A 55,717-nucleotide genomic window follows, 5' to 3' on the forward strand; every position below is an offset into this window, starting at 1 on the left:
GGCGATCTTGAGAACGCCATCGCCAGCAAGCCGGCTCCTACAAGCGCGGTCGCAAACCAATCTGTATAGATGTTTATTCCTCGCAAAAATAGTGGCTCCGCTTCCGGCGGCTGAAGACTAGGGTGTATTGACCCCCAGCTCTCAGGACTCGCCATGCATCCCTACTTCTCTCTGCAAGGCCGCACCGCTCTGGTGACCGGCGGCACCCGCGGTATCGGCAAAATGATCGCCAAGGCTTATGTCGAGGCCGGCGCCATCGTGTACGTGTGCGCCCGGGATGCCGAAGCCTGTCAGCAAACTGCCGATGAGCTGAGTGCCTTCGGGATTTGCCACGCCGTGGCCGCCAACCTGGCTCATGAAGAAGGCGTTCAGCAACTGGCTGCGCAATTGAGCGAACAAATTGGTCAACTGGATATTCTGGTGAACAATGCCGGTACCACCTGGGGTGCGCCGCTGGAGAGTTACCCGGTCAAGGGCTGGGAAAAAGTCATGCAGCTCAACGTGACCTCGGTGTTCAACTGCATCCAGCAATTTCTACCGCTGCTGCGCAAGGCCGGTTCGGCGGCGAATCCGGCACGGATCATCAACATCGGTTCGGTGGCCGGGATTTCTTCCTTCGGCGAACAGGCGTATGCCTACGGCCCGAGCAAAGCCGCCCTGCACCAACTGTCGCGGATTCTGGCGCGAGAGCTGGTGAGCCAGCACATCAACGTCAACGTGATTGCGCCGGGACGTTTCCCTAGCAAGATGACTCAGCATATCGGCAACGATGAGCAGGCGTTTGCAGAGGACACGGCGTTGATTCCGATGAAGCGCTGGGGCCGGGAGGAAGAAATGGCGGCGCTGGCGATTAGCCTGGCGAGTACGGCCGGGGCGTATATGACCGGGAATGTCATTCCTTTGGATGGCGGGTTTAGTCTCTAGATCGGCGGCGCGGCTATCGCGGGCAAGCCACGCTCCCACAGGTTTTATGCCGTACACAACATTTGCGTTCACTCGAGAACCTTGTGGGAGCGTGGCTTGCCCGCGATGACGGAGTAATAGGCAGCACCGATCTCGAGGCCGCTCGGGTTATCATGCCGCCCTAATCCCGGCCTCGACCCCAGACCATGACCTACAGCGTTTCCCCCATCGGCTTCGTGCGCTCCTGCTTCAAGGAGAAGTTCGCCATCCCGCGTCAACCGCAACTGGCCCCGGCCGCTCGGGGCGTACTGGAGCTGGTGGCGCCGTTCGATCAGGGTGATGCGGTGCAGGGGCTGGAGCAGGTCAGCCATGTGTGGCTGTTGTTCCTGTTCCATCAAGCGCTGGAAGAAAAGCCACGCCTCAAAGTTCGCCCGCCGCGTCTGGGCGGTAACAAATCCATGGGCGTGTTCGCCACCCGCGCGACACATCGTCCTAACGGCATCGGCCAGTCGGTGGTCAAACTGGACAAGGTCGAAGCCAATCGACTGTGGATCTCCGGCATCGACTTGCTGGACGGCACGCCGGTTCTCGACATCAAACCCTACGTGCCCTACGCCGACATCATCGACACGGCGTCCAACGACATCGCCAGCGCCCCGCCACTGCTGATTCCCGTGCAGTGGACGGACTCGGCCCTGCAACAGGCCCACGGCCACGCTCAGCGGCTTGGCGAGCCTCTGGTCGAGTTGATCGAGCAATGCCTGGCACAAGACCCACGCCCGGCGTACCAGATTCCTACGCCTGAGCGCGAATACGGCGCGCAGTTCTGGGATCTGGATGTACGCTGGCATTACCCCGAACCAGGGCTTATCCGCGTTCTCGAAGTCATCCCCGTATCCAACGCCTAGGCAATTGCGTCCGGCATAAAAAAGCCCCCATTGCCTGCACAGGCAATGGGGGCTTTTCAGTAATGCGGTGTGCTTACTTCTCGACGAATGCACGCTCGATCAGGTAATCACCCGGCTCGCGCATCCGCGGCGAAACGGTCAGGCCGAAGCTGTTCAACACTTCGCTGGTCTCGTCGAGCATGCTCGGGCTGCCGCACAGCATGGCGCGGTCGTCCTGCGGGTTGATCGGCGGCAGGCCGATGTCGCTGAACAGCTTGCCACTGCGCATCAGGTCGGTTAGGCGGCCTTCGTTTTCGAACGGCTCGCGGGTCACGGTCGGGTAGTAGATCAACTTGTCACGCAGAGCCTCGCCGAAGAACTCGTTCTGCGGCAGGTGCTCGGTGATGAATTCGCGGTAAGCGACTTCATTGACGTAACGCACGCCGTGGCACAGGATCACTTTTTCGAAACGCTCGTAGGTTTCCGGGTCCTGGATGACGCTCATGAACGGCGCCAGACCGGTACCGGTGCTGAGCAGGTACAAATGCTTGCCAGGCTTCAAGTCATCCAGCACCAGGGTGCCGGTAGGCTTCTTGCTGATGATGATCTCGTCGCCTTCCTTCAGATGCTGCAACTGGGAAGTCAGCGGGCCATCAGGCACTTTGATGCTGAAGAACTCGAGATGCTCTTCCCAGTTCGGGCTGGCAATCGAGTAAGCGCGCATGAGCGGCCGGCCGTTGGGCTGTTGCAGGCCGATCATCACGAACTGACCGTTCTCGAAGCGCAGGCCCGGATCGCGGGTGCACTTGAAGCTGAACAGAGTGTCGTTCCAGTGATGAACACTGAGGACACGCTCGTGGTTCATGTTGCTCATGTACGTGGGACTCCTGGAGATTTTGCCTGCGCCAATGATGTGCACAATTGCATCGCATTCTAATGGCAGCGACAATATCTGTTAAATGGATTATTAAGATAAGGGTTATCGGTTATATCGATATGCGATTTACTCTCCGTCAACTTCAAGTGTTCGTCGCCGTCGCCCAGCAGGAAAGCGTATCCCGTGCCGCGGGCCTGCTCAACCTCTCGCAATCGGCGGCGAGCACCTCGATCACCGAGCTGGAGCGCCAGTGCAGCTGTCAGCTGTTCGATCGCGCCGGCAAACGGCTGAGCCTCAACGCCCTCGGCAAACAGCTATTGCCGCAAGCGGTGGCCCTGCTCGATCAGGCCAAGGAAATCGAAGACTTGCTCAACGGCAAGTCCGGTTTCGGCTCCCTGGCGGTCGGCGCGACCCTGACCATCGGCAATTACCTGGCCACCCTGCTGATCGGCAGCTTCATGCAGCGCCATCCGGAAAGCCAGGTGAAGCTGCATGTGCAGAACACTGCCAACATCGTGCAACAAGTGGCTCACTATGAAATTGATCTGGGTCTAATCGAAGGCGACTGCAGCCATCCGGACATCGAAGTGCAGAGCTGGGTCGAAGATGAACTGGTGGTGTTCTGCGCGCCCCAGCATCCGCTGGCTCAACGCGGTATTGCCACCATGGAGGAGCTGAGTCATGAGGCGTGGATTCTCCGAGAACAAGGCTCGGGCACGCGGCTGACCTTTGACCAGGCCATGCGTCACCACCGCAGCGCGCTGAACATTCGCCTGGAACTGGAACACACTGAAGCGATCAAGCGCGCGGTGGAGTCAGGGTTGGGGATTGGCTGCATTTCGCGCCTGGCGCTGCGCGATGCGTTCCGTCGTGGCAGCCTGGTGCCGGTGGAAACACCGGATCTGGACCTGGCGCGACAGTTCTATTTCATCTGGCACAAACAGAAATACCAGACCTCGGCGATGCGCGAGTTCCTCGAACTGTGCCGCGCCTTCACCGCCGGGGTTCAGCGCAGCGACGAGATCGTTCTGCCTGCCATCGCTTAAAGCAGGATCACCGCCCACACCAACGCGATCATGCTCAACGCCACGAGTTGAGCGGCACTGCCCATGTCCTTGGCGTTCTTGGACAGTGGGTGCAACTCCAGGGAAATGCGGTCGATGGCCGCTTCCACCGCCGAGTTGAGCAATTCGACGATCAACGCCAACAGGCAGACTGCAATCAGCAGCGCCTGCTCGACACGGCTGACATTCAGGAAGAACGACAGCGGAATCAGGATGGCATTGAGCAACACCAGTTGCCGGAAGGCCGCCTCGCCAGTGAAGGCCGCGCGCAGGCCGTCCAGGGAATAGCCGGAGGCGTTGAGGATGCGTTTTAGGCCGGTCTGGCCTTTGAAAGGTGACATAGAGTAAGCAACTGACCAAAAAGGAGTGGGAAAGCTAGATTAAGCAAAGTCAAAAAAGCGTGAATACATAACACCTTAGTGGCTCGAAATTGACTCAAGTTGTTGCAAGAGCAGCGCCGCCTGAGTCCGGGTCCGTACATTCAGCTTACGGAAAATCGCGGTGACGTGGGCCTTGATCGTCGCTTCGGACACGCTCAATTCGTAAGCAATCTGCTTGTTCAGCAAACCCTCACAGACCATGGTCAACACCCGGAACTGCTGGGGCGTCAGGCTGGCAAGGCCTTCGCTGGCCGCCTTGGCTTCGTCGGAAACGCTGACGGCTTCGAAGGCCTGGGGCGGCCAGAAAACGTCACCATCGAGCACCGCGCGCACGGCTTTCTGAATGACACTCAGGTCACTGGACTTGGGAATGAAACCGCTGGCGCCGAACTCACGGGACTTCACCATGATCGACGCTTCTTCCTGCGCCGATACCATCACCACCGGAATCTGCGGGTACTGACCGCGCAACAACACCAGCCCGGAAAAACCGTAGGCCCCTGGCATGTTCAGGTCCAGCAACACCAGGTCCCAATCGGCCTTTTCGGTCAGACGGCTTTCCAGCTCGGCAATGCTCGCCACTTCCACCAGACGGACATCCGGGCCCAGGCCCAGGGTCAATGCTTGATGCAAGGCACTACGAAAAAGAGGGTGGTCATCGGCAATCAGGATTTCGTATGTGGCCATTTTTCAAATGATCCTGTTTTTTGTGGGACGCCCGATGCATTCAGACCTCGCCAAAACAACTCAAGGTGCCGCCACGTAGCGGCACCAACAGGGCACGTTCAACGCCAATCACGTCGGCGTATCAAACCGTGGCCGCGCCCTAATCGGCGCCAAGCATGCCCAGCGAAGCCGGGGTGGTCAAGTTGCATGGCGCGGCCAACGGGCCTCGTTCCTTGCAGTATGGGCGACGTTCAGCCGACAACGGGCGCCGCGTGCTGTACGAAGGGCATCAGCTCGGCGTGGGCCGGTGTTTCAACATTCATATCCAGCTGATGTTTAGCGTCCAGGTAATGCTGGCTGAACACATCAAAATAGGCGTCCAGTGCCGATGCAGCGTCTGTATCGCCAGCAAGATCCAGACACAGCGCGGCCACTTCGGCCGTGCACAGGTGCTCGCTGCGCGTGGACCTGCGCAATCGGTAGCGTGAAAGCTTCTCCGGGAGCAGGCTCAGAATCGGCAACCCATCAAAATAAGGGCTTTTTCGGAAAATCTTCCGGGCTTCGGTCCAGGTGGCGTCCAGCAGAATGAACAGCGGGCGCTTGGTGCTATCGACCGCGACACTGTGGGTAACTCGCTCGGGTTCGACGTATTCGCCCGGAAACACCAGGTACGGTTGCCATTGCGGATCGGCCAACAGCGCCAGCAGTTGCTCATCAATCTCGGTGCGCGACCAGATGAATGCATGATTGTCGCGCACCACATCAGCGATCAGCCAACCGGTGTTGCTTGGCTTGAACACTTCTTTGTTGGTCATGATCAGGCACACGCCGCTGCGGGCTTCGACCTGCGGGCGCCAGGCGCACAGACAATGGCTCTCGATCACGCGGCAGACACGGCAACGCGGTGCACGCCAGCCTCGGGCCTGAATCGGCTTGATGCCTGCCTCTTCGCGCTCATCGCGCAAGCGGGCGACGGCGTTCGTCGCAAAGTGTGCAGGGGTTTGACTCATCGCAGGCAACGCCGACGGCTAAGGGAAATCGACACAAAAAACACTCGGCAAGGCAAAAAGTGCCGGCAGTTTACCAGAGGGTTCGGCGCAAGCCTGTACCGTCCGGGACTCCTCCCCTATAATTCGCCGCCACTGAACGCACAGTCATGTGACGGGTCGAACCACCAGTCACTGAACCAGGAGAGTTTCATGCTGCGCCTTATCGTTCCCACCGCTGCCGTTTTGCTGGCGTCGTCCTTTAGCGCTCAGGCTGCATCCTTGAGTGAGCAGAATCTCAACAGAGAGCTGCGAAACGTCGCCGTACAAAGCAGCGTTGGCACTCCACGGGCGATCAACGAAGACATTCTTGATCAGGGCTACACCGCAGAAGGAAAAGTGCTGATCAACCACTTGAGCGTGCAAAGCAGCCACGCCGAAAAAATGCGCGCCGATCCCAAAGCTGTGTACTTCCAGCTTGGCGCCTCCGTATGCAGAAACCCAGGGTTCCGCAAGCTGATGGCCAAGGGCGCGATCATGCGTTACGACTTCACCGAGGTGAAGACCAACCGTCCGGTCGGCTCCGCAAGCTTCCAGGACTCGGACTGCCCGAAAGAGACTCCCGCGAAGAAGAAATAATTACCTGGCATTGGCGCGCCGCTGTTCATCCTCGGCGCGCAGCTCTGCCAACAGCGCCTGCAAGTAACGCGAACGTCGCTCCCCACCCTCCAGACGTCGGCAGCACTCTTCTTCGAGACTCAAATGATGGGTCTCGGCCGATGCTTTCAGCAATCGATACAGTTGCGCATCGATCTCCAGAGTCACTCTGGGCATGGTTTCCCGCCTCCCTGCATGCATTGATCGCCGTTGATCACGCGATAAATCCCTGAATTGCTTGAATGTTGCGTCCTGCCGTTGACGCAAAGTTGTCGTGTCACGCCTGTAACTTAGTAAATCAGAGCGCGAGACATGCGGCTTGCGTTCAGACGAGCGGTGAAAGCACCTTGCAAATCGTCAATAAGCGGTTGCCAGGAAAGACTTTGCGGCGCAATGATCAAGCCAGCGAAAATCGTTGCGAGGGTCTAAATTCAAAGTGTTCATGTTGTTTTTTTAAGGGCAGAAAAGGGGCTGCCCATTACGGTGTCTTATTGTGCGAACGTTTCTTTCATTCAAGGGATAAGCAGAGCCCGTATGGATGGCTCGATTGCAATCGAGTCAGGTAGAGCGCCCAGGCATGGGCTTGGGCAGACAGCGACACAAGGGGTGTCGCGGCGCCGACGATTGTTTTGTCGGGCCGACGGTTCTGTGCAGAAGGAGAAGTTGAATGCCTTACCAACCGAATGACCTACTGAGCCGTCATTTTCAAGAAAGCGGCCACGACCTCACCAGCAAGGTCGAAGAACAACTCAACCTGGTTTCACCCAACAGCCCCAACATCCCGATTTACCGCGACATGATCCTGACCGTGCTGCGCATGGCTCAGGAAGATCACAACCGCTGGAACGCCAAAATCACCCTGCAAACCTTGCGTGAACTCGAGCACGCTTTCCGTGTGCTGGAGCAGTTCAAGGGACGGCGTAAAGTTACCGTTTTTGGCTCGGCACGCACGCCGATAGAACACCCGCTATATGGTCTGGCCCGAGAACTGGGCGCCGCCCTGGCGCGCTCGGACCTGATGGTCATCACCGGTGCCGGTGGCGGCATCATGGCGGCGGCCCATGAAGGCGCCGGCCTGGAACACAGCCTGGGATTCAATATCACCCTGCCCTTCGAGCAACATGCCAATCCCACGGTCAATGGCACCGCCAACCTGCTGCCCTTCCACTTTTTCTTTACCCGCAAGTTGTTCTTCGTCAAGGAAGCCGATGCGCTGGTCCTGTGCCCAGGCGGTTTCGGTACTCTGGATGAAGCACTGGAGGTGCTGACCCTGATCCAGACCGGCAAAAGCCCGCTGGTGCCCGTGGTGCTACTGGATGCACCAGGCGGTACGTTCTGGCAAGGCGCGCTGGACTTCATTCACCATCAACTGGAGGAAAATCGCTACATCCTGCCGACCGACATGAAGCTGTTGAGCCTGGTCTACAGCGTCGAAGAGGCCGTGGAGCAGATCAACCAGTTCTACAGCAACTTCCACTCAAGCCGCTGGCTCAAACATCAGTTCGTGATTCGCATGAACCACAAGCTCAGCGACCGGGCACTTGAACACATGCAGGAGGCATTCGCCGACCTGTGCCTGAGCGATCATTTCCATCAGCATGCCTACAGTGGCGAGGAGCACGACGAAGCGCAGTTCAGCCATCTGGTGCGCTTGTCCTTTACCTTCAACGCTCGTGATCATGGTCGTCTGCGAGAATTGGTGGATTACATCAACCTGCCGGAAAACTGGGCCCAGTCCAGACCCCAGGCGCAGCAACGCACACGGGAACCGTCCAAGGTAACGTGATGCAAAAAAACGGCCCGCTATCGAAATAGCGAGCCGTTTCAGTCAATCGTCCATCCCTCGGCCGCTGAACAAGCGGCTGATCATTTCCATGGAATATCCCCGATAACTCAGGAACCTGCCCTGTTTGGCACGTTCTCGGGCGTCTATCGGTAAATGCCCGGAAAATTTGCGCCGCCAGGTGTCTTCCAGTAGTTCCTGCCAATCGATACCACTCTCGCGCAAGGCGAGCTCAATGTCGGTACGTTGCAGGCCACGCTGGCTCAGCTCTTCGCGAATGCGCAAAGGGCCATATCCGGAACGGGCACGGTAGGAAACGAAGCTTTCGAGGTAACGGGATTCGGACAACAAGCCCTCTTCCGTCAAGCGGTCGAGTGCTGTGTCGATCATTTCAGGGAGGGCGCCGCGCTGACGCAGTTTACGCGTCAGCTCGACTCGACCGTGCTCGCGTCGCGCGAGCAGGTCCATTGCGGTTCGCCGCACCGCGACGAGTGTATCGAGTACGGCGGTCATCGGATCGATCAGATATCAGCGTCAGCCAGGTCGTCTTCGGTCTCTCTGACGGCCGAAGCCTTGACGTCCGGTGCTGGGGTCAGCAGCTTGTCGCGCAGCTGCTTCTCGAGAGTCGCGGCGATTTCCGGATTGTCTGCCAGGAACTTGGCCGAGTTGGCCTTGCCCTGACCGATCTTGGTGCCGTTGTAGGCATACCAGGCACCGGACTTCTCGACGAAACCGTGCAGCACACCCAGGTCGATCATCTCACCGTTGAGGTAAATGCCCTTGCCGTAAAGAATCTGGAACTCGGCCTGACGGAACGGCGAAGCCACCTTGTTCTTCACGACTTTGACGCGGGTTTCACTACCGACGACTTCATCACCTTCTTTCACCGCGCCAGTACGACGGATGTCCAGACGAACCGATGCGTAGAACTTCAGCGCGTTACCACCGGTGGTGGTTTCCGGGCTGCCGAACATCACGCCGATTTTCATGCGGATCTGGTTGATGAAGATCACCAGGCAGTTGGCGTTCTTGATGTTACCGGTGATTTTACGCAGCGCCTGGGACATCAGACGGGCTTGCAGGCCCACGTGCATGTCGCCCATTTCGCCTTCGATTTCAGCCTTTGGCACCAGAGCGGCCACGGAGTCGACGATGATCACGTCAACGGCGTTGGAACGCACCAGCATGTCGGTGATTTCCAGGGCCTGCTCGCCGGTGTCCGGCTGGGAAACCAGCAGGTCGTCGACGTTGACGCCCAGTTTGCCGGCGTACTCAGGGTCGAGAGCGTGTTCGGCGTCGACGAATGCGCAGGTCGCGCCGGCTTTTTGAGCCTGGGCGATCACCGACAATGTCAGGGTGGTTTTACCGGAGGATTCAGGACCGTAGATTTCAACGATACGGCCTTTTGGCAGGCCGCCAATGCCGAGCGCGATGTCCAGACCCAGAGAGCCAGTGGAAATGGCCGGGATCGCCTGACGGTCCTGATCGCCCATACGCATTACGGCACCCTTGCCGAATTGACGTTCGATCTGACCCAGGGCCGCAGCCAAGGCTTTCTTCTTGTTGTCGTCCATTAAAGTCCTCACGTAATCAATAAGGCCTGACGGCCAACACCTGTATAAGTAGCCAGTATTATTCCACAGCGTTTCAGGATCGCCTACCCCTGATTTGAGATTTCTCCAACGGTATGCCGCAGCAGCCCCTCTAGCGCGGCCTTCACCGTTTGTCGGCGGACCTCGTCACGGTTACCGACAAAGTGCTGGACCTCGCTGAACACCTGCTCACCGACGCCCCAGGCCAGCCACACCGTGCCCACGGGCTTGTTCGGCGAACCGCCATCCGGCCCCGCCACACCGCTGACCGCCACGGCAAACCGCGCCCGGCTTTTTTCCTGCGCGCCTCGGACCATGGCCTCGACCACCTCGCGACTGACCGCTCCGACGGTTGAAAACAACTCGGTCGGGACGTTCAGCTGCTGGATTTTCTGGCGGTTGGAGTAGGTGACATAACCGGCCTCGAACCACGCCGAACTCCCGGGGATACGGGTGATCGCCTCGGCAATTCCGCCCCCTGTGCAGGATTCGGCAGTGGTGACGTGGGCATTGAGAACCTGCAAGCGCCTGCCAAGTTCAGCGGCCAGCTGAGTAATATCTTTCACGACTCTCTCCTGATCGAGCGGAATGAGCACTACCGTACACGAGCGGATCACGCTTGCAAGGTTCAGGATCGATCAAAATGTTAGCGAGCCAGGGCTCTGACGTAGGCCTGACAGGCCTGCAAGGCAATCAGTCCGCGATCACCGGCGTCGGTGATCGCGATAATTCGTTGAGCATGCGCCGGGTCAAGTCGGGCTCGCGGGGCGCCATGATCCACGCCGCCGGCGCCGGAGGTGGCTGGCACTGCGCAGGTAGAGGCAGCGTCATGGGCATCGAGGAGGACTGACAGGCGCACATCAGCAGTGGCAAGACGATCGCGCAGGCGACTTTGATCATGTTCGGCATCGCTAAGCGCTCGATAATGGGTTTGTTCACTGGCCGACAGTCGCTGCTCCAGGGCCAGACGCCTGTTTTGTTCGGCCTGTTGCTCGGTGGCGGTCGCCAGAGTCAGTTGATTAAGGGTCTCGGCGTGCAGCCTGGCCTGTTCCGCCAGTTGCCGGTCGTAGCGCCAATCCTGAAACTGCCAGGCCAGCGCCGCCGAACAACCGGCCAGCACCAGCAGACCGATCAATCGCCAACTGATCAGACCGAGGACTGGCATAGCACCGACCTCGCCCGCGCCCAGGTTTCCAGGCGATCCTGCAACCCGTTCAGCCCGCCGTTGATACGGCGAGTGATGCTGTTGAACTGGTCGCGATCGGCCAATTCATTCAGGCCATTCCGCTCCCAGAACCAGGCGGCGGACTCGGCCGCCCATTGCGGTTGCTCCAGCAATTCAGGTAACGCCAACAAACGTTCATCGCCAAACAGGCCGAGACTGCATTGGCGGTAGTTGTTACGCCCAGTGATCTGGATCAGGCCTCGGCCACGGTACTTTTGACCGTCGCCGTCGGGTTCCGGGGTGTTGCCCAACCGGGCGGCCAGGGCGCCGGTGTCGTATTTGCTCAGGTATTGGTTGTTGCCCAGTTCACGTACGTACTGCAACTGCCCCGACTCATGGCCGACTTGCGCGAGAAAGGCGGCGATGCGCTTCGGGGTGTTGATGTTGCGGTGGGACATGGCGGTGTTGAGGGCGGAAATGAAAACGCCCGCTTGGGAGCGGGCGTTGGGCATGATGCTTTGTAGTTGTTGCGTAACGATCATAGTTACCCCGAAAGGCAGGCGGAAAAGGCGTTAAAGTTGCTCAGCCAACCAAAGCGGCGCACTGGGTCGATGTTCGGTGAACGGGAAGAAAGATCCTTGTGGCCAGTCTCGCAGTGCACGACGATAAGCCTGCAGTTGGGCGTATTGATCAGTGGTCAAAGTAGTACCGCCGCCATCCTCCAGTTCATCTCTGTCGCGAGCAACCATGCTGTCTGTGGCCGACAGCTGTGCATCACGCCAGAAACGCTCGGCGTTCGCGGCTTCTTCCGGTGCAAGGGGTGGTGTATCGACAAGAACGGGATACCCGTTATCGGCACGAACGGAAATCATCTTCGCGGTGACGGCCAGTTCTTGAAGTAGTGACATCCAGTACGTCTGAGGGATCTCTATGACATCGGAAGGAATATCCGATGTATTGATTCCGGGTACATATACACCACAGGTACTTGCGCTAAACAAAACATTGAACTCGTTCATTCAATACCCCTTGGCAAAATAATAAACGCCCCATCCAGCAGCCGATAGACCGCCCATGTCTCGCACTTTCAAGCGACAGCCCTGTTTGGTGGCACTACCCTGGACCATAATGACCGCCGCTCCATCACCACCCACATGGTTGGCAACAATGGAGGAAAAGGCTGTTGGAAACGAAATGGGGAACGTGACAAACACGTCTCCGCTGGCATCCGTCGTCCCGTAGCCCCATTGATCAATGTTGCCGCTGGAATACTTCTGGTATCCAGGAAGGCCGTTCATCCCGGAGAACAATGAGGTGTATTTCAAGCTGACTGTTCCACCGACCAAACGCCATTGGCCGCCCAGCTTGAGAAACTCTGCGGTTTCCCCCAGCCCAAGAACAATTGAACCTGTCACACCGTTGGATGCCTTGATGGTATCTGCGCCGGGCGCTGCCGAGACCGTAAGTGCTCCCGAGCCGGCATTAACAATGTTAATCGTCGCTGCATGCGCAATGTCGGTCGTCACGGGCAACGTCGCAGTAATGGGCGTACCACTGGAAAAACTGCTGACACCTCCGATATTGGACGCTGTCAGCGTCGCACTCGCGGCATACGATGCAAAACCCGAGAATTGCAGGCCACTTCGGGTTACAAAAGAAGTCGTTGCAACAGTGTTACCGTTGTCGAATTGCGGGGCAGTGACGAACAGACCACTGCTGCGCAATGCCGCAAGAAGTTGATTATTCAGCCCTTCCGTAGGGGTTATTCCAGCGGCCTGGATAACACTTAATACTTCCTGGGTAATGCTATTACCCCAACTCGCCGGAATCAAAGATCCGGGCGCCCCCGTCACAGGGTTTTCATCGACAAACTTCCCATCAACCAATCCGGCGCTGGGTACACTTCTTGGGTAATCCACTGATTAGCTCCTGATCCATGATATCCGGTACCAGCCTAAGAGGCGGTACGACAGCAATTCAGCCCACAAATAAAAACGTCCGCTTGGGGCGGACGCTGAACCTGTCTATACGGTGCTGTAACTTATTCAATGCGACTCCAGTGAATCGGTAAGCCAATGGGGAGCCGCGGGCCTGGCAGGCGTTTGCGGAAATTGGCTCGATTCCGGCCACTCGCGTAACGCCTGGCGGTACTCCAGCAACTCCAAATACTGCTTTGCTGTTAGTGTCGTCACCCGACCAAGATCTTGCTCATCGCGGTGGCGTGCTACAAGCCATTGATTGGCTGAGAGGCTGGAACGGCGCCACAAACGCTCTCGCATTACCGGATCGTCTTCCGACATATCAGCCGTCAGTGATGAGTCAAAATGAGCGTCCGACGCAACGGGCGGCGCGACACTCGGCTCTATTGGGTTCAACCGCTCTCCCACTTCAACTTCAACCCCCTCGGGGATAAGCCTCATTGAGGTCAGAAACCCAGGGGCAAACAACTCAGTGATCGCGTAGTGGCCAGTGTCGATCAGTTCAGCGACAACCCCTTCGTCCAGGCGTGCATAAACAGCCATTATTCGTACTCCCAGATTTCACAAAAAGCGTTGCCGCCGGGCCCGCTCAGGCACGAAGCCGAAGCATTGGTCGAACAACTGCCACTGCCTCCCGAACCTCGCGCACCGGGATTACCGTTGCCGTTTACCCCCGTGAAAGGGCCGCCACCGTCAAATTGACTGGCCCCCCCGGTTCCAGACAGAAGTCCCCAGTTGGTATTGCTCATCGCATAGCCGCCGTGAATGCCGCGAGCGTTGGCAAGATTGCCTCCTGTTACAGTCAGCCCTCCCATGCCTCCCTGAACAAACCCGGACGTGGTCGCCACGAACGTCAGGATTTGTCCGCCGAAACCGCCCGCAGCACTCATGTAGGTCCCAAAGGAAGCACCGCCTCCCGCAGCACCCGCCCCGTTGCGCGCGGCACCTCCTGCTCCCAATGTAATAGGCACCCCGGCCAGCATTTCAGCGCTCACGTCATAGAGACTTTCGGCATAGGCACCTGAACCACCGCCGCCCCCCAGACTTTGATAAGTCGCCGCGACGGGCGGGCAACCGGCCCCGGAACCACCGGCGCCCACCAATCGCACGCGAATCCGTTTGGCCTTGGGATTGGGGCGGTAAACCGTAGTCCCGACCGTATCGAATTGCTTGACTGCCAACAGTCGACCAACGGCATCGGTGATGCCGTAGCCACTCAACGTGGTAGGGGTGTTTTTCATTTTGGTGAAATCGACCAATGCGCCGATCGCCAGCGCCAACTGGTCATTTTTGGCTTCGTCTGGTGTCAGCCCAGCAGCCTTGATGACGTTCAGAATCTCTTGCGTCACCCCATTGCCCCAGGCCGCTGGAATCAGCGATCCCGGTGTTCCGACAATGGGGTTTTCATCGACAAACCAGCCGTTGACCAAGCCAACACTGGGAATACTAGTTGGATAATCCACTTTCTCTTCTCTCGCTGTAGGTCTAATAGAACATTGACTATTTCTCGATGGAACCAGGAGCGAGAGGCCAAACGATTTCGGTTGGAAAACCCGCTTGTTGCTCAATGCGATTCAGCTCAACGCTGTAGAGTTTCCACTCCATCAGGGCTAACTGCTCAACGTGAGACGCATCACCGATATCCTCGGCGTATTGAAGTGGCGCTATTCGCAAAACGGCCTCACGAAGAAGCGTGTCACGCTTGGCCAGGACCTGAACTTTGATGTCGAACAGGCGAGCCACCTCGTCCAGTTTCCAGCCATTGTCATTCCAGACGTAGTAGTTGCCCGGCCATGGTTCGACTGTAAAAACTTCCGGTAACTCTCCGAGTTCACTCCAGACCTGCTGGGCCCCGCCATCCTTGCGATAAACCAAACCGCGACGATCAATCACTTCCCGGGGAACATCGTTCACCAGCGCCCATGTACGGCCGCTTTCCGCAGGCGGTAGTTCGAATGAAAGTTCAACGGCATTACTGGGTAATTGAATACCGACACCCGGAGTGACAGGAAACTCTACGGGCCCTGACAAGGCGCCCGAGTTATCTAATAGATAATAAAACATGGGCACCTCAGATAAGTTTTATACGACCGGGATAAGCGATGTTGCGTGGCCGGGATTTGTAGGAGTAGAGCAAGGTATTGGCTGCATCCATCTGGAAACTGGTTCCTGCGGGAAAAATGGGACCGCCATTGCTCAGCCCCGATACATATTGAGGTTCCTCACGGGTATCGGCGCCAAATGCAGTTAGGCTATCGGTCCACCGCGAGCCCACCGCGCCAGCACCATTAGCCCCCATCGCGTAGGAATGAATGGAGCCAGGTTGGAAGGCACCCATTACCCGTCCGGCGTCCACCGAACGCCCCTCGTCCAAAACCCTCAAAAACTCCCCTCGTCCTTCGGGGCCACGAAACGTCAGCGCACCATCACCGGAGGTCCACTTGCCTTCATTACCCGCCCGAGTAGCTTCAGTGCCGAGCATTCCCGACTGCTGTGCGTGATCCCAGAGCCAGGGCCACTCGGCACGTTTCATTACCGTGCCATTGAGCGCCCCATAGCCACCCGGGCTCAGCAGAGTGGTTGTCTCAAAGAACGGACGCCCCAGCGGGGTGTTATCGAATCGCCCGACCGGCCACCAACTGCCGGCACCATCGCTGCGCAGATGCCACCAGTCCCCACTGCCCATCAACACCAGAAACGGATAACCGCCCGCCGATAGATGCGTATGAAATCGGATTCGGTCAGTGCCTACTGCCTGAATAACGAGGCGATTGCCGCTGTTATCAACACGTCGAACGATGACGTCACGAACACCCAACGTAACATTGGCTGGCGGCAGGCTGACGGTGACGGCACCGGAACTGGCATCAATCAGTACGAGACCAAGCTCTTCGACGGTCAGAACTTTTGATGCCGCTAGCCGCGTGATCACCGAATACATCGGATTGGTCTTGCCAATGATCGCCAGGATAGCCTTGAGCAGTTGACTGTTGTCCGCTTCGGAAGGCGCCAGACCTCCCCCGGTAATCACACCCAGAACCTCTTGCGTGACGCTGTTGCCCCATACAGCCGGAATCAACGATCCCGGTGTCCCGGCGACGGGGTTTTCATCGACAAACCGGCCATCGACCAGCCCGACGCTGGGGACGCTTTTTGGATAATCCATATGTCTATCGTTCCTCTGAAATAACAAAAAGTCCGTGTCGACGTGGTTGTCGGTGCAATCGCGCCCACGATTTTTTTTCAAAAAAAAAGCCCACGCATACGTGGGCTTGAACAGGGGAATTGAATGGCTTTCGCCTAGTCAGCCGGGTCGCTGATGAATTCGCGAATAGCCACCAACGCTTCATCGCCCACGCTGCGGGCTTGATCCATCTTGCCCTTGGCCGCGTGCGCGCGGATTTGCGTTTTGGCCTTGAGGCGCAGTGTGCGCAGGGTCAGCAATTGGTCGCTGAGCTCTGCGGCTTTACTCAAGATCTGCTCGGCGGCCTGCTTGGCCGTCCGGCCTTTAACAACCCAAGCAGACACAGCCAGCGGCACGTCCTTTTTCGGGTAGCCGGCGTCCTGAAAGGCTTGGGCGTCAGCGGCCGCCTGGGCATATTCCATGGCTTTGAGTGGATCACCGGCCAGGGCAGCGCGAGCACTGTCTGCGGCGGCATCGACTTTGGCGCACAGGCGTTCGGCTTCCTGCTGTTCCAGCTGAGCAACTTTCGCGGCGTCCAGCAGCCATTTTTCACCGTCCCAGTCATGGGCGGCAGAAGGTTGTGCGGGACGCAGACCGTCCTCGAACTGATGAAGCTCTTGAATAACGTTCATCGAATCAACTCCCAGGAAAAACTGACATTGACGGCCGCCGCAAAGTTGATCGCGATTCCCGTGGCGTAATCAGAAACCGGATGGTTCTTGATCCCCATACTGAACAGCAATTCATCGCTGACGGCGCTGGTCGAACCGAGCATGTGTTCGGCCTGGTAGGACTGCCAAAGCGAACGTACCTGGTTATGGTCAAAACTGGCGGTCAGCGTCGTGACCGTGACGTCGTTGACAAAGTTGTTGGTAACCATCACGCAGGGAAGTGGAGTCGTCCAACCTGCATCGTGATTAGAACTGGTGGTCAGGGCCGGTGAGAGAAAGCAGTAGTTGCCGCCAACCCAACCTGTTGGCGCAAACGCCACGCCGGTGATCTCCGTCGTAGAAGGCGTCGGGTTCCCCACCACCAGACGTGCTGCCCGGGCATGAGGATCCAGGGGCAGGTAAACCACACCATTGCCATTGACGGTTTGTGTCCAGGCCAACCGGTTACGGTTGTAGATCGACCTGATGACCGGCACGGAGCCCGGTGCTCCCGTCATCACCCAGGCGATGCAAATGTCCAGCGGTGTGGACTGAAAACCGCCCCCCGCCCCGCCGTTGACAGTGCCCTTCAAACCTTCGGGCGCAGCGTCATAGATTGTTCCTCGCTGCGTATAGAACGTCAGCGCTCCCCCTATCACTTGCGCTCTCAGGAAATAGCCCGAGTTAGCCAGCAGTTCCAGGCTGCTCCAGGCTGTGGTCACAAATGTACGGGAGCGTCCCAACTGCCCGGCCACGACTTCCTGACCGAGACTGATGTACACACCAGCCGGAATCGAAACCTTGCCACCGCCGGTCGAAACAGCGGTCGGGGTCACCGGCAAACGGGCATCGGCGGTCGCCACTGTCGGCAATGGCAAGGCCGTTAGGGGCAATGCCAGATCCTGGTTCCAGCCCTTGGCGGTGACCGTTTGAATCGCTTGCAGCAACTGGTCGCTTTTCGCCTCATCCGGGGTCAATTCCCCTGCCTTGATGACGTTCACAATCTCCTGCGTTACCCCATTCCCCCATTCCGCCGGAATCAACGACCCCGCCGTCCCGGTCAGCGGGTTCTCATCCACAAACTTCCCATTCACCAATCCGGCGCTGGGCACACTCTTCGGATAATCCATCCCTCTACTCCCTAGTCATAATTGATGTGTACCCTGGTGTGCGCCGGTGCGCTGCGGTGGATCAAACACTCCAGTGCCGAGCCCGGATTCACGCCGAAACGCTCGCCCCAGTAACCCGCCCCAAAACGCCGGCCCAACAGCAATCGCCCACCGGTATTCAGCGTCCACATGAACTGCGCTTCCCAAGTGCCCCAGTGCGCCGCACCGAAACGCGAGCGGCCCATGCGCGGGGCTTCGAGTTCGGTGATGGTGGCGCTCGGGTAACCCTGGCTTTTCGCGATCTCGAGGTAGTAGCCGACGGCTTGACTGCCGACCGCGAGCAGTCGCCGGCGCACGGCCAGGCGGCGGTCATCGAACAGTGGCGTGGCGCCCAGGCATGGGTCGGGAAGGTTCATTACCCGCTCCCAATCGGGCACCAGTTCGCTGACCCCAGCCGGGTCCATTTCGTTGAGCAGGTCGGCGGCGCGGGCGTCGAGGCGGGCCAGCTCCTGTGCCACGCCTTCGAGCACTTCTTCGAGTTCAGGAACTTGTTCAGGGTCCCAGGCCGGCCCACTGGGCAGCAGGCTGCGCAGTTGGGCGTGGTATTGCGCGGCGGTTCTTATGCCCCCCATACGCAACCTCCAAACGTCAGCAATTCGTTTTTGTTGGCAGGGACATCGGCGACGGGCGAGGTGAGTGAGTGGTCGTATTCACCACTGGCGCTGCTGATGGCTTCACGGATGTGACTGATCAACAATTTCTGGCCGAGGTCGGCTTCACGGTTATGCAGGTCACGTAATTGCGCCTCGACTGCCGCACGGACTGCCGTGGTGTCGGGACTCACGCTGAGGTGATAGACGACCGGTACCTGAACCGGCCGCTGTACATGCACCTCGGCGGTGACCGGGCGCAGAGGCTCGATGTAGGCCTGGACTTCGGCCAGTTGTTCGTCATTCGGCACCGGCTGCGGATCGTCGTCACGCATGATGAACAGGCTGACCGTGCCCGGCCCCAACAAACCGCCACGGCACCAGGCGCGGGTCACACCAGGGCATTCCAGGGCCCAGGTTTCATAGTCCTGGGCCGAACCGCCGTGGGGGATGATGCGGTAGGAGCGAATCACCCGCGAGCGCAGTGACTCCAGGCTTTCCCGCGCCACACCACCGTTGAGCCCCGGCGCCAGTACGGTAAAGCTATTGCCGACGATCCCCGCAATCGGCTGCACCGGTATCAACGTCAAGCCGGCCTCGGCATTGCCCAGGCTGCCGGCTTCGAGCGCGGCGATGGTGGTGCTGTTGAGGCCGTTGCTGGTGGTGCGCGCGGCGGTCACTTTGTAGGTGCGACCGTCGCTCGATTGCAGCAGGGTGTCGACGTCCAGCACGGCACCGGCGCTGGCGGTAAAGCTGACGCTGCCGCTGGCCGCTTGTGCGGACTTGCGCGGCTGGTTCAAACGCAGTGCGGCGATCCGTTCCAGGGTCAATTCATCGGCCTTGTCCGGGAGGATCTGCTCGGCGATCCAGTCCAGGTAGCCATACAGGCCATAGGCGGCGCCACCGAGGGTGCGGGCCAGCACTTGCGCATCGGACTGGCGCAGCGAATCGCTGGCCAGGTCGCTTTGGGCGCGCTTGATCAGCACCGGCAGCGAAGGGGTTTCAAACGGCATAGATCACCTGCCAACTGTTATCGGGGTTGATGTCCAAGCGTTCGCCGTCGGCCAGGGTCAGGACCGTGCGCAGGTTCAGGCGCTGGGCGTCGAGGCGTTCGCTGATGATGTCGATGGCGCTGCAGTGGCCGTCGTCGATCAGCCATTGCAGGGCTTCGCGGGCATAGAACTCGGCGTCCATCTGGGTCTGGCGGGTCAGCTTGACCCGGCGCAACAGCCACAACCGCGAACCGATGCGGTCGTCGGCCACCGTAGGAAAGCTGTCGCCCCACCAGCCAAAACGCTCTTCGTCGTCGAGGGCATCGTCATCGGCGGCGCGGCGCCAGGTGAACAGGCTGATCAGCACTGAGCGAGTCAGTGCGGCGTGGAGGTTCTGGCTGATCAACATCACTGCCCTCCCGCCGGTGCGCCGGTCTGGCCGTTGCCCGCTTGCACGCCGACATGCACGTGTTTGATCTGGCTGATGCCGCCGGCAATCTGATCGCCGGTGGAGACGATTTTTCCGGTCTGGTTGATCACGGGGCTGTCGATGTTCACCGCGCTGCTGGCGCGAATGTTCAGGGTGGCGGTTTCGATGTCGATGATCCGCCCGCGCTTGAAGTGGATCTTGTCGCCTTCGTCGGTGTAGATCGCTACTTCTCCCGCGGCCAGGGACTGGAGGCGATAGCGACGGTCGGCGACTACCAACACGATGGCGTGGGAGCGATCACCGCCCAGAAATGTAGCGACACCTTCGGCGCCGGCCAGTGGGTTGCTGGTGAATCCGTAGGGTTCGAAGTGCTCCATGTCGTCGTTCACTTCGCCGGCGGTGAGGCGCATTTGCAGCGATTGAAGCTTGGTGGCCGAGTTGGCGAGCACGACAGTGCCGCGCGCCAGGAGGCGTGTCAGTAGGCTCATGTTGAATTCCTTGGAGGGGCGAGGCCGAAGGCTGCGACCTTTTAAGGGGCTATCAGGTTTTCTTCGGGGGCTCGGGATTGGCATCGAAGGTAGGCGGCGGTGCGACTTGCAGGGTGGTGATCGAACCTTGCGCCGACAGCGAGTAGGTCACTTTGGAAATCAGCATGTCGTCATCGAACCCCAGCACCGGATCCTTGACCCGCACCAACGTGTTATGACGCCACAGATCGCCGTTCGATTGCCGCCAACCCTGCACCTGATAAGTGGTGGTTTTGGCCTTGCCGACGCGGGTAGCGCTTTCCCAGTTGGCCCGTTGCAAGGCGAGATCGGGATTGATCTGCATGCCTTCGTTGATCACCGTGACCCGCCGACGCTTGTAGCTCAGGTCGGCAGATACCGATTCAACCTCGCTGACCGCCGCCCCGCTCTTCTTGTCCGTGCCCTTTTGCTGACCGATGACCCGGTATTCGGAGAACACCTGGCTGTAATCCATCGGTGCGTTGGCCGAGAGAATATTCTTGCCCAACTCCAGCGCATCGCTGGCTCGGCCACCACTGCCAGGCCGGGCCAACACCAACCGGCCCTGGGCATCATCGGTAGAAAACACCCGGAATAACGTCAGCAAGCGGTCGATGGATTGAAACACCGTTTCCCCCGGCACGATGGTGTGACTGCTGAGCCGGGCGGTCTCGGGAATTTCACTGACCACAAAGACCTTGTAGGTGATCGCCAGCGCTTCGACGATGCTCAACAGCGATTGCTCATGCCATTGATTCGGGCGGTTGGTCGCGGCGCAATCCACCAGGTCCTGAGTACAAGAACTGCCTTCGATGTTCAGGCTGATCTGTCGCCCGTCATAGCTGATCGGGGCCTTGAACACATACCCGGTCAGTACCAGATCCTGGCCGATGCGCACTTCACAGGCGTCACCGGGCTGGATCCGCTTGTCCACGGTCTGCCCCGGCCATTGCCAGGTGATGTTGAGTTTAAAGGTGCGGAACTGACGCTCCAGATCCGCCGTGATTTCCACGCTTTTCCAGCCACCGTATTCCAGGCCGCCGACCGTCAATGTGACGCGGTTATCCATCTCGTTCATGGTTCACTTCCCGGATACTTTCACATCGTTCGGCGCGTACCCTGGATGGGCAATTCCGTTGCGCTGAATCACTTCGGTGACCCGCGTTGCATCGGCAAATTGCTTGTACGCCACCACCAGCGCCGGAAGGCTTTCCTGAAAAGACTTGCTGACCTGTCGTACACCCGACGACGCCACTGCCTTGAGATGCGCAAGCAGCGCCTGCTTCACATCGTCGATGGCCTGGTAATGCGCGGAACCGGCCTTGTCCAGCATCGGGTTGGTCGCCTCTACCAGCGCCTTTTGCAGTGCTTTCAAATCGTCGGTGACCGGCACTTCCTGCCGGGTGACCGGCAGGTTCGCCTGCTGCTCCAGCGATGGTGTCGACGACAGTTTCACCGGTGTCGACGCGACCGGCATCGAGGCAACCCATTGCGCTACTTTGACCAGCAACGTGTCCTGCACCAGATCGGCCATGGCTTGCGCCGCGGCCGTGGTGTCCTTGCCGGTGGTGAGCTTTGGGGCATCGGCCTTGCGGATGGCTTCGAGCTGTTGGGACACGTCGGCAATCACGCCACGATAACCCTCCTTCGCGAAGTCCTTGAGCGATTTGATATCGCCGAGCAAGCCCTTGAATTCCGCCGCCACTTCCTTGGGCAATTCCTTGACCGCGTTGACCAGCTCGGTGATCTGCCGATATTGCTCGATCAACGGTTTGAGCTGTTCCTTGATTACGTCATACACCCCGGTCAGGCTGTTGCGCAGATTGGCGATGCCGATTCGCGCGGCCTTGATCAGGGTCATGGCCTGTTCGAAGCGGGCCACCGCCGAACCCAGCAAGGTGTCGGCCTTGGCCAGCAGCACCTTCTGCGTGCTGACCGTGGCCGTCGGAAACGGCAGCGGTTCATCGGGGTAAAACTTCAGCGTGAACGTCACCAGCCCGCCGTCCTGGCGGGTCTGGGTCATATCGCATTCGCCGACCTTGACCTGTATCCGTCCCAGCCACGGGTGCACCAGTTCACCACTGCCCTGCTCCAGCGCCTTGAGCAGCTTGTCGCGCTGCTCCAGGCAATCGGGGCCGACGATGAACGCCGTCAGATCATGGATCTTCGCCTGCTGGCCAAGGCCCTCGAAAAACGGCAGGTCCCGCTGCGGATACTCGTGCAACTGGCCCTTTTTACCGACCGGGGTTTTCGCCTGATCGACCCAGAAACCGACACCGCGAAAGGACGCCGGCAACAAACGGTCACGCCAACTCATTGGAGCCTCCCATGGAAAGTGAGCGGTAGCCGATGCGCGAGTTGAGCGACAGCCCCGGTTGATTGGTTTGCGGTTGATCGGTGCGCAGCCCGGCCGGCGCGTTTTCGAAGCGAACCGTCAGGCCGCCTTCGAGTTGCGTGCGATTGTTGGCGGCGCTTTGCTGCACCAGGGCGTTGGAGCCTTGGGCCAGGTTGTTCGACAGCGGCGCCGCATCATTGCTGGCACCAAAGAACGCTGGTGCGAGCTCCCCCTTGCCTTCGGCATTGGTTTTCTGTTGCGCCGCAGTCAAGCCTTCGACCTTACCGGTAACACTGGTAATGAAACCGCCAAAGCCACCGTTGAACATTTCCCTGATTGGCGCGAGCAGGTCTTGCAGCTTGCCCGACCAAATGGAAAACCACTCGGTGACCGGCTCCCAACCGGCCTTGAACATGTCCAGGGGGGACCAATCAAAGAGTCCCTTGAAGTAATCCACCATCGGTTGCGCCCGCACTTGCAAGTCTTGCCACATGCCCGAGAAGTAATTGCTAACCGGGTCCCAGGCGGCACGAAACACCTCCGTCGGCGACCAGTCGAACAGGCCTTTGAAAAAGGCCACCGCCGGTTGCGCCTGCACTTGCAGGTCCTGCCACAGGCCCGAGAAGTAATTGCTCACCGGGTCCCAGGCGGCACGAAACATCTCCGTCGGCGACCAGTCGAACAGGCCTTTGAAAAAGGCCACCGCCGGTTGCGCCTGCACTTGCAGGTTCTGCCACATCCCCGATAAGTAATTGCTCACCGGATCCCAAGCGGCACGAAACATCTGCGTCGGCGACCAGTCGAACAGGCCTTTGAGGAAATCGACCGCCACCGCGGCCAGCGCACGAAGCACATCCCAGATCGCCGAAAAGCACGTAACCACCGGTTGCCAGGCACGGGCGACCTTGTCCACCACGTTCCAGTCAAAGAGCTTCTTGAGAAAACTCATCGCCGGCACTGCCAAGGCCCTGAGCAAATCCCAGAGCGCGGAAAACAACCCCACCAGCGGCTGCCAATTGCTGGCCACGATGACGAGCGGATGCCAGGAAAACAGCGTCTTGAAAAAGTCGCCGATCGGGGCCGACAGTTTTTTCACGTCCTCCCAGAGCGAACCGAAAAAGCCACTGATCGGTGCCCACGCCGCTTCAATCGACGCTTGGGGCGACCACTCGAAGATCGACCGAAAGCTCTGCCAGGCCTGTGCCGTCGCGCCGTAAATCGATCCCCACAGCTCGGAAACAAAACCGCTGATCGGCGCCCAACCCGCCTTCAGCGCCTCAAGCGGTTTCCAGTTGAACAGGCTCTGGAACGCTGCAAACGTCGACTCCGCCGCCCCTTGCATCGCTTGCCAGATACCTTTGAAGAATCCCGATATCGGCTTCCAGTAAGCCACTATCAAACCCGCTGTCAGGGCAATCACTGCGGCGACAATGCCAATGGGGGAAGCCAGCAGACCCATCACAGCAACGAGCCCCATGGCCCCTGCAGTGACCACCGTGAAGGCCACGGCTGCCGCCGCCAACCCTTCGACCAGTGCAGGGTTATTGGCGACAAATTCGCCAACGGCAGTGATCAACGGCATCAGGCCGGTGACCACACTGTTGACCGCCGGCAGCAGCGCCTGCCCCATTTTCAAGGAAATACCGTCTACCGCATCGTTGAACTGCTTGAGGTTGGTAGCGGTATGACCGAGCGACACCTCAGGCGCTTTCAGCGTCGTGGTTTTACTGGATTTGTCCTCGAGTTCATCTTCTGCCTTGATTGCCTTTTTGATGCCGCTGATGAAGGGTTCCAGCAGCCCGCCCCCATTGATGAAGGCGCCCGCATCGAGCGTGCCGAGGCCGCTGTCCTCGATGCTTTTCTTGAACGCGCCGATCCTGGCCTTGATGCCCTTGAGCTGGGTATCCAGCTTCTGGGCATTGATCACGACCACGGACATGTTCACCGTGGTCTGAATGTTCGTCAGGCTCATGCTTTGTTGTATGTTCGCCATCACTGCACCTGCTGCATCGCATTGATCCGTTGCGCGTGCTCCAGCGATTCGCGGAGCACATCCAGTGGCCTGGCCATCATCTGTTCGGGGTCAACCTTCCAGAACCAGGCCAGGTCATAGGCGACTGCGATCAGGTCGGTGATGGCTCCGATGCCGCACTCATGAAAAAACTCGCGACCGCCCAACTCAGCGTATTGAGGTCAGCCAGATCCAGTTGGTTGACCGACGACGGCGGGATGCCGGCGCACACGGCGATGTATTTGGCCGCGACGTCCATGTCGAGGCTGACCTCTTCGCTCTTGTCGATCTTGTACGGCAGCGCCTTGATCGCTCGCACTTCCTGCACCGTCGGGCGGCGCAGGTTGAGCTCGGTCAAGGGCTCGCCGTGGGCTTCGATCGCAACTTGAAGCTTCACGGCGTTGCTCATTGCCAAGTCCCCTTGATGCCTTCGAATTTCAGTTCGATGGTGGCGTCATCGCCTTTGGATACCGGCTCCTCCACCAGATAAGCGCCGGCTAGTACATAGACTTTGCCGTTACTGAATTCGCAGGTGACGGTCATGTCGGAGCCTGCGATCAGTTGCTTGAGCGGGAAGTCCGCAGTGTGCAGCGCCGTCACTTTGAACGACGGCGCGATGTCGGTTTCCTTGTAGAAGCCCGGCACGACGGTTTCCCGTTTAACGGCCATCAATGGTGCTTCGCAGCCACCGTTGATGGTCAGTTGAGCGCCGTCCACTTTGACGTAGCAGGTGCCCGCAATCAGTTGACCCATGGTGTTTCTCCCTTCAAATAAAAAGCCCACACGCGGTGGGCCGAATTCATACAGTCAAAGGCAGCGATCAGGCTGCGTCGTCGTACTGCAGACGGAACTGGTTGAGCAGCGCGAACACGCGCAGGCCGTTGATGTAGTCCGGCGGGAACAGCACGTTGACCCGGCTCGGGTCCTGAGTGTCGCGCTCGACGATCAGGTGTTCGGCGAACAGCTCGGCGTTTTCCACATGGCCTTCCAGTTCGAGCTTGGCGTACTGGGCGATCAGCTCACCGCGAAGGGTGCTCGGGGTAACGATTGGCTGGCCGGCGCCGAAACGGGTGCCGTCGGAGGCCAGTTTGTGGCGGCCGTATTTGCTGGTGATCACGCTTTGCAGACGACGCACGATGAACGCCGACTGGTGCATGGTTTCGCTGTCCAGGTAGGAGTTGTCTGCCTGGCCGTAGGCGTTCTTCTGATAGGTGGTGATCGAACGCTGAATGCGCACGTAGCCGCCTTCGTAATACGCGGTGGCGATGCCGTAGTTGAGCAGCGACTGACGCTCGGTCAGGGTGAACCGCTCGCTCGCCGGAGCCGGGTCGAGACCTGGCAGGCTGCCGCTTTGGGTCGGACGGCTGGCGTCGGCCGAGATGAACACCGAGGTGCGCGCAGCCAGTGCGGCGGCCTGCACCCAGAACGGTTGCGGTACACCCGGTTCCAGCGCCTGGATGGTCATGTGCTGGTCGTTACGCGCTTGCCCTGCCGCCACCAGAGTGCCGACGGTGCCGCGCTTGGCGCTATAGACGTGACCGAACAATTGCTTGGCCCAGGACCAACGACCGGTGCTGTCATCCATGACTGCTTGCCAGGTGTTGAGGGTCGACAGATCCGACCACGGCATGCAGATGAACTCGAACGGTTCATCGCCCAGCGCAGCCACGGCAGCCACTTGATCCGGCACACCGGCGCCGCCAGTCATGGCGGTGATCGCCGAGGTCAGGCCGGCCGGGGTTTCTTCGCCGTTGCTCTTGCCCAGGCGATTGAATTGCAGGCTGATGTCGTTGCCACTGTCGCCAGTCCATTTGGCGCTCAAAGTGACCACACCTTCGGCCGCCGCCGCAATGACTGGCAGATCGGCGCTGGCGTTGATTTTCAGTGCCAGGGCGGTGGCCGCTTGCGCCGCGGTGGCGCCGTTGACGATGGCCGCCTGAACACGAACGCCGCCGACATACAGGTTGAGCACGCCGCTTTGGGTCGCCGCACCCGTCAGGGTCAGCACACCTTTGGCAATGCTGCCTTCGGTGTTATGCAGCGGCAGGCACCAGATCTCGCCGATCGGGTCGGTCTTGCGCCAGGTTTCGTACATCGAGGCGAGCATCGAGCCTTGGCCGCCAATGCTTTTGGCCAACGCCACGCTGGACACCAGCACCAGCTTGCCAACCTCGGCCGGCGCGATGTTGTCGTTGACCTGAGCGACGATCAGGCGGCGCATGGCCGACGACGCGCTATTGGCGGCCGAGTTGTCCATTTCGGCATAGAACAGCGGAACACGAATGTCCGCGGGGATGTTGCTGAATCCGATCGCCATTATTTGGCTCCCTGTGGTTTCGCCGCTTTCACGGCTTTGGTAGTGATATCGCCATCGGCCAGACGTCGGCGCCACCAGGCGTTGTCCGGCACTTCACGGCCCTCGAGGGGCAACAGATCGCCCGCTTCCGGGTCCGGCACAACACGGCCCGGGGCCGGCAGCACGGTGATGCGTTTGCTCATGGGTTTACGTCTCCAGAGAAAGTCAGTTCCAGGCGCCCGTCGGGGCCTGGGTGTTGCAGATTGGGGTCCGCCGGGTCGATCGCATCGACCCGCACGGTGACCCCGGTAAAGGACGACAAGCCGTCCAGTTCACGCTCGTGCCAGCTCTGCGCCGGTTGCCCCGGCAGATTGCGGCCGAGCTGGAATTCGGAAAAAAAGCGCAGGCGGTAGAGCACGCGGCTGCTGTTGATGGAAACCAGTTCGCCGCCGTCGTAGGCGATGACGCTGTAGTCACTGCCGGGCTTGAAACCCACCAGTGCGCGCCACAGTTCGGCGCGCAGGTCGTGCAGTTGATCCAGCGCTGCAGCGGCGTCCGTGGTGTCGAGCACCAGGGTGACTTCGACGCGCTCGCGGATCGGTTGCAGCATCAGGTTTTGCGCCACGCTTTTGCTGGCCAGATCGGCAATCGGCACCACATAGGCGCAAGGCGTTTGCAACGGGGTGTTGGCTTGCAGCGTGGCGAGGTCGATGCCGGCGGCCACACGATTGGCCAGGGTTGGGCATTGCTCACGCAGTTGCGTGATCAGGGCTGTGATCTTCATGGTTCTTCACCGGGCAATAAAAAACCCGCCGCGGCGGGTTTGAGTGAACGGTACTGGCCGTGGTAAACCCGCGTCCTTGCGGGTCAGTGCGGTATGCACTGTGGATGACGCTCCTTAAGATTGAGGGCTCAATGATCCTGAGACGGATCGCGCGGTGGCACTTCACAAACGCCAATCCGCTTGGCGGCCCAGCGTTCGTAAAGCCCGATGGCCACGTCCGCCCCGGCCATCGCCGTCAGGCAGCCAAAGGCGCCAGCGGCCCAGATCGACAGGCCCGCGGCGTACAACAGCATGATCGCCGAGACGCCGCAGATCATGCAGGCCCCGGACCGCAGGGCCAGGCGCCGCAGCAGTGACCAGCCACGGGCGCCCTCCTTGTCGGCGCGCCACATTTCGCCGGACACCCCGCCCGCTACCGCGAGGAGGATGACGAGCCAGATCGGCATGTCCAGCAACGCTTGTTGCTCGTTTGTCATGTCCCGCCTCCTTGGGATCGATGAGATGGGCCTCTCGAAAATGAGCCGCCTGATTTTGATCGATGAAGAACTACAGCTTTTCAACGATCACGTTGTCGATGAAAGCGAAGTTGACGTACGGGTTCTGCTCATTGGAGAAGGCCAGAGTGGTTTGGGCCGTGGTCGCTGTGAAGTCATAAGTCACAGTGTTCCACTCGACAACGCTACCCTTGACCGTTGGCGTGTTGAAGGTGACGGTCTGACCGGCGACCTTCACTTGCACGACACCATCACCGGAGCGGCTGGCGTACACCGAGTTGCCCAGGCTGAAGGTCAATCGATACTTGGCCCCTACTACGGTGGCGAAGTTCTGCTGAATGCCGCCGCCGTTGCCATAAACATTGTTAGCCAGATCGACAATCACCGCGCCTTCCGCTGCGGCGGAGCCAGGAATCGAGGCGCGCACGTTGAAGTATTCGGCGCCCGACAGAAAGGTCGTCCAGCCGGTGATGAAGTTGGCTTTCGCCGTCGTGTCCAGAATGCAACTGTCGCTGCAACCCGGTTGTTCAAAGCTGCCGTTGACCAGGAGGTTTGCGGCAGTAGCGCTGCCCGCAGCGCCGGACAGAGCCATGACCAGCATCAGCGGGCCAACGATTTTGTTGAATACGTCCATGTTTTACCTATTGAGTCGAATGAATGGATTACGCAGCGGTTTGCTGCAATGACGGTCCAGGATGAGGGTTGATATGCCTGATGTAGGCAGGCATTCCAAAAAGCCCGGTCGCCCAGGCTTTTCAGTAATGCGCTTGCGTGATCTTTCGGCGCTACTGGCGCGGTACGGATCGATTCAAATTGTTTTTCCGACCGCGGTCCCTGCCCGCCGGATAACTGCTTCTGGTGCTTTACGCTGCACACCCGGGTCAGTTGCCAACCCTCTGAACCGTTGAGGCCGGTTCATCGCTGCCTTTGTGGTGGAACTAAAGAGCTTCGTTTCGAGCCGCTTTGTTGAGCGGCTTGAGACAAAGAATATGCATGGATGCATATACAGTCAATGCATAAATGCATTTATTTATGCACAAGAAATGCACAGGCGCATGAAAGCCCCACAGACAAAGGCGTTGGCGGTTTCCGGCAGGCGAAAAAAAACCCGTCGGGCGACGGGTTTTATCTGACAGCGGTGAGGTTAGCGGGCGTACATGCCCCACCAGAAGACGTGACCAAGGATGACGATTTGCTCTTCCTGGATTTCCTGGAAGCTGTAGTCCTCGTCCGGATGCTCATCGCGATTGAAGCTGCGCAGGCGAATCCCGGTCGGCAGGCGATAAAGCTGTTTCACCCGCAACTGGCCATTGTGGTTGATGGCGTACAGGTCGCCGTCGATGATGTCGCCAATCCCGCATTTACCGGCATTCACCCCCACCGTGGCACCATCGCGCAGCACTGGCAACATGCTGTTGCCGCGCACGGTCACGCATTTGGCCTGGTCGAACTGCACACCGTTATGTCGCAAACTGCGCTTGCCGAAGCGCAGGCTAGAGCGCTCGCTCTCTTCGATGACGAATCTTCCTGATCCAGCAGCCAATTCAACCTCGCGAAGAAAGGGGACCGACACCTCGTCGTCATCGACAGGCGTATCGTCGTCCCACAGGCTTATGTCCTTGAGTTCCGAATGCAATTGATCGCGCCCGGCGCTGGCGGCCGGCGCGACATCCGCGCGGCCCCGCAATTGATCGGTGCTCACAGCAAAGTATTCGGCAATCTTCGAGATATGTTTATCCGAAGGATCGACGATCTTCCCGCTGAGGATGCGCGAGAGAGTGGATTGAGGCACGCCGGTGCGACGGTGAAGCTCCGTGGGGGAGATCCCGTGCCGATCGAGCAGCGCTCTTAAGACAGTAGAAACATTGCGTTTTTGCATAACGCGAATAGTGCTTGATCTTTTTTCGGAAGACAAATGCCAAATTGCATAATTTGTGCATAGACCCACGAAAAATAGCCTTGAGGCTTTCATGCCTGCGTCGGGCGGACCGCCCATGGTAACCTTGCGCCCATCGCGGAAAAGCCGGGCCGATGCCCCTCCTTTGCCCCACACCTTTCAACGAATTTGCCTATATCCGATGAATAAAGCCGTCTCCGATCTGTCCTCCCACACGCCAATGATGCAGCAATACTGGCGCCTGAAGAATCAGCACCCCGACCAGCTGATGTTCTATCGCATGGGCGACTTCTACGAGATCTTCTATGAAGATGCGAAGAAGGCCGCCAAGTTGCTGGACATCACCCTGACGGCTCGTGGGCAATCGGCGGGTCAGGCGATTCCGATGTGTGGGATTCCTTACCACGCTGCGGAAGGTTACCTGGCGAAACTGGTGAAGCTTGGCGAATCGGTGGTGATCTGCGAGCAGGTCGGCGACCCGGCCACCAGCAAAGGCCCGGTGGATCGTCAGGTGGTGCGCATTATCACGCCCGGCACGGTCAGCGATGAAGCGCTGCTGGATGAGCGTCGGGACAACCTGATCGCTGCGGTGCTGGGTGACGAGCGTCTGTTCGGTCTGGCGGTGCTGGACATCACCAGCGGCAACTTCACGGTGCTGGAGATCAAGGGCTGGGAAAACCTGCTGGCGGAACTGGAGCGGGTCAACCCGGTTGAGCTGATGATCCCGGACGACTGGCCGAAGGACTTGCCAGCGGAGAAACGTCGTGGGGTTCGTCGCCGTGCGCCGTGGGATTTCGAGCGTGACTCGGCGTTGAAAAGTCTTTGCCAGCAGTTTTCCACCCAGGACCTGAAAGGTTTCGGCTGCGAGAACCTGACCCTGGCCATCGGCGCTGCTGGCTGCCTGCTCAGCTACGCCAAGGAAACCCAGCGCACCGCCCTGCCGCACTTGCGCAGCCTGCGTCATGAACGCCTGGACGACACCGTGGTGCTGGACGGCGCCAGCCGGCGCAACCTGGAACTGGATACCAACCTGGCCGGTGGTCGCGACAACACGTTGCAATCGGTGGTCGACCGCTGCCAGACCGCCATGGGCAGCCGTTTGCTGACCCGCTGGCTGAACCGTCCGCTGCGGGATTTGACCGTACTGCTGGCACGCCAGACGTCGATCACCTGCCTGCTGGACCGTTATCGTTTCGAGAAACTGCAACCGCAGCTCAAGGAAATCGGTGACATCGAGCGGATTCTGGCGCGGATCGGCCTGCGCAATGCCCGTCCTCGTGACCTGGCGCGTCTGCGCGATGCCCTCGGCGCACTGCCAGAGTTGCAGGTGGCGATGGCCGAGCTTGAAGCTCCGCACATCATGCAATTGGCGACGACCACCAGCACCTATCCAGAACTCGCGGCGCTGCTGGAGAAAGCCATCATCGACAACCCGCCGGCGGTGATCCGTGACGGCGGCGTGTTGAAAACCGGTTACGACAGCGAACTCGACGAGCTGCAATCGCTCAGCGAAAACGCCGGGCAGTTCCTGATCGATCTGGAAGCCCGGGAGAAGGCCCGCACCGGCCTGGCCAACCTGAAAGTCGGTTACAACCGCATTCACGGTTACTTCATTGAGTTGCCGAGCAAGCAGGCCGAATCGGCACCCGCAGACTATATCCGTCGCCAGACCCTCAAGGGTGCCGAGCGCTTCATCACCCCGGAACTGAAAGCGTTCGAAGACAAGGCGCTGTCAGCCAAGAGCCGCGCCCTGGCGCGCGAGAAGATGCTCTACGAAGCACTGCTCGAAGACCTGATCGCCCAATTGCCGCCCTTGCAGGACACCGCTGCCGCACTGGCCGAGCTGGACGTGCTGAGCAACCTCGCCGAGCGCGCACTGAATCTGGACTTGAACTGCCCGCGCTTCGTCAGCGAGCCATGCATGCGTATCAGCCAGGGTCGTCACCCGGTGGTCGAACAAGTACTCACCACACCCTTCGTGGCCAACGACCTGAGCCTCGATGACAGCACCCGCATGCTGGTGATCACCGGTCCGAACATGGGCGGTAAATCCACCTACATGCGCCAGACCGCGTTGATCGTGCTGCTGGCGCACATCGGTAGCTTCGTGCCGGCGGCCAGTTGCGAATTGTCCCTGGTCGACCGGATCTTCACCCGGATCGGTTCCAGCGACGACCTGGCGGGCGGACGTTCGACCTTCATGGTCGAAATGAGCGAAACCGCGAACATCCTGCACAACGCCACCGAGCGCAGCCTGGTGCTGATGGACGAAGTCGGTCGCGGCACCAGCACCTTCGACGGCCTGTCCCTGGCGTGGGCCGCGGCCGAGCGTCTGGCGCAACTGCGAGCCTATACACTGTTCGCCACTCACTATTTTGAGCTGACGGTGCTGCCGGAAGCCCAACCGCTAGTAGCCAACGTGCACCTCAATGCCACCGAGCACAACGAACGTATCGTGTTCTTGCACCACGTGCTGCCTGGGCCTGCCAGCCAGAGCTATGGCCTGGCGGTTGCACAGTTGGCCGGGGTGCCGAGCGAAGTGATCGTGCGTGCCCGTGAACACTTGAGCCGGCTGGAATCCACGGCGCTGCCCCATGAAGTGCCGACGCCGGCCAAAGGCAAATCCGTTGCGCCGCAGCAGAGCGACATGTTCGCCAGCCTGCCGCACCCGGTGCTGGATGAACTGGCCAAACTTGATCTGGATGACCTGACACCGCGCAGGGCTTTGGAAATGCTCTATACATTAAAGACACGGATCTAACGCACTTGCCTGCAAGCTGTTAGAATCTCGCGCGGTTTGGGATGCTGCAGGCTCATAGCCTGGCCTGCAGACTATCGCTCCCGAACCTGGCGACCCCGTCCTGAAGGGGCTCCGCTGCCGCCGCCTGAGGAGAAAATTAGAAATGACCTTCGTCGTCACCGACAACTGCATCAAGTGCAAGTACACCGACTGCGTAGAAGTCTGTCCGGTGGACTGCTTTTACGAAGGCCCGAACTTCCTGGTGATTCACCCGGATGAGTGCATCGACTGCGCACTGTGCGAACCAGAATGCCCTGCCGTGGCCATCTTCTCTGAAGATGAAGTTCCCGCCGGCATGGAAAACTTCATTCAGCTGAACATGGAATTGGCCGAGGTATGGCCAAACATCACTGAACGGAAAGATCCATTGCCCGATTCCGCTGAATGGGATGGCAAGCCAGGCAAGATCGAACACCTCGAACGCTGATTTCCCTCGCGTTCCCGAAAAGGCCCCTTGCGGGCCTTTTTGCTTTTCTGCAGGCAAAAAAAGGGGCGGTTTGACCCGCCCACATTTTTTCCCTATTTCCATGTATTCCTTTTCATCGTCCTGATGAATCGCATCCTGCGATGTCCATTCCCCTCTTCCTTGAAGGGCGTGTCTATCCGTCGACACAGTTCAAATACTAGAGGATTCCCCACCAAGAGCAATCGGCCTCCATGGCTGAAATCATCTGTAATATGCTGTTAACTTAATAAAATAAGCATACAAATCAATAGCTTATAAATACAGCATCCTTCGAATAGACAACTACCAGGGTGTAAAAATAATGAACACTTACGAAAGAGTAAGCAAAGACTTACACCACGAGACTACAAACCTGAGGTGGCGCCAATACCAACACACCTTTCATCTTCCCGACAGCAAAAAGCCCCGAACCAGTCGGGGCTCTTTGTTGCCGGTTGAGCGAATGGCTTATTGGAACAGCGACTCACTCGACAGGCCGTTTTTCTCGAGAATCTCCCGAAGACGCTTGAGGCCTTCAACCTGGATTTGCCTGACCCGCTCCCGGGTAAGGCCGATTTCCAGGCCGACATCTTCAAGCGTACTGCTCTCGTGACCTCGCAAGCCGAAGCGGCGTACGACCACCTCGCGTTGCTTGTCGGTCAGCTCCGAGAGCCATTGATCGATGCTCTGCGACAGGTCGTCATCCTGCAACAGTTCACATGGATCGGTCGGGCGGTCGTCGGTCAAGGTGTCCAGCAGGGTTTTATCCGAATCAGGACCCAGCGAGACGTCGACCGAAGAAACCCGCTCGTTCAGGCCAAGCATGCGCTTGACCTCGCCTACCGGTTTCTCCAGCAGGTTGGCAATTTCTTCGGGTGAGGGTTCATGGTCGAGCTTTTGAGTCAGCTCCCGTGCAGCCCGCAAGTACACGTTGAGCTCTTTGACCACATGAATAGGTAGCCGGATGGTCCGGGTCTGATTCATGATCGCGCGTTCGATGGTCTGACGAATCCACCAAGTGGCGTAGGTCGAAAAGCGGAAGCCGCGTTCTGGATCGAACTTTTCCACTGCCCGGATCAGGCCGAGGTTACCCTCTTCGATCAGGTCCAGCAGCGACAGCCCACGATTGACGTAACGCCGGGCGATTTTCACCACCAGCCGCAGGTTGCTTTCAATCATGCGCTTGCGTCCGGCCGGATCACCACTTTGCGACAGGCGCGCAAAATGTACTTCTTCTTCCGGGGAGAGCAATGGGGAAAAGCCGATTTCATTGAGGTACAGCTGCGTGGCATCGAGTGCCCGGGTGTAGTCGATGTACTTGTGTTGCTTTAACGAAGCGGAGTGTCTGGATTTGGCACGAACGGAAGGTGGTGCATCCCCTTCATCATTCGACATCGAATCCATAGCGATGCCGGTCTCCATAAGGAGAACCTCATCGTCGATGTCAAACTCCGGCACTTCTTTACTGAGAGCCATTGTTATAGTCCTTTGGTGAGTTCGACCTCAAGCTCAAGCGGCGCCTTGATCCCTGGCAACGCTGGAGCCTGTTCCCTCTACGTGACGGAACAGGCTTGGCTAACAAATCAACGACGTGGCAGGAACTGCAGCGGATCTACAGGTTTACCTTGTCGGCGAATCTCAAAATGCAGTTTCACCCGGTCTGTACCCGTTGACCCCATTTCGGCAATTGTCTGTCCGACTTTGACCTGCTGCCCCTCCCGAACCAACAGCCTGCGGTTGTGACCGTAGGCACTGACGTAGGTATCGCTGTGTTTGATGATGACTAATTCGCCGTAGCCCCTTAAGCCACTCCCGGCGTATACCACCGTCCCATCAGACGCAGCTAAAACAGGCTGTCCCAAATCTCCGGCGATATCAATTCCTTTATTCAAACTACCGTTTGAAGAGAATTTTCCAATGAGAATGCCACTAGAAGGCCACCCCCAGCCCGTCGGGGCCGGACCGGCAGGAGGCAGTGGAGCGGGTGCCGGTTTGCTGGCGACGGACGGTGCGAGCACCGTTGTACTGGTTGTTGTGCCATTTGCCTGGCGCCGAATTACCGTGGTTTTGCTCGACGACGAAGGTGAGGAACTGGACGAACTCACCACCGCTGTAGGCGTTGAATCGTTGCGACCGTCGAAGCGAATCGTCTGACCCGGATGGATCGTGTAAGGCGTAGGAATGTTGTTCCTTGCCGCGAGGGCTTTGTAGTCCCAGCCGTAGCGAAAGGCGATGGAAAACAACGTGTCCTTGGGTCGAACAACGTACTGGCCGGTGGTTACGGCCGGACGCTGGGCGACCGCATTGTTGCGTTCGACAACTCCCACGCTACTCGATTTGGTGCTGGAGCAACCGACCAGCAAGGTACTCAAGACAAGACCAGTCACCAGACGCTGAAAGCTCGTTATACCCATTCGCTGCGCAACGACTGTGAGACTCACCCGCCGCTCCCTTTGTGGTGGCTGAAAATATGAATTGCCGTGTTTCGGCACGAAATGTCGCAAGTATAACGGGCCGAACAGGCTTTACCTTTAATGAAGCGGATTCGCTTCACGCACACGTTTGCTGCCTGACGATGAATTCCGTTTAACCCATCGATGCCGCTGTAAGACCCGGGCAATCGAAGAGAATTCAGCGCGCTGAAACAAATGCTCAGGCCAGCGGCCCGTTGAGCAGTGGCACAAAGCGCACCGCCCCCAGAACACGCCTGGAAAAGCCCTGTTCTTCACGGATGATCAGCATCAATTGTTGAACTTCACCAGAGCCGACCGGAATCACCAGTCGCCCGCCCGGTGCCAATTGATCGAGCAGCGCCTGAGGCACGTCGGTGGCTACGGCGGTAACAATGATGCCGTTGTAAGGCGCCAGCGCCGGCCAGCCTTCCCAGCCATCGCCCCAGCGAAATACCACATTGCGCAGATTCAGCTCCACCAGGCGCTCCTTGGCTCGATCTTGCAGAACCTTGATGCGCTCGACGGAAAAAACCCGCTCGACCAGTTGCGATAGCACTGCTGTCTGGTAACCCGAACCGGTGCCGATCTCCATCACCTTGTCCAACGGACCGGCTTCCAGCAGCAGCTCGCTCATGCGCGCCACCATATAAGGCTGGGAGATGGTCTGGTTATGGCCAATCGGTAGCGCCGTATCTTCATAAGCGCGGTGGGCCAGCGCCTCATCGACGAACAGGTGACGCGGTGTGCGGCGGATGACTTCCAGCACCTTGGCGTTGGACACCCCTTCTTCATAGAGGCGCTGAATCAGACGCTCACGGGTCCGCTGGGAGGTCATCCCGATGCCGCGGTGCAGAATATCGTCTTGTTCACGAGCCATTAGCGCAGCCCCTCCAGCCAGCCATCGAGACTTCTGAAGGCATCATTAAAGGTGCGATCCAGTTGCAGTGGCGTGATTGAAACATAGCCTTGCATCACCGCATGGAAATCGGTGCCCGGGCCGCCATCCTCGGCGTCCCCCGCCGCAGCGATCCAGTAACCGGATTTACCACGCGGATCGACCACTTTTATCGGCGCAGCGGCGCGGGCGCGATGGCCCAGGCGGGTCAGCTGGATACCGCGGATATGCTCCAGCGGCAAGTTGGGAATGTTCACGTTCAGTACCGTGCGCGGTGGCAGATCGAGGTCCGCGTGGGCCTCTACCAGTTTGCGCGCAAAATAGGCCGCCGTGGGAAGGTTCTCCACTTGCCGTGAGACAAACGAAAAGGCAAACGAAGGACGCTCCAGGAAACGTCCCTCAAGGGCCGCCGCCACAGTACCGGAATACAGCACGTCGTCCCCCAGGTTAGCACCCAGGTTAATACCGGAAACCACCATGTCCGGTTCAAACTCCAGCAAGCCGTTAAGGCCCAGGTGCACGCAATCGGTAGGCGTTCCGTTGAGGCTGATAAAGCCATTGGCCAAAGTATGCGGGTGCAACGGACGGTCGAGCGTCAGCGAGCTGCTGGCGCCGCTTTTGTCCTGGTCCGGGGCGATAACCACGCATTCGGTGTAATCCGCCAGCGCAGCATAAAGCGCGGCGAGACCGGGTGCGGTTACCCCATCGTCGTTAGAAATCAGAATACGCATGGGCTGTCCGTCTGCCCCACCGGCACCAGATCGACGAGTTCACGCACCAATACGGTGGCGAAGCATCCGGCCGGGAGGACGAATTCCAGTTGCAGAATGTCAGGCTCGGGATAATGCCACGTCAACCCGCCAATGGGCAGCCGCAGGATGCGACGTTCGTGGCTCATTCCAGCGTTAATCAACCAATCGCGCAGGTCCGCTTCGCGCGCAGCGATTGCCTGCTCCAGTTCATGGACAGCGCCTGACGCCGGCGAGTCACCTTCGCCCCACTGCGGGCCGGTCGGGTGCAAGTCGAGAATCGCCAGACGCGGGTCACTGCACTCGGCTTCACCTGCCGGGAAGAAACTGCGGCTGTCAGTGAACGCCAGCAGATCGCCGACCTGAGCATGCTGCCAGGTACCATCGGCGACGCGTGCCGCCAGCACCTGATTAAACAGAAAACTACGCGCGGTTGAGAGCAGGCGCGAACGCACATTGCGTTGTTCCGGCAGGGCCTTGCGCGCTGCCCAGGCACGGGCGTCGACGACGTTGCCGCCGTCATGCCCGAAACGCTGGGCGCCGAAATAATTGGGAATACCTTGCCTGGCGATCAGTTGCAGACGCTCTTCGATCGCTGCCTTGTCGCCAGCGAACTGGGTCAGGCGCAACGTAAAGCCGTTGGCCGAATGGGCACCGCGTTGCAGCTTGCGTCTGTGCCGACCGGTCTTGAGAATCTTCAGCGTGTCGTTTTCCGCTGCCGACAGGTCTGGATCAGCCTTGCCGGGCAGTTGCACGCTGAACCACTGGCGAGTCAACGCCTGACGGTCCTTGAGGCCCGCGTAGCTGACAGTACGCAATGGCACGCCCGCAGCCTTGGCAATCCGCCGTGCCGCTTCTTCGGTATTCAGACCGCGTTTTTCCACCCAGATCCATAGGTGTTCGCCGTCGCCGCTCAGGGGAATATCGAGGACTTCATCGACCTGGAAATCTTCCGCCGTGGCTTTCAGCACCGCGCTGCCAAGAGCGTCACCATAGGCCCGCGGGCCGAGCAATTGCGCCTCGTTCATGCGCGCAGCAACAAGGCAACGGAGTGCACGGCAATACCTTCTTCGCGACCGACAAAGCCAAGCTTTTCGGTGGTGGTAGCTTTCACGTTCACTTGATCCAACTCAATTTGAAGATCCGCGGCAATCAGCGCGCGCATCGATTCGATATGCGGGGCCATTTTCGGGGCCTGGGCGACGATGGTGTTATCGACGTTGCCGACTTTCCAGCCCTTGGCGTGGATCAGTGCGACGACATGACGCAACAGCGCACGGCTGTCGGCGCCCTTGAATTGCGGGTCGGTGTCCGGAAAATGCTTGCCGATATCACCCAGCGCGGCAGCGCCGAGCAACGCATCGCTCAAGGCGTGCAGCAGGACATCACCGTCGGAATGGGCAAGCAGCCCGAAGCTGTGTGCAATCCGCACACCGCCCAGCGTGATGAAATCACCTTCACCGAAACGGTGCACATCATAGCCGTGGCCAATACGCATAAAAAAACGCCCCGATTTTTGTCAGGGCGTGATTCTACCTGCATTAGGCGCTTAGAGCGCGCGCGTGATGCTGTAAGTGGTCGTCGATGAAACTGGCGATGAAGAAATAGCTGTGGTCGTAGCCCGGTTGCAAGCGCAACGTCAGCGGATGACCAGCCTGTTTGGTCGCCTGTTGCAGGGCTTCAGGCTTGAGCTGGGTGGCGAGAAAATCGTCGCGATCACCCTGATCCACCAGCAGCGGCAGTTTCTCGTCGGCTTCGGCGATCAATGCACAGGCATCCCACTCGCGCCATTTCGACCGGTCTTCACCCAAGTAGCGGGAAAAGGCTTTCTGCCCCCATGGGCAATCGATCGGATTGTTGATCGGCGAGAACGCCGACACCGACTGATAACGCCCCGGATTGCGCAAGGCGCAGACCAGCGCACCGTGGCCACCCATGGAGTGGCCGCTGATGCCACGCTTTTCCGATGCCGGGAAATGCGCCTCGACCAATGCCGGTAATTCCTGCACGACGTAGTCATGCATCCGATAGTGCCGCGACCACGGTTCCTGCGTGGCATTCAGATAAAAACCGGCACCGAGACCGAAGTCCCAGGCACCATCCGGATCGCCCGGCACTTCGGGACCGCGTGGGCTGGTGTCCGGTGCGACGATAATCAGCCCCAGCTCGGCGGCCATGCGCATGGCACCGGCCTTCTGCATGAAATTTTCGTCGGTGCAGGTCAGGCCGGACAACCAGTAAAGCACCGGCAGCTTGCCGCCCTGCTCCGCTTGCGGCGGCAGGTACACGGCAAACACCATGTCGCAGCCGAGCACGTCGGAGCGGTGCCGGTAGCGCTTGTGCCAGCCGCCGAAGCTTTTCTGGCAGGAGATATTTTCCAGGCTCATGACCGACCTCAGAAATGGATGACGCTACGGATGCTTTTGCCTTCATGCATCAGGTCAAACGCCTTGTTGATATCTTCCAGGCCCATAGTGTGGGTGATGAAGGTATCCAGCGGGATCTCGCCGGTCTGGGCCATTTCGACATAGCTTGGCAACTCGGTACGGCCACGCACGCCACCGAACGCCGAACCGCGCCAGACACGACCGGTGACCAACTGGAATGGACGGGTGGAGATTTCCTGGCCTGCGCCGGCCACACCGATGATGACCGACTCGCCCCAACCTTTGTGGCAGCACTCAAGTGCGGCACGCATCAGCTGCACGTTGCCGATGCATTCGAACGAGAAGTCGACGCCGCCATCGGTCATGTCGACGATCACTTCCTGAATCGGACGATCGAAGTCTTTCGGGTTCACGCAGTCGGTGGCGCCCAATTGCCTGGCGATTTCGAACTTGGCCGGGTTGATGTCGATGGCGATGATCCGGCCAGCCTTGGCTTTGACCGCGCCGATCACGGCAGACAGTCCGATGCCGCCCAGACCGAAGATGGCGACGGTGTCACCCGGTTTGACCTTGGCAGTGTTGATCACTGCACCGATGCCGGTGGTGACGCCACAGCCCAGCAGGCAGACTTTTTCCAGCGGTGCTTCTTTAGGAATTTTGGCGACAGAAATTTCCGGCAGTACGGTGTACTCGGAAAACGTCGAGGTGCCCATGTAGTGGAAAATAGTTTCGCCCTTGTAGGAAAAGCGCGAAGTGCCGTCCGGCATCAGGCCTTTACCCTGGGTTGCACGAATCGCCTGGCAGAGGTTGGTTTTGCCCGACAGACAGAATTTGCACTTGCCACATTCCGGGGTGTACAGCGGGATCACATGATCGCCCACGGCAACCGAAGTCACACCCTCGCCGATCGCTTCGACCACCGCGCCACCTTCGTGGCCCAGGATCGACGGGAAGATACCTTCCGGGTCCGCGCCCGATAGGGTGTAGGCATCGGTATGGCAGACACCGGAAGCGACGACGCGCAGCAGGACTTCGCCCGCCTTGGGCATGGCGACATCGACTTCAACGATCTCGAGGGGCTTCTTGGCCTCGAAGGCAACGGCGGCGCGCGACTTGATCATGCTGACTCTCCAGTGAATAAAAACGAGACAAGGAGTGTAATACAGCTGCATACGATGAATAATCGGGACAAAAGCAAAACATTATTGCCATGCAGGGATAATCCTGATGTCCGAAAACCGCTGGGAAGGCATCGACGAGTTCGTCGCCGTGGCCGAGTGCAGCCAATTCACCGCCGCGGCTGAACGCCTTGGAGTGTCTTCCTCCCACATCAGTCGCCAAATCGTACGACTGGAAGAGCGACTGCAAACCCGCTTGCTCTATCGCAGCACCCGCCGGGTCACGCTGACCGAAGCCGGGCAAACCTTTCTGCAACATTGCCAACGTTTGCAGGACGGCCGCGAAGAAGCGTTGCGCGCTGTCGGCGACCTGACCAGCGAACCCAAGGGCATGCTGCGCATGACCTGTGCCGTGGCCTACGGCGAACGATTCATTGTGCCGCTGGTGACTCGCTTCATGGGGCTGTATCCGCAACTGCGTGTCGACATCGAACTGAGCAACCGCCCGCTCGATCTGGTGCACGAAGGGCTGGACCTGGCCATCCGCCTCGGCCGCCTGCAGGATTCAAGATTGGTCGCGACTCGTTTGGCACCACGGCGCATGTATCTGTGCGCCTCGCCGTCCTACCTGGAACGGTATGGTCGTCCACACAGTTTGTCGGAACTGAGTCGCCACAACTGCCTCATCGGCAGCTCGGATATCTGGCAACTGGAACAGAACGGGCGGGAATTTTCCCAGCGAGTACAGGGAAACTGGCGCTGCAACAGTGGGCAGGCGGTGCTGGATGCCGCGCTACAAGGGGTTGGGTTGTGTCAGTTGCCGGACTACTACGTGCTGGAGCACCTGAAAAACGGCGAGTTGATTTCACTGCTGGAAGCCCATCAACCGCCGAACACAGCGGTTTGGGCGCTTTATCCGCAGCAGCGGCATCTGTCGCCGAAGGTGCGCAAGTTGGTGGATTATTTGAAGAAAGGGTTGGCCGAACGGCCGGAGTATCGGGTTTAAGAGCAAAAGATCACAGCCTGCATAGGCTGCGATCTTTTAACGGCGGTTAGCCCAACGCTGGCGCAACCACTCAAGGTCTTCGGGGCGAGTGACTTTGATGTTATCGGATCGACCTTCGATCAAACGGGGTGCCATACCTGCCCACTCCATCGCCGAGGCTTCATCGGTGATGACAGCATCCGCCACCAGGCTATCCGCCAACGCCCGATGCAATGCTCCAAGGCGAAACATCTGCGGTGTATAAGCCTGCCAGATCACACTGCGATCCACTGTTTCCAGCACACGCCCGTGCTTGTCGACCCGTTTGAGGGTGTCGCGCGCAGGCACCGCCAATAGGCCGCCCACCGGGTCGTCAGCCAGTTCACTGAGCAATTTATCAAGATCATCGCGCGCCAGATTCGGTCGCGCGGCATCGTGAACCAACACCCAATCCTCATCGTCAGCACCCTGGGCATGCAGATGCAGCAAGGCGTTGAGCACTGATCCGGAACGCTCGGCGCCGCCTTCAACCCGCTGAATACGCGGATCGGCAGCACAGGCCAGGTTCGGCCAGTAAGGATCGTCGATGGCAAGACTGACCACCAACCCCTTCAGGGCAGGATGATCGAGGAAACAGCCAAGGCTGTGTTCGAGAATAGTGCGCCCACCCAATTGCAAGTATTGCTTGGGACGGTCCGCGGCCATACGGGCACCGACGCCCGCGGCAGGAATCACGGCCCAGAAGGCCGGTAGCGACTCAATCATTGGGCCAACTGGTAAAGGGTTTCACCATCCTTGACCATGCCCAACTCATGGCGAGCCCGTTCTTCAACGGTCTCCATGCCCTTTTTCAACTCACTGACTTCGGCGTCCATCACCCGATTGCGCTCCAGCAACGCCTCGTTCTCGGCGTGTTGATCCGCAATCTGCTGCTTCAGCTCGGCCACTTGCGCCAGACTGCCATTACCCACCCACAGGCGATACTGCAGGCCGGCCAGCAGCAAGAGCAAGACGAGGAACAACCAATTGGGACTGCGCATCGAATATCAGGTATCCAGTGAAAAAAGACAGCCATGCCAAACTTTGAAGCTTCTGATAGCACGAAGCCTGGAAGAACCAGGCTTGTGCTCTTAAGGCATCAGATTAGTGGCAAATCCGTCGCTGTCGCGATTTTTCCGACACAATCCGGTGTCTTTTTATCGTTTACCACTCAGCCGCGGAATTCGCTACGGCCGTTGTACTTGGCTTTGCCATTCAACTGCTCTTCAATACGCAGCAGTTGGTTGTACTTGGAAACGCGGTCGGAACGGCACAGCGAACCGGTCTTGATCTGGCCAGCCGAGGTGCCCACGGCCAGGTCGGCAATGGTCGAATCTTCGGTTTCGCCGGAGCGGTGCGAGATCACGGCGGTGTAACCAGCGGCCTTGGCCATCTGGATGGCTTCCAGGGTTTCGGTCAGGGTGCCGATCTGGTTGAACTTGATCAGGATCGAGTTGGCGATCTTTTTGTCGATGCCTTCTTTCAGGATCTTGGTGTTGGTCACGAACAGGTCGTCGCCTACCAGCTGAGTCTTCTCGCCGATCTTGTCGGTGAGGATTTTCCAGCCAGCCCAGTCGGACTCGTCCAGACCGTCTTCGATGGAGATGATCGGGTAACGCTCGGTCAGACCTTTCAGGTAGTCGGCGAAACCTTCAGCAGTGAACACCTGGCCTTCGCCGGACAGGTTGTACTTGCCATCTTCGTAGAATTCGCTGGCCGCGCAGTCCAGGGCCAGGGTCACGTCGGTGCCCAGCTTGTAACCGGCGTTGGCCACGGCTTCGGAGATCACTTTCAAAGCGTCTTCGTTGGAAGCCAGGTTCGGCGCGAAACCACCTTCGTCACCGACGGCAGTGCTCAGGCCACGAGCCTTCAGAACGGCTTTGAGATGATGGAAAATCTCGGTGCCCATGCGCAGACCTTCCGAGAAAGACTTGGCGCCAACCGGCTGAACCATGAATTCCTGGATGTCGACGTTGTTATCGGCGTGCTCGCCACCGTTGATGATGTTCATCATCGGAACCGGCATCGAGTAGACACCCGGAGTGCCGTTCAGGTTGGCAATGTGAGCGTACAGCGGCAGGTCCTGGTCCTGTGCTGCTGCCTTGGCCGCGGCCAGGGAAACGGCGAGGATTGCGTTGGCGCCCAGAGTTGCTTTGTTCTCAGTGCCATCGAGCTTGATCATCGCGTGATCCAGCGCTTTCTGGTCGCTTGGGTCTTTGCCCAGCAACAGGTCGCGGATCGGACCGTTGATGTTGGCTACGGCCTTGAGCACGCCTTTACCCAGATAACGGCTCTTGTCGCCATCACGCAGCTCGAGCGCTTCACGCGAGCCAGTGGAAGCACCGGATGGCGCGCATGCGCTGCCGATGATGCCGTTATCGAGAAGCACGTCTGCTTCCACAGTGGGATTGCCACGGGAGTCGAGAACTTCACGACCTTTGATGTCGACGATTTTTGCCATTGTTGTAAACACTCCAAAGTTGACGAAAACGACGCAGCTGAAGGAAATCTTTTATCGTCGGCAAGTGACAGAAAGCGGGCAGGCTTGCGGACGATAAGGCTCAAGCCCGAGGGCCTGAGCATTTAAACCGTGCGGTACTTTACCGGAGAATTGAGGTTTACGCGGTTTCTACCGTCGGAAAACTCTTCACCAGTTCGTCCAGTGCTTTGAGCTGGGCCAGGAATGGCTCCAGTTTGTCCAGACGCAGGGCGCAAGGGCCGTCGCATTTGGCGTTGTCCGGGTCCGGGTGGGCTTCAAGGAACAGCCCGGCCAGCGACTGGCTCATGCCGGCCTTGGCCAGGTCAGTGACCTGGGCACGACGACCGCCGGCGGAATCGGAGCGACCGCCGGGCATTTGCAGCGCGTGGGTCACGTCGAAGAATACCGGATATTCGAACTGCTTCATGATGCCGAAGCCGAGCATGTCGACCACGAGATTGTTGTAGCCGAAGCTCGAACCACGCTCGCAGAGAATCAACTGATCGTTACCAGCTTCCACGCATTTGTTCAGGATGTGTTTCATTTCCTGGGGCGCGAGGAACTGGGCTTTCTTGATGTTGATCACCGCGCCGGTCTTGGCCATCGCGACCACAAGGTCGGTCTGGCGCGACAGGAAGGCCGGCAACTGGATGATGTCGCAGACCTCAGCGACGACCGCGGCCTGGTCAGGCTCGTGGACGTCGGTGATGATCGGTACGCCAAAGGCTTGCTTGATGTCCTGGAAAATCCGCATGCCCTCTTCCAGGCCAGGGCCACGGTAAGAGGTCACAGAAGAACGGTTCGCCTTGTCGAAACTGGCCTTGAACACGTAAGGGATACCGAGTTTTTCGGTGACCTTTACGTACTCTTCGCAGACCTGCATCGCCATGTCACGGTTTTCCAGCACGTTCATGCCACCGAACAGCACCATTGGCTTGTCGTTGGCAATCTCGATATCGCCTACGCGGATGATCTTCTGCGCCATAAGGTTTACGCCTTCTTCTGGTGTTGAGCCAAAGCGGCTTTAACGAAACCGCTGAACAACGGGTGACCGTCGCGTGGCGTCGAGGTGAACTCTGGGTGGAACTGGCAAGCGACGAACCATGGGTGATCCGGTGCTTCAACCACTTCAACCAGCGCGCCATCACCGGAGCGACCGGAGATTTTCAGGCCGGCATCGATGATTTGCGGCAACAGGTTGTTGTTCACTTCGTAGCGATGACGGTGACGCTCGACGATCACATCCTTGGCGTAGCAATCGTGCACCAGGGAACCTGGCTCAAGCAGACAGTCCTGAGCGCCAAGGCGCATGGTGCCGCCCAGATCGGACGATTCGGTACGGGTTTCGACGGCGCCGGTGGCATCTTCCCACTCGGTGATCAGACCGACCACCGGGTGACCGCTGGTGCGATCGAACTCAGTGGAGTTGGCATCTTTCCAGCCCATGACGTTACGAGCGAACTCGATAACGGCCACTTGCATGCCCAGGCAGATACCCAGGTATGGAACCTTGTTTTCGCGAGCGTATTGAACGGCAGTGATCTTGCCTTCAACACCACGCAGACCGAAGCCGCCCGGTACCAGAATCGCGTCGACGCCTTCCAGCAGAGCAGTGCCCTGGTTTTCGATGTCTTCGGAATCGATGTAGCGCAGGTTGACCTTGGTGCGGTTGCTGATGCCGGCGTGACTCATCGCTTCGATCAGCGACTTGTAGGCGTCCAGCAGTTCCATGTACTTGCCGACCATGGCGATGGTGACTTCGTGCTCCGGGTTCAGCTTGGCATCAACCACCGCTTCCCACTCGGACAGATCGGCGCTATCGCATTGCAGGCCGAAACGCTCAACGACGAAATCATCCAGGCCCTGGGAGTGCAGAATGCCCGGGATCTTGTAGATGGTGTCGGCGTCTTCCAGTGCAATCACCGCACGTTCTTCAACGTTGGTGAACTGCGCGATCTTGCGACGCGAAGAAATGTCGATCGGGTGATCGGAGCGGCACACCAGCACGTCAGGCTGCAGGCCGATGGAACGCAGTTCCTTGACCGAGTGCTGGGTTGGCTTGGTTTTGGTTTCGCCGGCAGTGGCGATGTACGGCACCAGTGTCAGGTGCATCAGCATCGCGCGCTTGGCGCCGACTTCGAAACGCAATTGACGGATCGCTTCGAGGAACGGTTGCGACTCGATGTCACCCACGGTGCCACCGATCTCGACCATGGCCACGTCGGCATCGCCGGCGCCCTTGATGATCCGGCGCTTGATTTCGTCGGTGATGTGCGGGATCACCTGAATGGTTGCGCCCAGGTAATCACCACGGCGCTCTTTGCGCAGGACGTGTTCGTAGACACGGCCAGTGGTGAAGTTGTTGTTCTGGGTCATGGTCGTGCGGATGAACCGCTCGTAGTGGCCCAGGTCCAGGTCGGTCTCGGCGCCGTCGTGGGTGACGAACACTTCACCGTGCTGGAACGGGCTCATGGTGCCCGGGTCAACGTTGATGTACGGGTCCAGCTTCAGCATGGTGACCTTAAGTCCCCGCGCCTCCAGGATGGCCGCCAATGAAGCCGAGGCAATGCCTTTCCCCAATGAAGAAACAACACCGCCCGTGACGAATATGTAGCGCGTCATGAAAAACCCTAGAAGTCTGCGTTAAAGCGGTCCGAGCCGCCGGGGAAAGCGAAGGAAGGCCGAAGCCCCCGATCACCTGCATTAATCACAGTGCACCTTTCAAAAAAACCGCCGCGTTGGGACAGACCGGAAGATGAAACACCGGTAGGTTGCTCGCTACACATTTTTTGGAATCGCCCAGCAAAGACTGCTTGGTAATCGGCAACTCCTGCGATTCAGGCGAATCCACAGAAGTTGTATCAAGAAGGGAGCGTAGTCTACCGGAAAGCCCCTTTCAGCTCAAACCTTGATCTTCGATCGGCGGCTGCCAATGCAAATACCAGCCACTGCGCTCACTGCCATTCAGCCCCCGCAGGTTCGCCACTGCCAGCAATTGCTGGCCCCTGTAGACCAGCGGCAATCTGCCACGGGCGAAGCCCGGCACACCGCTTTCGTTGAGCAAACGCTTCAAGTCACGGTGACCGCGATCGGGCAAACTCATGACTTCGCCGCCCTCACGATAGCGGATCTGCAACGGGCCATCGGGGATCTGGCCGGTGAGTGTGAGCACGCCATTATCCGGTAACGCCAGCAATACCGCGGGGTCAGCCCAGGACACCGGGGATGGCGGAGTGCGCAACCATCCACCTGACAACCACCAGAGACGCCCACCAGCGCGATGCAGTTCGCCCGCCGCCAATCGCCAGACCGGACGTGCGTCGCCAGTCGCATCGCGCAAATCCTGCCAACCCGACCAATGGTCACTGTCCGGCAAAGACGTCAGCGGTTTGAGCCAATGACTCAGCGCATTGCGCTGGCGTGCATCAGAGAGCTTTTCCAGGGGCGCCAGCTCCAGCGACGGCAACCCCAGCCAATCGAAATCACTGTCGGTGCCGGCCTGGGCCAGATCAATTTGCGCCAGGTCGTCGAGCAACCCCTGCGCCTCACTCAGATGCGCAGCGCTGCGAGCCATGGTCGCCACTGCTTGCGGCCAGCGCGCGGTCAACACGGGGAACACCTGATGACGCAGGTAATTGCGCGAGAACTGCCGGTCCTGATTCGACGGATCTTCGATCCAGTTCAGCTGATATTCAGTGGCATAGGCCTCAAGCTCGGCGCGAGTGACATCAAGCAGTGGTCGCAGCAGATGCCCATGCCCCAAAGGACGCTCACTCGGCATCCCCGACAAACCTCTCACCCCTGCCCCGCGCATCAGCCGAAACAACAGGGTTTCCGCTTGATCGTCACGGTGCTGACCTGTGAGCAGTACTTCACCGGCACGAGTCGCCGCGATGAAGGCGCCGTAACGCGCATCCCGCGCCGCACGCTCAAGGCTCGCGCCGCGCTCAACCTGAACACGCACAACCTCCAGCGGCACACCCAACGCATCACAGACCGACTGACAATGTTCCGGCCACGCATCAGCCGCAGCCTGCAGGCCGTGGTGGACGTGAATGGCGGTCAACGCCGGCAAGGATTCGGTTTTTGCGAGGTGTGCGAGAAGGTGCAGCAGGACGGTGGAATCGAGACCACCGGAGAAGGCGATGCGCCAGGTCGTGGCGTTGCGCCACGGAGCCAGCCCCTGGAGAAGCCTGGCTGGCAGATCAATCGTCTTAGGGCTCATAGACGTCAGTCGCTTCACATAGACCCATTGTGGGAGCGAGCCTACTCGCGAAGGCTGCTTAACATTCAACATATTTGTTGATTGTTATACCGCAATCGCGAGCAGACGAACGTCGCCCGGCTCTTCCCACATGGCTATAGCGCGATCAGATCAGAGACCGTAGCTCATCAGACGCTCGTAACGACGGGCCAGCAGCGCGTCGTTGTCGAACTTCTTCAGCATCGCCAGTTGCGAGCTCAGCTCGGCGCGGATCGAGGCAGCGGCAGCGGCCGGATCACGATGAGCACCGCCCAACGGCTCGCCGATCACTTTATCGACAATGCCCAGGCCCTTCAGACGCTCGGCAGTGATGCCCATCGCTTCAGCGGCATCCGGAGCTTTCTCGGAAGTTTTCCACAGAATCGAGGCGCAACCTTCCGGCGAAATCACCGCGTAGGTCGAATATTGCAGCATGTTCAGCTGATCGCAGACGCCAATGGCCAGCGCACCACCGGAACCACCCTCACCGATCACGGTGGCGATGATTGGGGTTTTCAGGCGAGCCATGACGCGCAGGTTCCAGGCAATCGCTTCGCTCTGGTTGCGCTCTTCGGCGTCGATGCCAGGGTAAGCGCCCGGGGTGTCGATAAAGGTCAGGATCGGCATTTTGAAACGCTCGGCCATTTCCATCAGGCGACACGCCTTGCGGTAGCCCTCAGGGCGCGGCATGCCGAAGTTGCGGCGAACCTTCTCGCGCACTTCACGGCCTTTCTGGTGACCGATAACCATCACCGGCTTATCGTCCAGACGGGCAACACCGCCAACGATGGCAGCGTCGTCAGAGAAGTGACGGTCGCCGTGCAACTCATCGAACTCGGTGAAGATGTGTTCGATGTAGTCCAGGGTGTACGGACGTTTCGGGTGACGCGCCAGACGCGCGATCTGCCAGCTGGTCAGCTTGCCGAAGATGTCTTCGGTCAGCGTGCTGCTCTTGTCCTGTAGGCGGGAGATCTCATCGCCGATATTCAGCGAATTGTCATTACCGACCAAGCGCAACTCTTCGATCTTGGCTTGCAGGTCGGCGATCGGCTGTTCGAAATCTAGAAAATTCGGGTTCATAGGCGTCCGTCTAGGGTCGCGTCCAAGGGAGCTTGGGCCGGCCGGTTGTCTATTCGCGCCCTACCTTAAGGGACAGGCGCGTTCAGGTCGAGATTAAAAATTCGGGTCGGGATCAGGCGCGGTCCCATGGTAAGGAATGACGCCTGACCGTCAACGGTATTGGAGGAAGACGTTGTCTCGCCCGAACTGGTCACGCAGGGCTTGAATCAAGGCATCCGCCGGGTCGATCCGCCAGGTCTCGCCAAACTGCAACAAGGCCTTCGCATCGGGGCTGGTGTAGTCCATGGTGATCGGGCACGCACCGCGATGACGCTTCAACAACTCGCCCAGCCAGCGTAGCTGATCGCCCTTGAGGTCCTTGGCATGCAACTTCAGGCGCAGGCTTTCGGCCAGGTTGGTGCGCGCATCTTCCATGCTCATCACCCGCTTGACCCGCAACCGCAGGCCACCGGAGAAGTCGTCGTTGCTGACTTCGCCTTCGACCACCACCATCGCATCGGTCTGCAACAGCGACTGCGCGGAATGGAACGCATCGGCGAACAACGAGGCTTCGATCCGACCGGAGCGGTCGTCGAGGGTGATGAAGCCCATCTTGTCGCCCTTTTTGTTCTTCATTACTCGCAGGGCGATGATCATGCCCGCGACCGTTTGCGTGTCGCGAGCCGGTTTCAGGTCGATGATGCGCTGACGGGCGAAGCGACGGATCTCGCCTTCGTATTCGTCGATCGGGTGGCCGGTGAGGTACAGGCCCAAGGTGTCTTTCTCGCCCTTCAGGCGTTCCTTGAGGGTCAGTTCCTTGGCCTTGCGGTGATTGGCGTAGACGTCGGCGTCTTCTTCAACGAACAGACCGCCAAACAGATCGGCATGCCCACTGTCGTGGGTACGAGCGGTTTGTTCGGCAGCCTTGATCGCCTCTTCCATGGCCGTCAACAACACCGCGCGGTTGCGGTCGATGTTGGCCTGATAGGCTTTCTGCTCATCGTGGAAATACGGGCCAAGGCGGTCCAGGGCACCACTGCGGATCAAGCCGTCGAGGGTGCGTTTGTTGATGCGCTTGAGGTCGACCCGCGCGCAAAAATCGAACAGGTCCTTGAACGGCCCGTCTTGCCGCGCCTCGGTAATCGCTTCGACCGGGCCTTCGCCCACGCCCTTGATCGCGCCCAGACCGTAAATGATGCGGCCTTCGTCGTTCACCGTGAACTTGAACTCCGAGGTGTTCACGTCCGGCGCGTCGAGGCGCAGCTTCATGGTCCGCACTTCTTCGATCAAGGTCACGACCTTGTCGGTGTTGTGCATATCCGCCGACAGTACCGCGGCCATGAACGGCGCCGGATAGTGGGCTTTCAGCCACGCGGTCTGGTACGACACCAGGCCGTAGGCAGCGGAGTGGGATTTGTTGAAGCCGTAACCGGCGAATTTTTCTACCAGGTCGAAAATGTTACCGGCAAGGTCAGCATCGATATTGTTGGTGGCGCAACCTTCAATGAAACCGCCGCGCTGCTTGGCCATTTCTTCGGGTTTTTTCTTACCCATGGCTCGACGCAACATGTCCGCGCCGCCAAGGGTGTAACCAGCCATGACCTGGGCAATCTGCATCACCTGTTCCTGATACAGGATGATGCCGTAAGTCGGCGCCAATACCGGCTTGAGGCCGTCGTACTGGTAGTCCGAGTGCGGGTACGCGAGTTCGGCGCGACCGTGCTTACGGTTGATGAAGTCGTCCACCATGCCCGATTGCAGCGGGCCCGGACGGAACAGGGCCACCAGTGCGATCAAGTCTTCCAGGCAGTCGGGCTTGAGCTTTTTGATCAGCTCTTTCATGCCCCGCGACTCGAGCTGGAACACCGCGGTGGTTTCGGCTTTTTGCAGCAGCGTGTAAGTCGGCTTGTCGTCCAGCGGGATGAACGCGATGTCCAGCGGCGGTTCGTTGACCTTGGCGCGGTCGCGGTTGATGGTTTTCAGCGCCCAGTCGATGATCGTCAGGGTCCGAAGCCCCAGGAAGTCGAACTTCACCAGACCGGCAGCCTCGACATCATCCTTGTCGAACTGGGTTACCAGACCGTCGCCCGCTTCGTCGCAATAGATCGGCGAGAAGTCGGTCAGCTTGGTCGGCGCGATCACCACACCACCGGCGTGTTTACCGACGTTACGCACAACGCCTTCGAGCTTGCGCGCCATTTCCCAGATTTCCGCGGCTTCTTCATCGACCTTGATGAAGTCGCGCAGGATTTCTTCCTGTTCGTAGGCTTTTTCCAGGGTCATGCCGACTTCGAACGGAATCATCTTCGACAGACGATCCGCCAGGCCGTAGGACTTGCCCTGCACCCGCGCCACGTCACGGACCACAGCCTTGGCCGCCATGGAACCGAAGGTGATGATCTGGCTTACCGCATTACGGCCGTATTTCTCGGCCACGTATTCGATCACGCGGTCGCGACCGTCCATGCAGAAGTCGACGTCGAAGTCGGGCATGGAAACCCGTTCCGGGTTAAGGAACCGTTCGAACAGCAGGTCATATTCCAGCGGGTCAAGGTCAGTGATCTTCTGCACATAGGCCACCAGCGACCCGGCACCCGACCCACGGCCAGGCCCCACCGGTACGCCGTTGTTCTTGGCCCACTGGATAAAGTCCATCACGATCAGGAAGTAACCGGGGAAGCCCATCTGGATGATGATATCCAGCTCGAAATTCAGCCGGTCGACATAGACTTGGCGCTTGGCTTCGTAGTCTTCGGTGGTGTCCTTGGGCAGCAGAACGGTGAGGCGCTCTTCCAGACCGTCGAAGGAAACCTTGCGGAAATACTCGTCGATGGTCATGCCATCGGGAATCGGGAAGTTGGGCAGGAAGTGCTTGCCCAGCTTCACTTCGATGTTGCAGCGCTTGGCGATCTCGACTGTGTTCTCCAGCGCCTCAGGCAGGTCGCTGAACAGCTCGGCCATTTCCTCGGCGCTTTTGAGGTATTGCTGATCGCTGTAATTCTTCGAACGCCGCGGATCGTCGAGGGCGCGGCCTTCACCGATGCAAACGCGGGTTTCGTGGGCTTCGAAGTCTTCCTGCTTGATGAAGCGCACGTCGTTGGTCGCCACCAGCGGCGCGCCGATTTTCTCGGCCAGGGCCACTGCACCGTGCAGCTGCTCTTCGTCGTTGGGGCGGTTGGTGCGCTGGATTTCCAGGTAGAAACGATCCGGGAACACCGCCATCCACTCGCGAGCCAGGGTTTCGGCTTCGTCCGGGTTGCCGCCGAGCATCGCCAGACCGATTTCGCCCTCTTTCGCCGCCGACAGCATGATCAAGCCTTCGCTGGCTTCGGCCACCCACTCGCGCTCGATGATGATCGAACCATTGCGCTGGCCGTCGATGAAACCACGGGAGATCAGTTCGGTGAGGTTGCGATACCCCGTGGCGTTCATCGCCAGCAGGCTGATCCGGCTCAAGGGGTTGTCCGGATCCTTGTTCGACAGCCACAGGTCGGCGCCACAGATCGGCTTGATCCCGGCGCCCATGGCGGCTTTATAGAATTTGACGAGGGAACACATGTTGTTCTGGTCAGTGACCGCCACGGCAGGCATGTTCATGCCGACCAGGGTCTTGACCAGCGGTTTGATCCGCACCAGACCGTCGACCAGGGAATATTCAGTGTGCAGGCGTAGATGAACGAATGAAGCCGGCATAGTGATCCTGTCTAGAAACTAGAAACGTGAAGACAACAAGGCCCGGATTGTACCGGGCCTTGAGTAAAACATCAGCCTGCGACTAACCCTCGATCAGGTTTTCCCGCGCTTCATACGCCAGGCGTACCGGGGCGAACGAGCGGCGGTGAATCGGTGTCGGCCCCAGACGCGTCAGCGCCTCCAGATGAACGGGCGTCGGGTAGCCTTTGTGGCCACCGATACCGTAACCCGGGTAAATCAGCTCGAACGCCGCCATTTCACGATCACGGCTGACCTTGGCCAGAATTGACGCCGCCGCAATGGCCGGGACCTTGCCATCACCCTGGATCACCGCTTCGGCGCGCATCGAAAGCTTCGGGCACCGGTTGCCATCAATCATCGCCAGTTTCGGCTGAATGTGTAGCCCTTCGACCGCACGCTGCATAGCCAGCATGGTGGCATGGAGAATGTTCAACTCGTCGATTTCTTCGACTTCGGCACGAGCGATGCACCAGCTCAGGGCTTTTTCGCAGATTTCATCGTAAAGCGCTTCGCGACGGGCTTCGGTGAGTTTCTTCGAATCATTGAGGCCAAGGATCGGCCGGCTTGGGTCGAGGATCACCGCCGCCGTCACCACGGCACCGCACAGCGGGCCGCGACCGACTTCATCAACACCTGCCACCAGATCTTCAACTTCATCGACCAGCATAAAATCCAGGCCCAGTTGCTTGCTTGCTTTGCTCATTATGCTCTGCCAATCAGGTTCAGTACCGCGTCCGCTGCCTGATTGGAGGCGTCCAGTCGCAGGGTTCGGTGGATTTCGTCAAAGCCTCGGGTCTGCTCCTCGCCACCTTCGATCAGCGGCGACAGAGTCTGGGCCAGGGCTTCGACTGTCGCATCGTCCTGCAACAACTCTGGCACCAGCAGGCGCTGGGCCAGCAAATTCGGCAACGAGACGTAGGGACTCTTCACCATCCGTTTGAGAATCCAGAACGTCAGCGGTGCCAGGCGATAAGCGACCACCATCGGCCGCTTGTACAGCAATGCTTCCAGGGTGGCGGTGCCCGAAGCGATCAACACCGCGTCGCACGCCGCCAGCGCCAGATGGGATTTGCCGTCGAGCAAAGTCAGCGGCAGATCGCGACCAGCCAGCAGCTCTTCCAACTGGGCCCGACGCTCCGGACTGGCGCACGGCATGACGAATCGCACGCCCGGACGCATGGCCCGCAGGCGCTGAGCAGTGTCGAGGAACAACGCACCGAGGCGCCCGACTTCACCGCCACGACTGCCCGGCATCAGGGCAACCAACGGCCCGTCCGGCAAACCGAGTTCGGCCCGCGCGGCGGCGCGATCGGCCTCCAGCGGGATCGCATCGGCCAGGGAATGCCCTACAAACCGTACCGGCACGCCCTTCTCTTCATAAAATTTAGCTTCGAACGGGAACAGCGTCAGCATCAGGTCGCAACCTTCGCGAATCTTCAGCACCCGCTTCTGTCGCCAGGCCCAGACCGACGGGCTGACGTAATGCACGGTCTTGATCCCGGCCTGACGCAGCTTGAGTTCGATATTGAGGTTGAAGTCCGGGGCATCGATACCGATGAACACGTCCGGCTTCTCGGCGATCAGGTCCGCAACCAGTTTCTTGCGACGGGCCAACAGCTCGCGCAAACGGCCCAGCACTTCCACCAGCCCCATGACAGAAAGGCGTTCCATCGGGAAATACGAGGTCAGGCCTTCGGCCTGCATCAGCGGACCACCGACACCAATGAACTCGACCGCCGGATGCTGTGCCTTGAGCGCACGCATGAGACCCGCACCCAGAATGTCACCGGAAGCCTCACCCGCCACCAGCGCAATACGCAGATTGGCCATGATTAGCGGGTGATGCCGCGGGTCGAAGACTGGATGGAATCACGGAACACCGCGACCTCCGGGAACTGCAGCGAGGGTTCGGCCAGCTCGGCGAGCGCTTGCTCGACTGTCAGGCCCTGGCGGTAAACCACCTTGTAGGCACGACGCAGCGCGTGGATCGCCTCTTCGCTGAAGCCGCGACGGCGCATGCCTTCGAAGTTCATGCTGCGAGCTTCAGCGGGGTTGCCGAATACCGTGACGTACG

At 59.2% G+C, this 55,717-nt stretch carries 60 protein-coding genes (1 of these 60 cut by a window edge); 8 read left to right on the forward strand and 52 right to left on the reverse strand.

The window, feature by feature from the left end:
- The first annotated feature begins 153 nt into the window (after positions 1–153).
- Positions 154–924, forward strand: a complete 771-nt coding sequence (locus tag AC1RL4_RS23270; RefSeq protein ID WP_019580979.1) for an SDR family oxidoreductase — start codon at positions 154–156, stop codon at positions 922–924.
- A 185-nt stretch (positions 925–1,109) separates the two neighbouring features.
- Positions 1,110–1,811: a tRNA (N6-threonylcarbamoyladenosine(37)-N6)-methyltransferase TrmO gene (gene tsaA, locus AC1RL4_RS23275; protein ID WP_230174341.1), complete on the forward strand. Its 702-nt coding sequence runs from the start codon at positions 1,110–1,112 to the stop codon at positions 1,809–1,811.
- Positions 1,812–1,884: 73 nt separating this feature from the next.
- Here the strand turns inward: tsaA and fpr are convergent, their stop codons facing one another.
- Positions 1,885–2,664: a ferredoxin-NADP reductase gene (gene fpr, locus AC1RL4_RS23280; protein ID WP_002554680.1), complete on the reverse strand. Its 780-nt coding sequence runs from the start codon at positions 2,662–2,664 to the stop codon at positions 1,885–1,887.
- 122 nt (positions 2,665–2,786) lie between these two features.
- On the opposite strand from fpr, the gene AC1RL4_RS23285 reads away from it, so the two are divergent.
- Positions 2,787–3,713, forward strand: a complete 927-nt coding sequence (locus tag AC1RL4_RS23285; RefSeq protein WP_018926952.1) for a LysR family transcriptional regulator — start codon at positions 2,787–2,789, stop codon at positions 3,711–3,713.
- Here AC1RL4_RS23285 and AC1RL4_RS23290 read toward each other — a convergent pair.
- The 3 genes from AC1RL4_RS23290 to AC1RL4_RS23300 form a co-directional block, all read right to left on the reverse strand.
- Positions 3,710–4,072, reverse strand: coding sequence for a diacylglycerol kinase (locus AC1RL4_RS23290; protein WP_019580981.1), 363 nt, complete (start codon positions 4,070–4,072; stop codon positions 3,710–3,712). The two genes, AC1RL4_RS23285 and AC1RL4_RS23290, sit on opposite strands and share 4 nt — an antisense overlap.
- 75 nt (positions 4,073–4,147) lie before the next feature.
- The gene (gene erdR, locus AC1RL4_RS23295) at positions 4,148–4,798 is read right to left on the reverse strand and encodes a response regulator transcription factor ErdR (protein ID WP_018926954.1); all 651 of its coding nucleotides are present in this window, start codon (positions 4,796–4,798) and stop codon (positions 4,148–4,150) included.
- Between the two features lie 230 nt (positions 4,799–5,028).
- The gene (locus AC1RL4_RS23300) at positions 5,029–5,787 is read right to left on the reverse strand and encodes a tRNA-uridine aminocarboxypropyltransferase (RefSeq protein WP_019580982.1); all 759 of its coding nucleotides are present in this window, start codon (positions 5,785–5,787) and stop codon (positions 5,029–5,031) included.
- A gap of 189 nt (positions 5,788–5,976) precedes the next feature.
- On the opposite strand from AC1RL4_RS23300, the gene AC1RL4_RS23305 reads away from it, so the two are divergent.
- Entirely contained in the window at positions 5,977–6,402 is a 426-nt protein-coding gene (locus AC1RL4_RS23305) for a PA3611 family quorum-sensing-regulated virulence factor (protein ID WP_019580983.1), read from the forward strand.
- On the opposite strand, the gene AC1RL4_RS23310 is transcribed toward AC1RL4_RS23305, so the two are convergent.
- Complete coding sequence (locus AC1RL4_RS23310; protein ID WP_018926957.1) at positions 6,403–6,597, reverse strand: hypothetical protein; 195 nt, start codon at positions 6,595–6,597, stop codon at positions 6,403–6,405.
- Between the two features lie 490 nt (positions 6,598–7,087).
- Here AC1RL4_RS23310 and AC1RL4_RS23315 point away from each other — a divergent pair, with 490 nt between their 5' ends.
- The gene (locus AC1RL4_RS23315) at positions 7,088–8,206 is read left to right on the forward strand and encodes an LOG family protein (protein ID WP_019580984.1); all 1,119 of its coding nucleotides are present in this window, start codon (positions 7,088–7,090) and stop codon (positions 8,204–8,206) included.
- 42 nt (positions 8,207–8,248) lie between these two features.
- Here AC1RL4_RS23315 and recX read toward each other — a convergent pair whose 3' ends face one another.
- From recX to AC1RL4_RS23455, 28 genes are all read right to left on the reverse strand, one after another.
- Positions 8,249–8,716 carry a recombination regulator RecX gene (gene recX, locus AC1RL4_RS23320; RefSeq protein WP_028939227.1) on the reverse strand — a complete coding sequence of 156 codons (468 nt, stop codon included), beginning with the start codon at positions 8,714–8,716 and terminating at the stop codon, positions 8,249–8,251.
- 8 nt (positions 8,717–8,724) lie between these two features.
- The gene (gene recA, locus AC1RL4_RS23325; protein WP_007940559.1) at positions 8,725–9,777 is read right to left on the reverse strand and encodes a recombinase RecA; all 1,053 of its coding nucleotides are present in this window, start codon (positions 9,775–9,777) and stop codon (positions 8,725–8,727) included.
- An 83-nt stretch (positions 9,778–9,860) separates the two neighbouring features.
- The gene (locus tag AC1RL4_RS23330; RefSeq protein WP_019580985.1) at positions 9,861–10,361 is read right to left on the reverse strand and encodes a CinA family protein; all 501 of its coding nucleotides are present in this window, start codon (positions 10,359–10,361) and stop codon (positions 9,861–9,863) included.
- An 80-nt stretch (positions 10,362–10,441) separates the two neighbouring features.
- Entirely contained in the window at positions 10,442–10,960 is a 519-nt protein-coding gene (locus AC1RL4_RS23335) for a lysis system i-spanin subunit Rz (RefSeq protein WP_019580986.1), read from the reverse strand.
- On the reverse strand, positions 10,942–11,502 hold the full coding sequence (locus tag AC1RL4_RS23340; protein ID WP_493120265.1) for a glycoside hydrolase family 19 protein: 561 nt from the start codon (positions 11,500–11,502) through the stop codon (positions 10,942–10,944). The genes AC1RL4_RS23335 and AC1RL4_RS23340 overlap by 19 nt, the downstream gene beginning before the upstream one ends.
- 30 nt (positions 11,503–11,532) lie before the next feature.
- Complete coding sequence (locus tag AC1RL4_RS23345; RefSeq protein WP_019580988.1) at positions 11,533–11,979, reverse strand: phage tail assembly chaperone; 447 nt, start codon at positions 11,977–11,979, stop codon at positions 11,533–11,535.
- Complete coding sequence (locus AC1RL4_RS23350) at positions 11,980–12,879, reverse strand: gp53-like domain-containing protein (RefSeq protein WP_019580989.1); 900 nt, start codon at positions 12,877–12,879, stop codon at positions 11,980–11,982.
- Between the two features lie 126 nt (positions 12,880–13,005).
- A complete protein-coding gene (locus AC1RL4_RS23355) occupies positions 13,006–13,482 on the reverse strand; it encodes a tail fiber assembly protein (RefSeq protein WP_019580990.1) in 477 nt (158 codons plus the stop codon).
- Entirely contained in the window at positions 13,482–14,402 is a 921-nt protein-coding gene (locus AC1RL4_RS23360; RefSeq protein WP_019580991.1) for a glycine-rich domain-containing protein, read from the reverse strand. The genes AC1RL4_RS23355 and AC1RL4_RS23360 overlap by 1 nt, the downstream gene beginning before the upstream one ends.
- A gap of 37 nt (positions 14,403–14,439) precedes the next feature.
- Positions 14,440–15,003 (reverse strand): tail fiber assembly protein, encoded by a 564-nt coding sequence (locus tag AC1RL4_RS23365; protein WP_230174339.1) that lies wholly within the window; start codon positions 15,001–15,003, stop codon positions 14,440–14,442.
- Positions 15,004–15,010: 7 nt separating this feature from the next.
- A complete protein-coding gene (locus AC1RL4_RS23370) occupies positions 15,011–16,105 on the reverse strand; it encodes a phage tail protein (protein ID WP_230174337.1) in 1,095 nt (364 codons plus the stop codon).
- A 134-nt stretch (positions 16,106–16,239) separates the two neighbouring features.
- Positions 16,240–16,755 (reverse strand): phage tail protein, encoded by a 516-nt coding sequence (locus AC1RL4_RS23375; RefSeq protein WP_096479609.1) that lies wholly within the window; start codon positions 16,753–16,755, stop codon positions 16,240–16,242.
- The gene (locus tag AC1RL4_RS23380; protein ID WP_230174335.1) at positions 16,752–17,903 is read right to left on the reverse strand and encodes a phage tail protein; all 1,152 of its coding nucleotides are present in this window, start codon (positions 17,901–17,903) and stop codon (positions 16,752–16,754) included. The genes AC1RL4_RS23375 and AC1RL4_RS23380 overlap by 4 nt, the downstream gene beginning before the upstream one ends.
- 11 nt (positions 17,904–17,914) lie before the next feature.
- A complete protein-coding gene (locus tag AC1RL4_RS23385) occupies positions 17,915–18,514 on the reverse strand; it encodes a YmfQ family protein (protein ID WP_230174333.1) in 600 nt (199 codons plus the stop codon).
- Positions 18,502–19,545: a baseplate J/gp47 family protein gene (locus AC1RL4_RS23390; protein ID WP_028939219.1), complete on the reverse strand. Its 1,044-nt coding sequence runs from the start codon at positions 19,543–19,545 to the stop codon at positions 18,502–18,504. Before AC1RL4_RS23390 ends, AC1RL4_RS23385 begins: the two co-directional genes overlap by 13 nt.
- The gene (locus tag AC1RL4_RS23395; RefSeq protein WP_018926967.1) at positions 19,535–19,933 is read right to left on the reverse strand and encodes a phage GP46 family protein; all 399 of its coding nucleotides are present in this window, start codon (positions 19,931–19,933) and stop codon (positions 19,535–19,537) included. The genes AC1RL4_RS23390 and AC1RL4_RS23395 overlap by 11 nt, the downstream gene beginning before the upstream one ends.
- Positions 19,933–20,442, reverse strand: a complete 510-nt coding sequence (locus AC1RL4_RS23400; protein ID WP_096479606.1) for a phage baseplate assembly protein V — start codon at positions 20,440–20,442, stop codon at positions 19,933–19,935. Before AC1RL4_RS23400 ends, AC1RL4_RS23395 begins: the two co-directional genes overlap by 1 nt.
- A 52-nt stretch (positions 20,443–20,494) precedes the next feature.
- Entirely contained in the window at positions 20,495–21,538 is a 1,044-nt protein-coding gene (locus AC1RL4_RS23405) for a phage baseplate assembly protein (protein WP_096479605.1), read from the reverse strand.
- 3 nt (positions 21,539–21,541) lie between these two features.
- The gene (locus AC1RL4_RS23410; protein ID WP_096479604.1) at positions 21,542–22,777 is read right to left on the reverse strand and encodes a DNA circularization protein; all 1,236 of its coding nucleotides are present in this window, start codon (positions 22,775–22,777) and stop codon (positions 21,542–21,544) included.
- Positions 22,764–24,788: a phage tail tape measure protein gene (locus tag AC1RL4_RS23415; RefSeq protein ID WP_096479603.1), complete on the reverse strand. Its 2,025-nt coding sequence runs from the start codon at positions 24,786–24,788 to the stop codon at positions 22,764–22,766. The genes AC1RL4_RS23410 and AC1RL4_RS23415 overlap by 14 nt, the downstream gene beginning before the upstream one ends.
- 130 nt (positions 24,789–24,918) lie before the next feature.
- On the reverse strand, positions 24,919–25,215 hold the full coding sequence (locus AC1RL4_RS23420) for a phage tail assembly protein (RefSeq protein WP_018926972.1): 297 nt from the start codon (positions 25,213–25,215) through the stop codon (positions 24,919–24,921).
- Complete coding sequence (locus tag AC1RL4_RS23425; RefSeq protein WP_018926973.1) at positions 25,212–25,559, reverse strand: phage tail tube protein; 348 nt, start codon at positions 25,557–25,559, stop codon at positions 25,212–25,214. The genes AC1RL4_RS23420 and AC1RL4_RS23425 overlap by 4 nt, the downstream gene beginning before the upstream one ends.
- Positions 25,560–25,626: 67 nt before the next feature.
- Positions 25,627–27,123 carry a phage tail sheath subtilisin-like domain-containing protein gene (locus AC1RL4_RS23430; protein WP_230174331.1) on the reverse strand — a complete coding sequence of 499 codons (1,497 nt, stop codon included), beginning with the start codon at positions 27,121–27,123 and terminating at the stop codon, positions 25,627–25,629.
- Positions 27,123–27,305 (reverse strand): DUF2635 domain-containing protein, encoded by a 183-nt coding sequence (locus tag AC1RL4_RS23435; protein WP_007907211.1) that lies wholly within the window; start codon positions 27,303–27,305, stop codon positions 27,123–27,125. Before AC1RL4_RS23435 ends, AC1RL4_RS23430 begins: the two co-directional genes overlap by 1 nt.
- Positions 27,302–27,886 carry a phage tail terminator protein gene (locus AC1RL4_RS23440; RefSeq protein WP_019581002.1) on the reverse strand — a complete coding sequence of 195 codons (585 nt, stop codon included), beginning with the start codon at positions 27,884–27,886 and terminating at the stop codon, positions 27,302–27,304. Before AC1RL4_RS23440 ends, AC1RL4_RS23435 begins: the two co-directional genes overlap by 4 nt.
- Positions 27,887–28,014: 128 nt before the next feature.
- Positions 28,015–28,362, reverse strand: coding sequence for a phage holin family protein (locus tag AC1RL4_RS23445; protein WP_019581003.1), 348 nt, complete (start codon positions 28,360–28,362; stop codon positions 28,015–28,017).
- Positions 28,363–28,432: 70 nt separating this feature from the next.
- A complete protein-coding gene (locus AC1RL4_RS23450; protein WP_230174329.1) occupies positions 28,433–29,014 on the reverse strand; it encodes a DUF642 domain-containing protein in 582 nt (193 codons plus the stop codon).
- 510 nt (positions 29,015–29,524) lie between these two features.
- Complete coding sequence (locus AC1RL4_RS23455; RefSeq protein ID WP_096479601.1) at positions 29,525–30,259, reverse strand: XRE family transcriptional regulator; 735 nt, start codon at positions 30,257–30,259, stop codon at positions 29,525–29,527.
- Positions 30,260–30,458: 199 nt separating this feature from the next.
- On the opposite strand from AC1RL4_RS23455, the gene mutS reads away from it, so the two are divergent.
- On the forward strand, positions 30,459–33,038 hold the full coding sequence (gene mutS / locus AC1RL4_RS23460; protein WP_026286487.1) for a DNA mismatch repair protein MutS: 2,580 nt from the start codon (positions 30,459–30,461) through the stop codon (positions 33,036–33,038).
- A gap of 142 nt (positions 33,039–33,180) precedes the next feature.
- The gene (gene fdxA / locus AC1RL4_RS23465) at positions 33,181–33,504 is read left to right on the forward strand and encodes a ferredoxin FdxA (RefSeq protein ID WP_007940535.1); all 324 of its coding nucleotides are present in this window, start codon (positions 33,181–33,183) and stop codon (positions 33,502–33,504) included.
- Positions 33,505–33,990: 486 nt separating this feature from the next.
- Here the strand turns inward: fdxA and rpoS are convergent, their stop codons facing one another.
- The 8 genes from rpoS to AC1RL4_RS23505 all read right to left on the reverse strand — a co-directional run bounded on the left by rpoS (position 33,991) and on the right by AC1RL4_RS23505 (position 41,127).
- Positions 33,991–34,998, reverse strand: a complete 1,008-nt coding sequence (rpoS, locus tag AC1RL4_RS23470; RefSeq protein WP_007940534.1) for an RNA polymerase sigma factor RpoS — start codon at positions 34,996–34,998, stop codon at positions 33,991–33,993.
- A gap of 107 nt (positions 34,999–35,105) precedes the next feature.
- Complete coding sequence (locus AC1RL4_RS23475; RefSeq protein ID WP_026331840.1) at positions 35,106–35,963, reverse strand: peptidoglycan DD-metalloendopeptidase family protein; 858 nt, start codon at positions 35,961–35,963, stop codon at positions 35,106–35,108.
- Positions 35,964–36,174: 211 nt separating this feature from the next.
- A complete protein-coding gene (locus AC1RL4_RS23480) occupies positions 36,175–36,810 on the reverse strand; it encodes a protein-L-isoaspartate(D-aspartate) O-methyltransferase (protein ID WP_172901226.1) in 636 nt (211 codons plus the stop codon).
- Positions 36,811–36,851: 41 nt separating this feature from the next.
- Entirely contained in the window at positions 36,852–37,601 is a 750-nt protein-coding gene (gene surE / locus AC1RL4_RS23485; protein ID WP_018926998.1) for a 5'/3'-nucleotidase SurE, read from the reverse strand.
- Positions 37,589–38,647, reverse strand: coding sequence for a tRNA pseudouridine(13) synthase TruD (truD, locus tag AC1RL4_RS23490; RefSeq protein ID WP_019581008.1), 1,059 nt, complete (start codon positions 38,645–38,647; stop codon positions 37,589–37,591). The genes surE and truD overlap by 13 nt, the downstream gene beginning before the upstream one ends.
- Entirely contained in the window at positions 38,644–39,117 is a 474-nt protein-coding gene (gene ispF / locus AC1RL4_RS23495; protein ID WP_019581009.1) for a 2-C-methyl-D-erythritol 2,4-cyclodiphosphate synthase, read from the reverse strand. The genes truD and ispF overlap by 4 nt, the downstream gene beginning before the upstream one ends.
- A gap of 43 nt (positions 39,118–39,160) precedes the next feature.
- Complete coding sequence (gene fghA / locus AC1RL4_RS23500; protein WP_019581010.1) at positions 39,161–40,006, reverse strand: S-formylglutathione hydrolase; 846 nt, start codon at positions 40,004–40,006, stop codon at positions 39,161–39,163.
- A gap of 8 nt (positions 40,007–40,014) precedes the next feature.
- The gene (locus tag AC1RL4_RS23505) at positions 40,015–41,127 is read right to left on the reverse strand and encodes an S-(hydroxymethyl)glutathione dehydrogenase/class III alcohol dehydrogenase (protein WP_018927002.1); all 1,113 of its coding nucleotides are present in this window, start codon (positions 41,125–41,127) and stop codon (positions 40,015–40,017) included.
- A gap of 106 nt (positions 41,128–41,233) precedes the next feature.
- On the opposite strand from AC1RL4_RS23505, the gene AC1RL4_RS23510 reads away from it, so the two are divergent.
- Positions 41,234–42,130, forward strand: coding sequence for a LysR substrate-binding domain-containing protein (locus AC1RL4_RS23510; protein WP_019581011.1), 897 nt, complete (start codon positions 41,234–41,236; stop codon positions 42,128–42,130).
- Between the two features lie 36 nt (positions 42,131–42,166).
- Here the strand turns inward: AC1RL4_RS23510 and ispD are convergent, their stop codons facing one another.
- From ispD to lpxA, 11 genes are all read right to left on the reverse strand, one after another.
- Positions 42,167–42,874, reverse strand: coding sequence for a 2-C-methyl-D-erythritol 4-phosphate cytidylyltransferase (gene ispD / locus AC1RL4_RS23515; RefSeq protein ID WP_019581012.1), 708 nt, complete (start codon positions 42,872–42,874; stop codon positions 42,167–42,169).
- Positions 42,871–43,149, reverse strand: coding sequence for a cell division protein FtsB (ftsB, locus tag AC1RL4_RS23520; protein ID WP_007907178.1), 279 nt, complete (start codon positions 43,147–43,149; stop codon positions 42,871–42,873). Before ftsB ends, ispD begins: the two co-directional genes overlap by 4 nt.
- A gap of 170 nt (positions 43,150–43,319) precedes the next feature.
- Positions 43,320–44,609, reverse strand: coding sequence for a phosphopyruvate hydratase (eno, locus tag AC1RL4_RS23525; protein ID WP_007940523.1), 1,290 nt, complete (start codon positions 44,607–44,609; stop codon positions 43,320–43,322).
- 157 nt (positions 44,610–44,766) lie between these two features.
- Positions 44,767–45,612, reverse strand: coding sequence for a 3-deoxy-8-phosphooctulonate synthase (gene kdsA, locus AC1RL4_RS23530; protein ID WP_230174327.1), 846 nt, complete (start codon positions 45,610–45,612; stop codon positions 44,767–44,769).
- 5 nt (positions 45,613–45,617) lie between these two features.
- Positions 45,618–47,249, reverse strand: a complete 1,632-nt coding sequence (gene pyrG / locus AC1RL4_RS23535) for a CTP synthase (protein ID WP_019581014.1) — start codon at positions 47,247–47,249, stop codon at positions 45,618–45,620.
- Between the two features lie 274 nt (positions 47,250–47,523).
- Positions 47,524–48,852, reverse strand: coding sequence for a tRNA lysidine(34) synthetase TilS (gene tilS, locus AC1RL4_RS23540; RefSeq protein ID WP_230174325.1), 1,329 nt, complete (start codon positions 48,850–48,852; stop codon positions 47,524–47,526).
- A 150-nt stretch (positions 48,853–49,002) separates the two neighbouring features.
- Entirely contained in the window at positions 49,003–49,950 is a 948-nt protein-coding gene (locus tag AC1RL4_RS23545; RefSeq protein WP_019581016.1) for an acetyl-CoA carboxylase carboxyltransferase subunit alpha, read from the reverse strand.
- A 150-nt stretch (positions 49,951–50,100) separates the two neighbouring features.
- Positions 50,101–53,622 carry a DNA polymerase III subunit alpha gene (gene dnaE / locus AC1RL4_RS23550; RefSeq protein WP_204125312.1) on the reverse strand — a complete coding sequence of 1,174 codons (3,522 nt, stop codon included), beginning with the start codon at positions 53,620–53,622 and terminating at the stop codon, positions 50,101–50,103.
- Between the two features lie 82 nt (positions 53,623–53,704).
- Complete coding sequence (gene rnhB, locus AC1RL4_RS23555; protein WP_019581018.1) at positions 53,705–54,346, reverse strand: ribonuclease HII; 642 nt, start codon at positions 54,344–54,346, stop codon at positions 53,705–53,707.
- Positions 54,346–55,473 carry a lipid-A-disaccharide synthase gene (gene lpxB / locus AC1RL4_RS23560; protein ID WP_019581019.1) on the reverse strand — a complete coding sequence of 376 codons (1,128 nt, stop codon included), beginning with the start codon at positions 55,471–55,473 and terminating at the stop codon, positions 54,346–54,348. Before lpxB ends, rnhB begins: the two co-directional genes overlap by 1 nt.
- A gap of 2 nt (positions 55,474–55,475) precedes the next feature.
- Positions 55,476–55,717, reverse strand: the final stretch of a protein-coding gene (gene lpxA / locus AC1RL4_RS23565; protein WP_018927011.1) for an acyl-ACP--UDP-N-acetylglucosamine O-acyltransferase. It continues 535 nt past the right edge of the window; the window shows 242 of its 777 coding nt (coding positions 536–777); its start codon lies off the right edge, out of view; its stop codon occupies positions 55,476–55,478.

Source organism: Pseudomonas sp. GW822-FHT07A10 (genome assembly GCF_058798795.1).

Bases quoted from the DNA above. Each gene is read 5' to 3' on its own strand.
- AC1RL4_RS23270 (WP_019580979.1), top strand. From the start codon at position 154: ATGCATCCCTACTTCTCTCTGCAAGGCCGCACCGCTCTGGTGACCGGC.
- tsaA (WP_230174341.1), top strand. From the start codon at position 1,110: ATGACCTACAGCGTTTCCCCCATCGGCTTCGTGCGCTCCTGCTTCAAG.
- fpr (WP_002554680.1), bottom strand. From the start codon at position 2,664: ATGAGCAACATGAACCACGAGCGTGTCCTCAGTGTTCATCACTGGAAC.
- AC1RL4_RS23285 (WP_018926952.1), top strand. From the start codon at position 2,787: ATGCGATTTACTCTCCGTCAACTTCAAGTGTTCGTCGCCGTCGCCCAG.
- AC1RL4_RS23290 (WP_019580981.1), bottom strand. From the start codon at position 4,072: ATGTCACCTTTCAAAGGCCAGACCGGCCTAAAACGCATCCTCAACGCC.
- erdR (WP_018926954.1), bottom strand. From the start codon at position 4,798: ATGGCCACATACGAAATCCTGATTGCCGATGACCACCCTCTTTTTCGT.
- AC1RL4_RS23300 (WP_019580982.1), bottom strand. From the start codon at position 5,787: ATGAGTCAAACCCCTGCACACTTTGCGACGAACGCCGTCGCCCGCTTG.
- AC1RL4_RS23305 (WP_019580983.1), top strand. From the start codon at position 5,977: ATGCTGCGCCTTATCGTTCCCACCGCTGCCGTTTTGCTGGCGTCGTCC.
- AC1RL4_RS23310 (WP_018926957.1), bottom strand. From the start codon at position 6,597: ATGCCCAGAGTGACTCTGGAGATCGATGCGCAACTGTATCGATTGCTG.
- AC1RL4_RS23315 (WP_019580984.1), top strand. From the start codon at position 7,088: ATGCCTTACCAACCGAATGACCTACTGAGCCGTCATTTTCAAGAAAGC.
- recX (WP_028939227.1), bottom strand. From the start codon at position 8,716: ATGACCGCCGTACTCGATACACTCGTCGCGGTGCGGCGAACCGCAATG.
- recA (WP_007940559.1), bottom strand. From the start codon at position 9,777: ATGGACGACAACAAGAAGAAAGCCTTGGCTGCGGCCCTGGGTCAGATC.
- AC1RL4_RS23335 (WP_019580986.1), bottom strand. From the start codon at position 10,960: ATGCCAGTCCTCGGTCTGATCAGTTGGCGATTGATCGGTCTGCTGGTG.
- AC1RL4_RS23340 (WP_493120265.1), bottom strand. From the start codon at position 11,502: ATGATCGTTACGCAACAACTACAAAGCATCATGCCCAACGCCCGCTCC.
- AC1RL4_RS23345 (WP_019580988.1), bottom strand. From the start codon at position 11,979: ATGAACGAGTTCAATGTTTTGTTTAGCGCAAGTACCTGTGGTGTATAT.
- AC1RL4_RS23355 (WP_019580990.1), bottom strand. From the start codon at position 13,482: ATGGCTGTTTATGCACGCCTGGACGAAGGGGTTGTCGCTGAACTGATC.
- AC1RL4_RS23365 (WP_230174339.1), bottom strand. From the start codon at position 15,003: ATGTTTTATTATCTATTAGATAACTCGGGCGCCTTGTCAGGGCCCGTA.
- AC1RL4_RS23370 (WP_230174337.1), bottom strand. From the start codon at position 16,105: ATGGATTATCCAAAAAGCGTCCCCAGCGTCGGGCTGGTCGATGGCCGG.
- AC1RL4_RS23375 (WP_096479609.1), bottom strand. From the start codon at position 16,755: ATGAACGTTATTCAAGAGCTTCATCAGTTCGAGGACGGTCTGCGTCCC.
- AC1RL4_RS23380 (WP_230174335.1), bottom strand. From the start codon at position 17,903: ATGGATTATCCGAAGAGTGTGCCCAGCGCCGGATTGGTGAATGGGAAG.
- AC1RL4_RS23385 (WP_230174333.1), bottom strand. From the start codon at position 18,514: ATGGGGGGCATAAGAACCGCCGCGCAATACCACGCCCAACTGCGCAGC.
- AC1RL4_RS23390 (WP_028939219.1), bottom strand. From the start codon at position 19,545: ATGCCGTTTGAAACCCCTTCGCTGCCGGTGCTGATCAAGCGCGCCCAA.
- AC1RL4_RS23395 (WP_018926967.1), bottom strand. From the start codon at position 19,933: ATGTTGATCAGCCAGAACCTCCACGCCGCACTGACTCGCTCAGTGCTG.
- AC1RL4_RS23400 (WP_096479606.1), bottom strand. From the start codon at position 20,442: ATGAGCCTACTGACACGCCTCCTGGCGCGCGGCACTGTCGTGCTCGCC.
- AC1RL4_RS23405 (WP_096479605.1), bottom strand. From the start codon at position 21,538: ATGAACGAGATGGATAACCGCGTCACATTGACGGTCGGCGGCCTGGAA.
- AC1RL4_RS23410 (WP_096479604.1), bottom strand. From the start codon at position 22,777: ATGAGTTGGCGTGACCGTTTGTTGCCGGCGTCCTTTCGCGGTGTCGGT.
- AC1RL4_RS23415 (WP_096479603.1), bottom strand. From the start codon at position 24,788: ATGGCGAACATACAACAAAGCATGAGCCTGACGAACATTCAGACCACG.
- AC1RL4_RS23420 (WP_018926972.1), bottom strand. From the start codon at position 25,215: ATGAGCAACGCCGTGAAGCTTCAAGTTGCGATCGAAGCCCACGGCGAG.
- AC1RL4_RS23425 (WP_018926973.1), bottom strand. From the start codon at position 25,559: ATGGGTCAACTGATTGCGGGCACCTGCTACGTCAAAGTGGACGGCGCT.
- AC1RL4_RS23430 (WP_230174331.1), bottom strand. From the start codon at position 27,123: ATGGCGATCGGATTCAGCAACATCCCCGCGGACATTCGTGTTCCGCTG.
- AC1RL4_RS23435 (WP_007907211.1), bottom strand. From the start codon at position 27,305: ATGAGCAAACGCATCACCGTGCTGCCGGCCCCGGGCCGTGTTGTGCCG.
- AC1RL4_RS23440 (WP_019581002.1), bottom strand. From the start codon at position 27,886: ATGAAGATCACAGCCCTGATCACGCAACTGCGTGAGCAATGCCCAACC.
- AC1RL4_RS23445 (WP_019581003.1), bottom strand. From the start codon at position 28,362: ATGACAAACGAGCAACAAGCGTTGCTGGACATGCCGATCTGGCTCGTC.
- AC1RL4_RS23450 (WP_230174329.1), bottom strand. From the start codon at position 29,014: ATGGACGTATTCAACAAAATCGTTGGCCCGCTGATGCTGGTCATGGCT.
- AC1RL4_RS23455 (WP_096479601.1), bottom strand. From the start codon at position 30,259: ATGCAAAAACGCAATGTTTCTACTGTCTTAAGAGCGCTGCTCGATCGG.
- mutS (WP_026286487.1), top strand. From the start codon at position 30,459: ATGAATAAAGCCGTCTCCGATCTGTCCTCCCACACGCCAATGATGCAG.
- fdxA (WP_007940535.1), top strand. From the start codon at position 33,181: ATGACCTTCGTCGTCACCGACAACTGCATCAAGTGCAAGTACACCGAC.
- rpoS (WP_007940534.1), bottom strand. From the start codon at position 34,998: ATGGCTCTCAGTAAAGAAGTGCCGGAGTTTGACATCGACGATGAGGTT.
- AC1RL4_RS23480 (WP_172901226.1), bottom strand. From the start codon at position 36,810: ATGACCTCCCAGCGGACCCGTGAGCGTCTGATTCAGCGCCTCTATGAA.
- surE (WP_018926998.1), bottom strand. From the start codon at position 37,601: ATGCGTATTCTGATTTCTAACGACGATGGGGTAACCGCACCCGGTCTC.
- truD (WP_019581008.1), bottom strand. From the start codon at position 38,647: ATGAACGAGGCGCAATTGCTCGGCCCGCGGGCCTATGGTGACGCTCTT.
- ispF (WP_019581009.1), bottom strand. From the start codon at position 39,117: ATGCGTATTGGCCACGGCTATGATGTGCACCGTTTCGGTGAAGGTGAT.
- fghA (WP_019581010.1), bottom strand. From the start codon at position 40,006: ATGAGCCTGGAAAATATCTCCTGCCAGAAAAGCTTCGGCGGCTGGCAC.
- AC1RL4_RS23505 (WP_018927002.1), bottom strand. From the start codon at position 41,127: ATGATCAAGTCGCGCGCCGCCGTTGCCTTCGAGGCCAAGAAGCCCCTC.
- AC1RL4_RS23510 (WP_019581011.1), top strand. From the start codon at position 41,234: ATGTCCGAAAACCGCTGGGAAGGCATCGACGAGTTCGTCGCCGTGGCC.
- ispD (WP_019581012.1), bottom strand. From the start codon at position 42,874: ATGATTGAGTCGCTACCGGCCTTCTGGGCCGTGATTCCTGCCGCGGGC.
- ftsB (WP_007907178.1), bottom strand. From the start codon at position 43,149: ATGCGCAGTCCCAATTGGTTGTTCCTCGTCTTGCTCTTGCTGCTGGCC.
- eno (WP_007940523.1), bottom strand. From the start codon at position 44,609: ATGGCAAAAATCGTCGACATCAAAGGTCGTGAAGTTCTCGACTCCCGT.
- kdsA (WP_230174327.1), bottom strand. From the start codon at position 45,612: ATGGCGCAGAAGATCATCCGCGTAGGCGATATCGAGATTGCCAACGAC.
- pyrG (WP_019581014.1), bottom strand. From the start codon at position 47,249: ATGACGCGCTACATATTCGTCACGGGCGGTGTTGTTTCTTCATTGGGG.
- tilS (WP_230174325.1), bottom strand. From the start codon at position 48,852: ATGAGCCCTAAGACGATTGATCTGCCAGCCAGGCTTCTCCAGGGGCTG.
- AC1RL4_RS23545 (WP_019581016.1), bottom strand. From the start codon at position 49,950: ATGAACCCGAATTTTCTAGATTTCGAACAGCCGATCGCCGACCTGCAA.
- dnaE (WP_204125312.1), bottom strand. From the start codon at position 53,622: ATGCCGGCTTCATTCGTTCATCTACGCCTGCACACTGAATATTCCCTG.
- rnhB (WP_019581018.1), bottom strand. From the start codon at position 54,346: ATGAGCAAAGCAAGCAAGCAACTGGGCCTGGATTTTATGCTGGTCGAT.
- lpxB (WP_019581019.1), bottom strand. From the start codon at position 55,473: ATGGCCAATCTGCGTATTGCGCTGGTGGCGGGTGAGGCTTCCGGTGAC.